This window comes from Microvirga sp. 17 mud 1-3 (assembly GCF_003151255.1).
GTDB lineage: Bacteria > Pseudomonadota > Alphaproteobacteria > Rhizobiales > Beijerinckiaceae > Microvirga.
Window position 1 is genome coordinate 346,029 of sequence record NZ_CP029481.1, and the last position, 57,147, is coordinate 403,175.

Annotated in this window: 49 protein-coding genes, 1 tRNA gene and 1 pseudogene (1 of these 51 cut by a window edge); 28 read left to right on the forward strand and 23 right to left on the reverse strand. The window is 66.9% G+C overall.

Annotation, left to right across the window (positions count from 1 at the left end):
* A protein-coding gene (locus tag C4E04_RS01590) for an ABC transporter transmembrane domain-containing protein (protein ID WP_109594315.1) crosses the window boundary here: on the reverse strand, positions 1–362 show its 5' end (the start). Its footprint begins 649 nt before the window's first position; 362 of the gene's 1,011 nt are visible here — the first part of the coding sequence; its start codon is at positions 360–362; the stop codon falls past the left edge of the window.
* A gap of 395 nt (positions 363–757) precedes the next feature.
* Here C4E04_RS01590 and C4E04_RS01595 point away from each other — a divergent pair, with 395 nt between their 5' ends.
* The 5 genes from C4E04_RS01595 to C4E04_RS01615 all read left to right on the forward strand — a co-directional run bounded on the left by C4E04_RS01595 (position 758) and on the right by C4E04_RS01615 (position 6,226).
* Positions 758–1,831, forward strand: coding sequence for an NAD(P)-dependent alcohol dehydrogenase (locus tag C4E04_RS01595; protein ID WP_109594317.1), 1,074 nt, complete (start codon positions 758–760; stop codon positions 1,829–1,831).
* Between the two features lie 95 nt (positions 1,832–1,926).
* Complete coding sequence (locus C4E04_RS01600) at positions 1,927–2,757, forward strand: universal stress protein (protein WP_109594319.1); 831 nt, start codon at positions 1,927–1,929, stop codon at positions 2,755–2,757.
* Positions 2,758–2,794: 37 nt separating this feature from the next.
* Positions 2,795–5,386, forward strand: coding sequence for a cation-translocating P-type ATPase (locus tag C4E04_RS01605; RefSeq protein ID WP_245416202.1), 2,592 nt, complete (start codon positions 2,795–2,797; stop codon positions 5,384–5,386).
* A gap of 112 nt (positions 5,387–5,498) precedes the next feature.
* Positions 5,499–5,903 (forward strand): hypothetical protein, encoded by a 405-nt coding sequence (locus C4E04_RS01610; RefSeq protein ID WP_109594321.1) that lies wholly within the window; start codon positions 5,499–5,501, stop codon positions 5,901–5,903.
* Positions 5,904–5,905: 2 nt separating this feature from the next.
* Positions 5,906–6,226, forward strand: a complete 321-nt coding sequence (locus C4E04_RS01615) for a cytochrome c (RefSeq protein ID WP_109594323.1) — start codon at positions 5,906–5,908, stop codon at positions 6,224–6,226.
* A gap of 58 nt (positions 6,227–6,284) precedes the next feature.
* Here the strand turns inward: C4E04_RS01615 and C4E04_RS01620 are convergent, their stop codons facing one another.
* From C4E04_RS01620 to C4E04_RS01635, 4 genes are all read right to left on the reverse strand, one after another.
* Complete coding sequence (locus C4E04_RS01620; protein WP_109594326.1) at positions 6,285–6,791, reverse strand: cytochrome b; 507 nt, start codon at positions 6,789–6,791, stop codon at positions 6,285–6,287.
* A gap of 33 nt (positions 6,792–6,824) precedes the next feature.
* Positions 6,825–7,667 (reverse strand): universal stress protein, encoded by an 843-nt coding sequence (locus tag C4E04_RS01625; RefSeq protein ID WP_109594328.1) that lies wholly within the window; start codon positions 7,665–7,667, stop codon positions 6,825–6,827.
* A gap of 61 nt (positions 7,668–7,728) precedes the next feature.
* Entirely contained in the window at positions 7,729–8,721 is a 993-nt protein-coding gene (locus C4E04_RS01630; protein WP_109594330.1) for a zinc-dependent alcohol dehydrogenase family protein, read from the reverse strand.
* A 30-nt stretch (positions 8,722–8,751) separates the two neighbouring features.
* Positions 8,752–9,033 carry a hypothetical protein gene (locus C4E04_RS01635; RefSeq protein ID WP_109594332.1) on the reverse strand — a complete coding sequence of 94 codons (282 nt, stop codon included), beginning with the start codon at positions 9,031–9,033 and terminating at the stop codon, positions 8,752–8,754.
* Positions 9,034–9,298: 265 nt separating this feature from the next.
* On the opposite strand from C4E04_RS01635, the gene C4E04_RS01640 reads away from it, so the two are divergent.
* The 8 genes from C4E04_RS01640 (at position 9,299) to C4E04_RS01680 (ending at position 14,553) form a co-directional block, all read left to right on the forward strand.
* The gene (locus C4E04_RS01640) at positions 9,299–9,496 is read left to right on the forward strand and encodes a hypothetical protein (protein WP_109594336.1); all 198 of its coding nucleotides are present in this window, start codon (positions 9,299–9,301) and stop codon (positions 9,494–9,496) included.
* Positions 9,497–9,752: 256 nt separating this feature from the next.
* Positions 9,753–10,202: a dUTP diphosphatase gene (gene dut / locus C4E04_RS01645; RefSeq protein WP_371682026.1), complete on the forward strand. Its 450-nt coding sequence runs from the start codon at positions 9,753–9,755 to the stop codon at positions 10,200–10,202.
* 222 nt (positions 10,203–10,424) lie between these two features.
* Positions 10,425–10,874 (forward strand): Rrf2 family transcriptional regulator, encoded by a 450-nt coding sequence (locus tag C4E04_RS01650; RefSeq protein ID WP_109594341.1) that lies wholly within the window; start codon positions 10,425–10,427, stop codon positions 10,872–10,874.
* Between the two features lie 73 nt (positions 10,875–10,947).
* Positions 10,948–11,910: a cysteine synthase A gene (gene cysK / locus C4E04_RS01655; protein ID WP_109594343.1), complete on the forward strand. Its 963-nt coding sequence runs from the start codon at positions 10,948–10,950 to the stop codon at positions 11,908–11,910.
* Positions 11,911–12,041: 131 nt separating this feature from the next.
* Entirely contained in the window at positions 12,042–12,437 is a 396-nt protein-coding gene (locus tag C4E04_RS01660; protein ID WP_109594345.1) for a hypothetical protein, read from the forward strand.
* Between the two features lie 262 nt (positions 12,438–12,699).
* A complete protein-coding gene (locus tag C4E04_RS01670; protein ID WP_109594349.1) occupies positions 12,700–13,017 on the forward strand; it encodes a hypothetical protein in 318 nt (105 codons plus the stop codon).
* Positions 13,018–13,036: 19 nt separating this feature from the next.
* Positions 13,037–13,216: a hypothetical protein gene (locus C4E04_RS01675; protein WP_109594351.1), complete on the forward strand. Its 180-nt coding sequence runs from the start codon at positions 13,037–13,039 to the stop codon at positions 13,214–13,216.
* A gap of 92 nt (positions 13,217–13,308) precedes the next feature.
* Entirely contained in the window at positions 13,309–14,553 is a 1,245-nt protein-coding gene (locus tag C4E04_RS01680; protein ID WP_109594353.1) for an MFS transporter, read from the forward strand.
* 164 nt (positions 14,554–14,717) lie between these two features.
* Here the strand turns inward: C4E04_RS01680 and typA are convergent, their stop codons facing one another.
* From typA to C4E04_RS01705, 5 genes are all read right to left on the reverse strand, one after another.
* On the reverse strand, positions 14,718–16,547 hold the full coding sequence (gene typA / locus C4E04_RS01685; RefSeq protein ID WP_109594355.1) for a translational GTPase TypA: 1,830 nt from the start codon (positions 16,545–16,547) through the stop codon (positions 14,718–14,720).
* A 209-nt stretch (positions 16,548–16,756) separates the two neighbouring features.
* Positions 16,757–17,167: a YkvA family protein gene (locus tag C4E04_RS01690; protein WP_109594357.1), complete on the reverse strand. Its 411-nt coding sequence runs from the start codon at positions 17,165–17,167 to the stop codon at positions 16,757–16,759.
* Positions 17,168–17,279: 112 nt separating this feature from the next.
* A complete protein-coding gene (gene rpsA, locus C4E04_RS01695; RefSeq protein ID WP_109594359.1) occupies positions 17,280–18,980 on the reverse strand; it encodes a 30S ribosomal protein S1 in 1,701 nt (566 codons plus the stop codon).
* A gap of 364 nt (positions 18,981–19,344) precedes the next feature.
* Positions 19,345–20,640: an MFS transporter gene (locus tag C4E04_RS01700; RefSeq protein ID WP_109594361.1), complete on the reverse strand. Its 1,296-nt coding sequence runs from the start codon at positions 20,638–20,640 to the stop codon at positions 19,345–19,347.
* 142 nt (positions 20,641–20,782) lie between these two features.
* Positions 20,783–21,409, reverse strand: a complete 627-nt coding sequence (locus C4E04_RS01705) for a 2-hydroxychromene-2-carboxylate isomerase (RefSeq protein ID WP_109594363.1) — start codon at positions 21,407–21,409, stop codon at positions 20,783–20,785.
* 222 nt (positions 21,410–21,631) lie between these two features.
* On the opposite strand from C4E04_RS01705, the pseudogene C4E04_RS01715 reads away from it, so the two are divergent.
* Positions 21,632–22,863 (forward strand): annotated as a pseudogene (locus C4E04_RS01715) (argininosuccinate synthase).
* 139 nt (positions 22,864–23,002) lie between these two features.
* Here the strand turns inward: C4E04_RS01715 and C4E04_RS01720 are convergent.
* The 4 genes from C4E04_RS01720 to C4E04_RS01735 form a co-directional block, all read right to left on the reverse strand.
* The gene (locus tag C4E04_RS01720) at positions 23,003–24,304 is read right to left on the reverse strand and encodes a class I SAM-dependent methyltransferase (RefSeq protein WP_109594367.1); all 1,302 of its coding nucleotides are present in this window, start codon (positions 24,302–24,304) and stop codon (positions 23,003–23,005) included.
* Between the two features lie 65 nt (positions 24,305–24,369).
* Positions 24,370–25,260 (reverse strand): sigma-70 family RNA polymerase sigma factor, encoded by an 891-nt coding sequence (locus C4E04_RS01725; RefSeq protein WP_109594369.1) that lies wholly within the window; start codon positions 25,258–25,260, stop codon positions 24,370–24,372.
* A complete protein-coding gene (locus C4E04_RS01730; RefSeq protein WP_109594371.1) occupies positions 25,247–25,708 on the reverse strand; it encodes a carboxymuconolactone decarboxylase family protein in 462 nt (153 codons plus the stop codon). Before C4E04_RS01730 ends, C4E04_RS01725 begins: the two co-directional genes overlap by 14 nt.
* 82 nt (positions 25,709–25,790) lie before the next feature.
* Entirely contained in the window at positions 25,791–26,036 is a 246-nt protein-coding gene (locus tag C4E04_RS01735) for a DUF1674 domain-containing protein (RefSeq protein WP_109600659.1), read from the reverse strand.
* 186 nt (positions 26,037–26,222) lie between these two features.
* Between C4E04_RS01735 and htpX the strand changes: the two genes are divergently transcribed.
* From htpX to purH, 4 genes are all read left to right on the forward strand, one after another.
* Positions 26,223–27,149 (forward strand): zinc metalloprotease HtpX, encoded by a 927-nt coding sequence (gene htpX / locus C4E04_RS01740; protein WP_109594373.1) that lies wholly within the window; start codon positions 26,223–26,225, stop codon positions 27,147–27,149.
* Positions 27,146–28,483 carry an RsmB/NOP family class I SAM-dependent RNA methyltransferase gene (locus C4E04_RS01745; protein ID WP_109594375.1) on the forward strand — a complete coding sequence of 446 codons (1,338 nt, stop codon included), beginning with the start codon at positions 27,146–27,148 and terminating at the stop codon, positions 28,481–28,483. The genes htpX and C4E04_RS01745 overlap by 4 nt, the downstream gene beginning before the upstream one ends.
* Before the next feature lie 169 nt (positions 28,484–28,652).
* Positions 28,653–30,416 (forward strand): heparinase II/III family protein, encoded by a 1,764-nt coding sequence (locus C4E04_RS01750; protein ID WP_109594377.1) that lies wholly within the window; start codon positions 28,653–28,655, stop codon positions 30,414–30,416.
* Between the two features lie 153 nt (positions 30,417–30,569).
* A complete protein-coding gene (purH, locus tag C4E04_RS01755) occupies positions 30,570–32,162 on the forward strand; it encodes a bifunctional phosphoribosylaminoimidazolecarboxamide formyltransferase/IMP cyclohydrolase (protein WP_109594379.1) in 1,593 nt (530 codons plus the stop codon).
* A gap of 307 nt (positions 32,163–32,469) precedes the next feature.
* On the opposite strand, the gene acs is transcribed toward purH, so the two are convergent.
* From acs to tsaD, 4 genes are all read right to left on the reverse strand, one after another.
* Positions 32,470–34,422 (reverse strand): acetate--CoA ligase, encoded by a 1,953-nt coding sequence (gene acs, locus C4E04_RS01760; protein WP_109594381.1) that lies wholly within the window; start codon positions 34,420–34,422, stop codon positions 32,470–32,472.
* 310 nt (positions 34,423–34,732) lie between these two features.
* The gene (locus tag C4E04_RS01765) at positions 34,733–35,146 is read right to left on the reverse strand and encodes an EVE domain-containing protein (protein ID WP_109594383.1); all 414 of its coding nucleotides are present in this window, start codon (positions 35,144–35,146) and stop codon (positions 34,733–34,735) included.
* Positions 35,147–35,157: 11 nt separating this feature from the next.
* Positions 35,158–36,138, reverse strand: a complete 981-nt coding sequence (locus C4E04_RS01770) for an NAD(P)H-dependent glycerol-3-phosphate dehydrogenase (protein WP_109594385.1) — start codon at positions 36,136–36,138, stop codon at positions 35,158–35,160.
* Positions 36,138–37,193 carry a tRNA (adenosine(37)-N6)-threonylcarbamoyltransferase complex transferase subunit TsaD gene (gene tsaD, locus C4E04_RS01775; RefSeq protein ID WP_109594387.1) on the reverse strand — a complete coding sequence of 352 codons (1,056 nt, stop codon included), beginning with the start codon at positions 37,191–37,193 and terminating at the stop codon, positions 36,138–36,140. The genes C4E04_RS01770 and tsaD overlap by 1 nt, the downstream gene beginning before the upstream one ends.
* 180 nt (positions 37,194–37,373) lie before the next feature.
* On the opposite strand from tsaD, the gene hemC reads away from it, so the two are divergent.
* The 6 genes from hemC to C4E04_RS01805 all read left to right on the forward strand — a co-directional run bounded on the left by hemC (position 37,374) and on the right by C4E04_RS01805 (position 44,993).
* Complete coding sequence (gene hemC, locus C4E04_RS01780; protein WP_109594389.1) at positions 37,374–38,300, forward strand: hydroxymethylbilane synthase; 927 nt, start codon at positions 37,374–37,376, stop codon at positions 38,298–38,300.
* Positions 38,300–38,989, forward strand: a complete 690-nt coding sequence (locus tag C4E04_RS01785) for a uroporphyrinogen-III synthase (RefSeq protein ID WP_109594391.1) — start codon at positions 38,300–38,302, stop codon at positions 38,987–38,989. The genes hemC and C4E04_RS01785 overlap by 1 nt, the downstream gene beginning before the upstream one ends.
* Before the next feature lie 88 nt (positions 38,990–39,077).
* Positions 39,078–40,505: a COG4223 family protein gene (locus C4E04_RS01790; protein WP_109594393.1), complete on the forward strand. Its 1,428-nt coding sequence runs from the start codon at positions 39,078–39,080 to the stop codon at positions 40,503–40,505.
* A gap of 16 nt (positions 40,506–40,521) precedes the next feature.
* Positions 40,522–42,135, forward strand: a complete 1,614-nt coding sequence (locus C4E04_RS01795) for a heme biosynthesis protein HemY (RefSeq protein ID WP_109594396.1) — start codon at positions 40,522–40,524, stop codon at positions 42,133–42,135.
* Between the two features lie 100 nt (positions 42,136–42,235).
* Positions 42,236–42,311, forward strand: a tRNA-Thr gene (locus C4E04_RS01800).
* Positions 42,312–42,521: 210 nt separating this feature from the next.
* Positions 42,522–44,993 (forward strand): GGDEF and EAL domain-containing protein, encoded by a 2,472-nt coding sequence (locus C4E04_RS01805; protein WP_109594398.1) that lies wholly within the window; start codon positions 42,522–42,524, stop codon positions 44,991–44,993.
* Here C4E04_RS01805 and C4E04_RS01810 read toward each other — a convergent pair.
* The 4 genes from C4E04_RS01810 to C4E04_RS01825 form a co-directional block, all read right to left on the reverse strand.
* Positions 44,988–45,878 (reverse strand): cation diffusion facilitator family transporter, encoded by an 891-nt coding sequence (locus tag C4E04_RS01810; protein WP_109594400.1) that lies wholly within the window; start codon positions 45,876–45,878, stop codon positions 44,988–44,990. The two genes, C4E04_RS01805 and C4E04_RS01810, sit on opposite strands and share 6 nt — an antisense overlap.
* A gap of 135 nt (positions 45,879–46,013) precedes the next feature.
* On the reverse strand, positions 46,014–47,948 hold the full coding sequence (locus C4E04_RS01815; protein ID WP_174219244.1) for a CHASE2 domain-containing protein: 1,935 nt from the start codon (positions 47,946–47,948) through the stop codon (positions 46,014–46,016).
* A gap of 46 nt (positions 47,949–47,994) precedes the next feature.
* Positions 47,995–51,630, reverse strand: coding sequence for a tetratricopeptide repeat protein (locus C4E04_RS01820; protein ID WP_162559236.1), 3,636 nt, complete (start codon positions 51,628–51,630; stop codon positions 47,995–47,997).
* A 235-nt stretch (positions 51,631–51,865) separates the two neighbouring features.
* Positions 51,866–52,255 carry a response regulator gene (locus tag C4E04_RS01825; RefSeq protein WP_245416203.1) on the reverse strand — a complete coding sequence of 130 codons (390 nt, stop codon included), beginning with the start codon at positions 52,253–52,255 and terminating at the stop codon, positions 51,866–51,868.
* A 401-nt stretch (positions 52,256–52,656) separates the two neighbouring features.
* Here C4E04_RS01825 and C4E04_RS01830 point away from each other — a divergent pair, with 401 nt between their 5' ends.
* On the forward strand, positions 52,657–53,127 hold the full coding sequence (locus C4E04_RS01830) for a TerB family tellurite resistance protein (RefSeq protein WP_109594404.1): 471 nt from the start codon (positions 52,657–52,659) through the stop codon (positions 53,125–53,127).
* The gene (locus C4E04_RS01835) at positions 53,120–53,860 is read left to right on the forward strand and encodes a glutamine amidotransferase (RefSeq protein ID WP_109594406.1); all 741 of its coding nucleotides are present in this window, start codon (positions 53,120–53,122) and stop codon (positions 53,858–53,860) included. Before C4E04_RS01830 ends, C4E04_RS01835 begins: the two co-directional genes overlap by 8 nt.
* Positions 53,861–53,869: 9 nt before the next feature.
* On the opposite strand, the gene C4E04_RS01840 is transcribed toward C4E04_RS01835, so the two are convergent.
* The gene (locus C4E04_RS01840) at positions 53,870–55,303 is read right to left on the reverse strand and encodes a short-chain fatty acyl-CoA regulator family protein (RefSeq protein ID WP_109594408.1); all 1,434 of its coding nucleotides are present in this window, start codon (positions 55,301–55,303) and stop codon (positions 53,870–53,872) included.
* 186 nt (positions 55,304–55,489) lie between these two features.
* On the opposite strand from C4E04_RS01840, the gene aceA reads away from it, so the two are divergent.
* Both aceA and C4E04_RS01850 read left to right on the forward strand, forming a co-directional pair.
* Positions 55,490–56,809 (forward strand): isocitrate lyase, encoded by a 1,320-nt coding sequence (gene aceA / locus C4E04_RS01845; protein ID WP_109594410.1) that lies wholly within the window; start codon positions 55,490–55,492, stop codon positions 56,807–56,809.
* A 40-nt stretch (positions 56,810–56,849) separates the two neighbouring features.
* Entirely contained in the window at positions 56,850–57,059 is a 210-nt protein-coding gene (locus C4E04_RS01850; protein ID WP_109594412.1) for a hypothetical protein, read from the forward strand.
* Positions 57,060–57,147 lie beyond the last annotated feature (88 nt).

Genomic DNA, 57,147 nt, shown 5'->3' on the forward strand with positions numbered 1-57,147 from the left:
GCATTCCGGAGCCAGCGTGTGGCGCTCTCGCCGACATAGCCTCTGTAGACGTTCAGGCTAAGCTTGATCATTCCGGCCAGAGCCGCAAAGCCCGCATAGGCTATGGCAAGCAGAATGATGATCTTTGGAGTCCCACCGCGGAAGGTGTCGTTGACGATGCGCCGCTGAAGCTCAAGCGGAGCAATTCCGGCCAGGAACGCGAGGATGGAGATGAGCGCGAGCCCAAGCTGGTTATGGGCGCTCACAAGCCAAATGAAGCCGAAGAGGCTGGGAGGGGTTTTGGCGGGAGAACGGAACCGGGTTGCTTCGGCCTTGACCGAAAGATCCTCTGCACGATGGTGCGGTGAGGTCTGCCGCAGCACAGCAACGCCTCCTGAATCTGGTTGGCGCTAAAATTTCTATTTGCTCAAGCAAGGTCCACGCTTTGCGCCAGATCAATCTACTCCGAGAGAGCCTGCTGCAATATGTTTATTGTCTAGTGCGCATCGGAGGCCAGTTGTTCTAAATTCGTGGTAGCAGATTGGATGTTCATGACGAGAACTTCCGGCCAAGCTTTCCAGCGTCGGGGTAGGGCTGCGGGAAAATGTTCCGCATCGACCGCCGTCGACGTGTTGAAGAAGGTCGGCTCGGGCCCTGGGGCACCGCAGTGTTTTCTGTCGGTGCGCTCCGCCGAATAGTCGTGCCGGGTCGGTCACGCCTTAACGAAGCGCCATTGCGTGATAGAGTTGAACGAGCTCAATCCTGAAAAGGAATGGCTATGCCCAAGATGAAAGCCGCCGTCTTTGTCGAGCCCGGACGCATTGTCCTCGACGAGAAGCCTGTTCCGGATATCGGTCCCCTCGATGCGCTTGTCCGCATAACCACCACAACGATCTGCGGCACTGACATCCATATTCTCAAAGGCGAGTATCCGGTCGCCCGCGGCCTCACCATCGGGCACGAGCCCGTCGGCATTATCGAGAAGCTCGGTTCTGCCGTGCAAGGCTATCGGGAAGGTCAGAGGGTCATCGCTGGGGCGATCACCCCGAGCGGGCATAGCGCGGCCTGCCTGTGCGGCTGCCACTCGCAGGACGGGGCGGGCACCAAGCACGGGTGGAAGCCGATGGGCGGGTGGCGCTTCGGCAACACCATCGATGGCTGCCAAGCTGAGTATGTGCGGGTTCCGGACGCCATGGCGAATCTTGCGCCCGTGCCGGAGGGGCTGACCGACGAGCAGGTGCTGATGTGCCCCGATATCCTGTCGACAGGGTTCTCGGGGGCCGAAAGCGGCCACATCCGCATCGGCGATACGGTGGCCGTCTTCGCCCAAGGCCCCATCGGGCTCTGTGCCACGGCCGGCGCCCGATTGATGGGCGCCGCCAGGATCATTGCAGTCGAGAGCGTGCCCTCGCGCATGGAAATGGCGCGCCGGATGGGAGCGGACCACGTGGTCGACTTCACGAAAGGCGATCCCGCCGAGGAGATCCGGAATCTCACCGACGGGCGGGGTGTCGATGTCTCCATCGAGGCGCTCGGGCGCCAGGAGACCTTTGAGGCTGCCCTGCGGGTGCTTCGACCCGGCGGGACATTGTCGTCCCTCGGCGTCTATTCGGGCGATCTGAAGATTCCCCTCGACAGCTTCCTGGCGGGACTTGGCGATCACACCATTCGGACGACGCTCTGCCCAGGCGGAAAAGAGCGTATGCGGCGGCTTCTCGCCATCGTTGCATCGGGACGTGTCGACACCCGACCACTGGTGACACACCGCTTCAAGCTCGATCAGATCGAGGAGGCTTACGATCTGTTCGGCCATCAGCGCGACGGCGTCCTGAAGGTGGCGATCACACCGTAATCCGGCCCGTGCATCGTTCCGGCCGCCATCTGTCCCGTGCCGGGCCTAACCCGGCTGGCGCGGCAGCCGTATCCGGCCTCGCGGAGAAGAGAGCGATGATCAAGGATATCATGGTGCATCTCGACGGAACGCCGGAGGACGAGATCCGACTGAACCATGGGCTTGCCCTCGCGTCGACCAGGCGAGCCCATCTGATCGGGATCCTCACCAATCTGCTGCCCGATCTCACCATGACCACGCCGGTGGATGCCCGCGCGGCTGCGCGGCAGGTGCTCGCCGCACTTGAGGCAAAAGCCCGCCAGGAGGGCGACATCGCCGCCGGGCGCCTTGCCGGGCGACTGGCTGGCCTCCAGGTGCCGAACGAACTGCGCCGGCTTGACGAAACCTTCAGCGTTCTGTCGGCGAAAGTCGTGGAGCAGGCGCGCTGTGCTGATCTGTTCATCGCCACCCGGCCCTATGGCGTGACCGAAATCCCCGTCTGGCTGGATCTTGTGGAGGCTGTGCTCTTCGGCAGCGGGCGCGCGCTCCTTCTCGTTCCGCCGCACCACCGCGAAGGTCCCATCCGGACCGTTCTGGTCGCGTGGAACGGAACCCGCGAGTCGGCTCGCGCGCTGCGTGAGGGGCTGGAATTCATCGAACAGGCTGTGCGCACGCTGGTTCTCGTGGTGGATCCGGCTCCGGACGCGATGCCCTGGACAAACGTGAGGCACCACTTGGCCCACCACGGTGTCGTGGCGGATGTCACCACGGCGGACAGTCGCGACCGCGGGATCGCAGATCTCATCCTCGACGAAGCGCGCCGTGTGTCTGCGGATCTTATTGTCATGGGGGCCTATGGCCACACGCGCTTCCGGGAGCAGGTGCTCGGCGGCGCGACACGGGACATGCTGAGGAGCACGGAAAACCTGCTGCTTCTGGCCCATTGAGGACAAATACGCGGCCGAATGCAGGACGGGACTGCTTATGCGCGCACAAATGGCATCGACCGGCACTGAGACCGGTGCTGAAGCGGGTGTCTCTGCCGGGCTTGCGGGTCTTGAGGAGGCCGAAGCGCAGCGCCGCCTCGCGCAATATGGCCCGAACATCGTCCAGGAGAAGCGCTCCCGCGACGTTCCTGACATCGTCCGCGGAGTTCTTCGCGAGCCGATGTTTCTGCTCCTCATATCAGCCGCAGGCCTTTATCTGCTGCTCGGCGATACCGGCGAGGGATTGTTTATGATGGCCAGCGCCGTCGGAACGATCGGCCTGGTGGTCCTGCAGGAGGTCAGAAGCGAGCGCGCCCTGGCGGCTCTCCAGGAGCTTGCAGAGCCATTTGCCAGGGTAGTCCGGGGCGGGGCCGAAAGGAGCGTCCCGGCGCGCGACCTCGTCCCGGGCGATCTCTTTCTCATCGGCGAAGGAGAGCGTTTTCCTGCCGACGGCATTCTAGGAGCCGGCGACAGGCTTACCGTGGACGAATCCGTCCTCACGGGCGAGTCCGTCCCGGTCGGCAAAATTCCGTCCGTCGGTCTTGTCATCGATACCGGCGATCTCGAACCGGGGGGAGACGGCGCGCCATATGTCTTCGCCGGGACCTTGAACCTGTGCGGGCAAGGCACGGTCCATGTTGTCCGGACAGGTGCCGCAACACGCCTGGGGCGCATCGGTGCCGCGCTTGCCGCTATCGATGAAGAGCCGACACCTTTGCAGAAAACGACAGGTGCTCTCATCGCCAGGCTTGGGATCCTAGCGATCGGCTTCTGCGTGATCATTGCGGCACTCCATGGCGTTCTGCGGAATGATTGGATCGGTGGTGCCCTGTCCGGGATGACATTTGCCATAGCGCTGTTGCCGGAAGAGTTTCCGATGATACTGGCGATTTTTATGGCACTCGGAGCCTTCCGCTTGGCGCGGCATAAAACGCTTGTGCGCCGCGCAGCTGTCATCGAGACTCTCGGGGCCACGACCTTCCTGTGCGTCGACAAGACCGGGACCCTGACCGAGAGCCGGATGGTTCTCACCACCGTGTGGCTTGACGGAAAAGCCCAGGAGATCGGAGGCGACGAGGCGATTGCGGGCGATTGCGCCACACTTCTGAAGACCGTCGCTCTCGCCTCGGCCGTTCGGCCTGTAGATCCTATGGATCAGGCTGTTCGGGAGCTGGTGCCCAGGCTGATCCCCCAGGTGGATACCGCAGCTTCCCCACTTCGGACATATCCGCTTCGTCCCGAACTCCCAGCCTTCGTCCAAGTGTGGGGAGATTCGGCGGGCAGTGTGCTTTACGCGGCCAAAGGAGCACCGGAGGCAATCTTTTCCCTTTGCCGCATGAAGGAGGAAAAACGAGCCGCAATGGAGAAGGCTGTTGCCGACTTGGCAAGGCGGGGCCTGCGGATACTGGGTGTAGCAATCGCCTATCAGGAACAGGACCGCGGAGTTTCTCCGGAGGCTCTCGTATTTCAGTTTGAAGGCTTGGTCGGCTTCGCGGATCCCATCCGGGCACATGTCCCACAGGCTGTCGCCGAGGCGAAGAAGGCCGGCATTACGGTCGCGATGATCACGGGCGACTATCCAGCGACGGCCGTCGAGATCGCACGCCAAGCGGGGATTGACGTAAATGCCGGCGTAGTGACGGGAGCCGAGATAGCCAAGCTTGCCCCAGAGGGCCTGCAAGAGATCGTGCGGCACATTCGAGTCTATGCTCGCATTGTGCCGGAGCAGAAGCTTGCCCTGGTGAAAGCCTTGAAGGCCGGTGGCGAGATTGTCGCCATGACCGGAGACGGCATCAACGATGCTCCGGCGCTTGAAGCAGCGCATGTCGGTATCGCCATGGGCCGACGCGGCACCGATGTTGCCCGCGAGGCCGCCGACATCGTGCTGCTCGACGACAGCTTCGTCTCGATCATCGAAGGCGTGCGCCTCGGGCGGCGTATCTTTGTAAACCTGCGCAAGGCTCTGACTTACGCAACGGCGATACACGTGCCCATTGCCGGATTGGCCCTTCTGCCCATCCTCACAGGCCTGCCGCCGATCCTTTATCCGATGCATGTGGTCCTGCTGGAGCTGGTGATCGACCCTGTCTGCTCCCTCGCCTTCGAGGGTGAACCCAGCGAGCGACATATAATGGAAAAGCCGCCCCGCCCTGCCAATGAAGTGCTGTTTGGATCCTCGCAGGTCATATTCGGGCTTGCTCAAGGAGCCATCGTTCTTGCAGCCGTCTTCGGGCTCTACCTATGGGCGCTGAATGGTGGCGTGCCCGAGGTGCAGGCGCGGGCTGTGGCGTTCATCGCCCTTGTGGTTGGCAATCTGGCCCTTGCATTTGCCGATGCGGCTGAGCCGGGGACGTCCTTCTTCGACAGGAGGCGTCTGGCATTCTGGGGAATCAGTGCCGGGGCCACTGTCATTGTCGCTGCGGCGCTTTATGTGCCGTCCCTGTCAGCCATCCTCCGGGTTGCCCCTCCAAGCCTGTCATGGCTGGCAACTCTTCTGCCGATCGCGGTTCTCGCCGGGGGCTGGTACGGGTTCGTTAGGTTGCTCCGGGCTGCGGGAGCGCCAAGTGAGGGGCAGCAGACGGCTGCATGACGCGCATCGCTCTTGCGCTCCAAATTGATTGGGATCAAGGTTCTGAGGCTGTATCGGCCATAGCCTTCATCATGGGTCTTATACGGATGGTCTCCAGGTTCGGGAGGATCGAGTGCTCCATCACATCACGCTTCATCTTGCCCGCAGCAAGGAGTTTCCGGAAGGAAGTGCCCAGCACGGATACGAGATCACCGCACCCTTGAACGAGGAGGGGCGTCTCGATCAGGAAGAGTGGATGCGGCACAGGGCCCAGTGCCGGGTGCGCCGGTTCTGGGAAAATGAAGCGGACCGGCAAGGTGTGCTCGTGCATAGACCGGGCGGGGCCGGCGGCGCGACCTGGATGATCGACTATGACCAGAACCGCTTTGGTGACGAGGAGGCCGGCTACAGGCTCAACCAGCACCGCTTCGTGCAGGGCGAGTATGTCACGATCCAGGACGAGGACGAGAAGCCCTACACGTTTCAGGTCGTCGCCGTGCGGCCAGTCGGCCAGGCCGTGGCAGCGAATGGGGGCTGAGCATGGTCCGCTTGGTGACTCTCTCGTGCGTTGCCCTTCTCCTGACCCCGTGGGCAGCCCTGGGCCAGGAAGGGCGGGTGCAGCGCGGTCGGGTCTTTGCCCAGACGAATTGCGCACAATGCCATGCCATTGGCCGTTTCGGCGACAGCCCCATTCCGGAGGCGCCACCATTCCGGACGCTCCATTTGCGCTACCCGGTGGATGATCTGGCCGAAGCTTTCGCAGAAGGCATTACGACGGGACATCCCACCATGCCCCAGTTCCAGCTGGACCCTGCCCAGATCAACGATCTCATCGCATATCTCCGATCGGTTCAGCGCTAGAGCATCGTGTTGTCCGCCACAGGCGGCATGGAATGCCGGCCGTGGCGGCCTGATCGGATCAAACCGGGTTCATGCGTTGCATGGTTCCGTCGCGGAGCACGAACTGGTGCCACAGGGCGATGAGGGCATGAAGGCCGGCCAGGATCAGGATGAGCGTGCCGCCGGTCTCGTGAAGCTCGGCGATGGGGCCGGGTGCGCCCTGTACGGAGGCCGCAAGGGCCGGCAGCGGCAGGCCGAAGAACGACACCGGCACGCCGAGCCGCGAGGCGGCGTACCAGCCGGAGAGCGGCAAGGCGATCATGAAGAGGTAGAGCACGCCGTGGCCGACCTTGGCGGCGAGGTTGAGCCAGGGGCTGTGCGGATCCTCGATGCGGGCTTTGCTGCCCCACCAGCGGGCGACCAGGCGCGGCAGCACGAGCAGGAGCACGGCCAGCCCGAGCGAGAAATGCAGCACAGGCGGGTTGAGGCGGACTTGGCGTCCGCCCTCGGCCGTGAGCCAGGCCGCCAGGATCAGCACGGCCATGGCCCAGTGAAGAAGGATCAGAGACTTCGAATAGCGCGGCATCGATGAGGTCTTTCTGGTCTGGTATCCAATGGGTCAGTAGGAGAGGAACAGTGGGACCGGGGAGGATTTGAGGAGGGATTGGGTCGTGCCTCCGAGCATTCTCTGGCGCAGGCGCGAGTGCACGAAGGCCCCCATCACGATCATGTCCGCATGGGTCAGGATCGCGTGATTGCGCAAAGTTTCGGCGACATCGCCATGGGTGGCCGTGAGGTTCAGCACGCTCACCTTGACGCCATGGCGGGACAGATGAGGCGCGATCTCCACGCCCGGAACCGTATTCCTGAGATCCTTCTCGCCCGTGATGCTGACAAGCTCGACCCTTTCGGCGCCTCGCAGGAACGGCATGGCGTCGTTGAGCGCGCGCGCCGCCTTGGCGCTGCCGTCCCAGGCCACCACAATCCGCGCTCCTGCGAATGTCTCCCGGCCGGGCGGAACGACGATGAGGGGGCGCCCGCTTTCCGTCAGGACGGCCTCGATCAGACCGCGGTCGACCGCAAGAGCGACCGGTTCCGCGTCCATCACGGTCAAGTCATGGGTTCGGGCGAGAGCCGCGAAACTCCTCACCAGATCCTGATAGGCGAGCTGCGGCGCTTCCGTCGTGCATGAGATTCCGGATGTTTCGGCCGTCTGCCGGGCCAGATCGGCGGCAGCATTTGCAAGGGCATCGAGCCGACGGTTCTCGGCAGCCGCAAGGCCTGCCGCGAACTTGCTGACGAAGGCATGCGTGAGGGCGAGCTTCAACGAGGCGGCCTGGACGGTCGCATGGGCTCCGGCTTCGCGGGCGAGCGAAAGCCCGTATGCCAGGGCCGAAGAGGTCTCATCCTCGTCGCCCTCCTTGGTCAGGCCGATCAGGATGCTGCGGATGTTCTCAAGCACGGAATTCTCCTCGCGGGATAGAAGTACATGGATGGTGGGCGGTTTCGGTCGTCATCTGCGGTCAGTGCCGTCCCGGAACGAGAACCGCCGCGCCCTGGAGCCTGCCTGCCCGAAGATCGTCCAGAGCTTCGTTGGCGGCCTCCAGGGGGTAGGGCACCGTTTCGGTTCTCACCCGGGCCTCCCGAGCGACCGATAGAAAGTCATGCGCGTCCTGCCGGGTGAGGTTCGCTACGGACAGGATCTGTCGCTCCCCCCATAACAGGCGGTAGGGAAACCGGGGGATGTCGCTCATATGGATTCCGCCGCAGACGACCCGACCGCCCTTGGCCGTCGCCTGCAGGGCCACGGGCACCAGATCGCCCACCGGCGCGAAGATGATGGCCGCATCGAGCCGCCCGGGCGGCTCCTCGTCCGAGCCTCCGGCCCAAGCCGCGCCCAGCGAACGGGCGAATTCCTGGGCCGCGCTGTCGCCCGGGCGCGTGAAGGCAAAGACTTGCCGGTGCTGCCAGAGACAGACCTGGGCGATGATGTGAGCGGCCGCTCCGAAGCCGTAGATGCCGATCGTTCGAGCATCTCCCGCCGCGACCAGCGATCGCCAGCCGATCAGACCGGCACAGAGGAGAGGCGCGAGAGCAACGGGATCTTCGCCCTCCGGCAGTGGAAACGCGTAGGCGGCGTCGGCCACCACATGGGACGCGAAGCCGCCGTCGCGGGTATAGCCCGTGAACAGCGGCTCGTCGCAGAGGTTTTCCCGGCCCGAGGCGCAATAGGGGCAATGCCCGCAGGTGTGGCCAAGCCAGGGAACGCCCACGCGCTGCCCGATTTTGAGAGTGGCGACCCCCTCGCCGAGCGCATCGACCCGCCCCACGATCTCATGGCCGGGAATGACAGGCAGCTTCGGGTTCGGTAGGTCGCCGTCCACGACGTGAAGGTCGGTGCGGCAGACGGCACAGGCCTCCAGAACCAAGCGGATCTCGCCGGGTCCGGGGTCAGGCAGGGGGCGTGTCTCGAGAACCAGAGGCGTACACACCTTGTGGAGGACCATCGCCTTCATGGTTCGAGCGTCCCGTCACCCTGCAGCGCTTCAGTCGAAGCAAGACCTGATCCGTTCCTGCAGGTTCTCGAGGGCCGCAACATAAGGCGCGCGGCGCTCCTGGTGGCACCGGCGAAGGTGTGCGATCTGCCGGCGCTTGAGGCTCTCGTCATCCTCACTGCGTTCGACGGCATCAAGCTCCTGCTCGCAGACGAGGTCGATATCGGCAAGGTCGGCTAGGAGCGACTGGAGCCGCGGCAGAATGTCGGGCGCATACACCCTGTCCATGCCCGGTCTTTCCAGGGAGCGCGAATATTGCACGTCTGTCGGCATAGCCTTCTCCGCAATTGCACCGGTTCCGGAAGAGGGGTTGTCTAAACCTTCACTGAGATTATGCCTGGAATTCGATGAATCCGAGGCAGTTTGGCGCCGCTCTTCCTGGAATTCAGGTCAATAAAACAATGCTGAACTGCCTCGACCGAAGTTGCTTTGATTGAGATCAAAGAAAATCTATAAGTTAATGGCAGTTTGGAGAAAATTTGATGGAGGCGCGTCTGGCGCGGCCATTCGGGCCTCCTGGTCGACAGAGGATAAGGCCATGGTTTCCTGGGTTGCCCGTATCTTGATGATCGTCGCGGGCGTCGTAACGGGTTGGGTCGTTGCTGCGGATGCGCCGAATTTCGGGATTATCCAGGTGATCGTGGCGCTCTTCATGGTCACGCTCATCGTGGCAGTGCTGGCCTTCTGGCCCTCCAACTGGACGACCTGGCTCAATCGCCTGCAGCGGTCCCGATAGTCGACGTCGCGTCCGTTGCGCGTGCAGGGTCCGATTCCGGACCCGGAGGGAGCCTGTGTTCCATCGCTTTTGCCCCTTGAAAATCGAAGCCTGGTGAAGCTGCCTCCGGCAGAACGTGCTCCTGCCTGGGGCATCGCGGTGCCGTTTTCATTGGCTGCCTGATTGAGCCCGTGGTCGATGCGCGATATTGCGTTCCCGACCCATCCGTTGAGGCTTGACGTTGACGCTTAATTTAACGCCCCGAGTTGAAGTCAAAGTGCTCGATCCGCGCGTGCGGGAATGGGGCCTGCCGCGCTATCAAAGCGCGATGGCTGCTGCGATCGATCTGTTCGCCTGCATTGATGAGGCCATTGTCCTGGCTCCCGGCACGCCCGCTCAGTTGATCCCGTCCGGCATTGCGATCCACATGGCCAACGAGCATATGGTTGCGGTGATCGCGCCGCGCTCCGGGCTTGGCCATAAGAAGGGTCTGGTTCTGGGCAATCTTCAGGGCGTGATCGACGCGGATTATGTCGGCCCCATCATGATCAGCGTCTGGAACCGCAGTGCCCCTGGCACCGAACCTATCGTGATCGAACCTGGCGAGCGTATCGCGCAGATGATGTTCGTGCCGATCCTTCGCCCGACTTTCGAGGTGGTGGAGGACTTCACGCGCAGCAGCGACCGGGGAGACGGCGGTTTCGGATCGACCGGTGACGCTCAGTAACGTGGTTTCGGGCTTGAACGAGCCTATCTTAAAGTGCTTGGGTAAGACTTCCTCTCCGAAGACGCTGCTTCACGCGAGCGCACAGGTGAACACAAAATTGCCCAGCATGCACAGCCGGTTCACCCCCAACCTTACACCGCCTGGAGAGTGCCATTTCGAGGCTTGGGCGCTCCCCGTCCCGCCTTGGCAGAAGGGCTTTATGGGGCTGCGGGGGAGGGCGCGATGAACATTCTTTCGCGCCGTGCGCTCCTCGCCATCTCGGCCGTTACGGACATTGCGCTGTATGCCCGGCCTATGCCGGTCTCGGCCAAGGCTCTCGCGGCCCGTCACAATCTGCCCCCCCGGCATCTGGAGCCAGTGCTGCAGGCCCTCGTCCGCAACGGAATTCTCAAGGGCGTGCGCGGCCCGCGCGGCGGGTACGAACTCGCCCGGGAGCGGCGGCGGATCAGGGCCGGCGATATCGTGCGTGTGGCGATGACCGCCTATGAGGATGAGGGTGCCTCCCCGCTGCCGGAATCGCGCCTTGCGGAGAACGTCGTCGCTCCCCTCGTGCGGGAGGGTTTCGAAGCCTTCCTGGCCGAACTCGATCAGGTGACCGTTGAGGATCTCTGCAACCGGGCTCAGGACGAGGCTGCGGTTGAGCAGAGCTCTACATCTGATTTCACAATATAAAATGTACAAATACGAATTTATCGACACGCTTCGTAAAAAAGGATAATTATCGCTCTGAAACAAGGAGAGTTCCATGGCTGACAATGTCCAGAAGCCCGGCCGGGGCCGGATCTACGGCTCCATCACGGAGACCATCGGCAACACGCCTCTCGTTCGCCTGAACCGTCTGCCCCAGGAGCGCGGGATCGACGCCGAGATTCTGGTCAAGCTCGAGTTCTTCAACCCGATCGCGAGCGTCAAGGACCGTATCGGCGTAAGCATGATTGACGCCATGGAGGGCTCCGGGGCGATCAAGCCGGGCGCGACTCTCATCGAGCCGACCTCCGGTAATACGGGCATTGCACTCGCTTTCGTCGCGGCGGCGCGGGGTTACCGGCTCATCCTGGTGATGCCCGAGACCATGTCCATGGAGCGCCGCAAGATGCTGGCCTATCTCGGCGCGGAGCTTGCCCTGACGCCGGGCCCGCTCGGCATGAAGGGCGCCATTGCCAAGGCCGAGGAGCTCTTGAAGGAGATCCCGGGCTCCGTGATTCCGCAGCAGTTCAAGAACCCGGCCAATCCGGAGATCCACCGCAAGACCACCGCGGAGGAGATCTGGAACGATACGGACGGGAAGCTCGATGCCTTCGTGGCCGGCGTCGGCACCGGCGGCACGATCACGGGCGTCGGTCAGGTGCTCAAGCCCCGCCTGCCGAACCTCAAGATCATCGCCGTGGAGCCGGAGGATTCCGCTGTTCTCTCAGGTGGCCAGCCGGGACCGCACAAGATCCAGGGCCTGGGCGCCGGCTTCGTGCCGGACGTGCTCGACCGTTCGATCATCGACGACGTCGTGACCGTCAGCAACCAGACCGCCTTCGACACCGCCCGCCAGCTCTCCAAGCTCGAAGGCATCCCGGGCGGCATCTCCACGGGCGCCAACGTGGCGGCGGCACTCGAGGTCGCGGCACGGCCGGAATTCAAGGGCAAGCGCATCGTCACGGTCGCGCCCTCCTTTGCGGAGCGCTACATTTCGAGCCCGCTCTTCGAAGGGCTCTGAAGCCGCTTGCACAGACGATCCGAAAGGGCGGCCGCAAGCCGCCCTTTTCTTTTGCGTGAGGCGAAGCTTAGCCAGAACCTAACTCCTTCCGCCGGGTTGCCCTTGAAACACATGCATTCGAGGAGCCTGCGATGGCGGACAGACAAGGACCCCATTCCCTGAAAGACCGGACCGCGGATCAGATCCGCAACGAGCAGCGCAGCGGCGGTGTCGCCGATACGGCGAATAAAGGCCCCGAGGCCAACGAGACCATGCGCAAGGTCTGGGACGAGCCCGGAGGGGAGGCCTATGCCTATCGCCAGTCCATGGGCGGCGCAGGCAACCGGGACGAAGGGCATGCCGAGCTGACGGCCGCCGAGACCCCCGAGACCACAAAGCATCTGAGCGACGCCAGCCTCTCACCGAAAGACAAGGACGCCACTGCGGACGCCATCGAGCGTGCGACGGCCATTACCGGACGCGAGGGCGACGACCGGGCCGGGAAGGACGGCTCCGCTAAAGGCTCGGCCAAGCGCAGCGGTCGATGAGGCACGAGGAGGGTCGTATGGGCAATGCAGGCTACGGCAACGCCACGGACGATACGGGCAGGACAACCGGTCAGAGGGCCCACGAGCCGGCTTCCAAGAGGAAGCCAAGTGAGGGCGATAAGCGCAAAATGCCCTCCGCCGGACCCCACGCGGATCCGACACTCACGAACCCCGATGCGACGCCCGGAACCGGCGCGCTCACTCCGCCCGGTGCGAACGACGAGACCGATTCGGGAACCGGCTAGGCCGGCAGGAGACGGGTATGTCGAACAAAGATCAGGAACAGCCGCGAGTGCCGACCGAACGACCGGATCCCAAGGCCGCTTCCCGCGACCCGCAGCCCGGCGCGAAGGATCGCCCCGGCTTCGACCTCGGCGGTACGGCAGAGGACAATAAGAGCACGGTGGGCTCGAACGTGATTCCGGGCGGCCCCAAGAGCGATCCAGCGCCTGGAGGCGAAGGAACCGGCCGCGCCGGCGGTCTCACGGACCCAAGCGGATCGCGCTCCCTGGGCAACCGGTCTGGGCCCGGCTCGGCCAGCGGCGGCGGCTCGACGGACGGCTCCGGTGGCCCGTCTTGAGGAACCGAAGGACAGCATTATGACGACCGGTAAGAAAAACCCCGGGAACCGCCGCGGTGTCCAGCCAAGCGAAGCGGACATCGCGGCTCCCCGCCTGACGCCCCAGGGCCGCACAGGACCTGCCGGCAAGGGCGAGGATTCGACCGATCCCATGGGTCAGGGCGCCAAGAAGGGGCAGGGGGACAAGGCCGAGGGCTGAGGCCGGCTCAAATCTTCATCGTAGGAAACGGGTGGGTTCCCCCCGCGGGACAGCGGTAGGCAGGAGAAGATTCTCTCCGCCGGATATCCGCCATGTCCCAGCCCCTGCCCGATACCTTGCCTCCCTCCTTCCGATCCCTTGCCTGGTCGAACCTCGCAGCCCAATCCGCCGAGCAGATCGGGCTCGCGGCAGCGCCCCTCATTGCCGTTCTGGCGCTCGGCGCCGGTCCTGCAGAGACCGGACTGCTCGCGGCCGTGCAGACCCTTCCGTTCCTGCTTCTCTCCTTTCCGGCCGGCATCTTGGCCGACCGGGTGTCCCGCCGTCGGCTGATGGTCATAGCCGAGGGCTTCCGGGCCCTCGCGCTCGTGGCCCTGCCGGTTCTTGCCCTGCTCGGCTTCCTGTCGATACCGCTTTTAGCGGTGCTGGGCTTCGCGGCTGCTACCGGCACGGTGGTTTTCAGCGTCGCAGCGCCCGCGCTCGTCCCTTCTCTCGTGGGACGCGGCCAGCTCGCGAGAGCGAACGGTCGTCTCGAACTGGCGCGCAGCATCGCCTATGCGGCCGGGCCCGCTCTCGCGGGCAGCCTAGTCGGATGGCTCGGAGCCTCGCCGACCTTCGTGCTGGCGGCGGCCCTTTCGGTGCTCGCCATCCTGCTCCTGGCCCGGGTCCCGGAGGCGCCGCGTCCGCACGCCCTCCCGCGCGACCTCCGCCGCGAGCTTGCGGAAGGCGCAGCCTTCGCTTGGCGGCATCCGCTGCTCAGGCCGATCCTGCTCACGGCCGTGGCCTGGAACCTCGCTTGGTTCGTCCTGCAGGCGGCCTATGTGCCCTATGCGGCCCATATCCTTGGCCTCTCGGCTTCCGGGATCGGCACCACGATGGCGGCCTATGGCCTCGGCATGATTCTGGGCGCTCTCCTGGCGCCACGACTGGCCGCCCGCCTGACCTTCGGGGCCGCCATCGTGGTGGGCCCCGCGGTATCCGTCGCGGCGGCCCTAGCGATGGTGGCGACGCTATGGTGGCCGACAGGCCTTCTCGCGGCCCTGTCGTTCTTCCTGTTCGGCGCCGGTCCGATTCTGTGGACGATCGGCCAGACGACGCTTCGCCAGACCGTGACGCCGATGGCCCTCCTGGGCCGTGTCTCGGCTCTCAACATGACCGTGACGGCGGGGGCGCGGCCCATCGGAGCTGCGGCCGGGGCGATCCTGGGCGGGGTCTACGGGCCGGAAGCCTGCATCGTCGTCGCCGCCTTCGGTTTCCTGGTGCAGCTCCTGATTATTCTGTCTTCGCCGGTTGCAAGATTGCCGACGCTCCCGGAACCCATCACGGAGCCGGCCGCTTAAGGCCCCTGACGTGAAATCGAACTCGCGTCCGCGGCTTTGAGCTTCTGTTCTTGAGCATCTTTTCACGCAAAACCGGTTCCCACTTTTGCGTCCGATGCTCTGGCCTGACAACGAAAAAGCCGCCCTCTCGGGCGGCTTTCTCAGGATGAGAGAGAGCGTTCGGCTCAGGCGCTCAGCGCTTCCTTCGAGCGCTCGGCGCGCTTGCGGTCGTTCGGGTCGAGGATCGCCTTGCGCAGGCGGATCGACTTCGGCGTGACCTCCACGAGCTCGTCGTCCTGGATCCAGGCGAGCGACTTCTCCAGGGTCATGCGGATCGGCGGCGTCAGGCGCACCGCCTCGTCCTTGGAGGTCGTGCGGATGTTCGTGAGCTTCTTGCCCTTGAGCACGTTCACTTCCAGGTCGTTATCGCGGCTGTGGATGCCCACGATCATGCCCTGATAGACCTTCCAGCCCGGCTCGATCACCATCGGGCCGCGATCCTCCAGGTTCCAGAGGGCGTAGGCCACGGCCTCGCCCTGGTCGTTGGAGATGAGCACGCCGTTATTGCGGCCGGCGAGCTCGCCCTTGTAGGGCTCGTAGGCGTGGAACAGGCGGTTCATGATCGCCGTGCCGCGGGTATCGGTGAGAAGCTCGCTCTGATAGCCGATGAGGCCGCGGGTCGGGGCGTAGAACACGAGGCGCTGGCGGTTGCCGCCGGAAGGACGCATCTCGACCATCTCGGCGCGGCGCTCGGACATCTTCTGAACCACGACGCCGGAAAATTCCTCGTCCACGTCGATCACGACCTCTTCGATCGGCTCGAGGAGCTGGCCCGTGGCCTCGTCCTTCTTCATGACGACGCGCGGGCGCGACACGGCGAGCTCGAAGCCCTCGCGGCGCATGGTCTCGATCAGGATCGCGAGCTGCAATTCGCCACGGCCGGACACGTAGAACGAGTCCTTGTCGGCCGCTTCCTCGATCTTCAGGGTCACGTTGCCTTCCGCTTCCTTGAACAGGCGGTCGCGGATCATGCGGCTCGTGACCTTGTCGCCCTCGGTGCCGGCGAGCGGGCTGTCATTGACGATGAATGACATGGTCACGGTCGGCGGATCGATGGGCTGGGCCTGGATCGGGATGTCGTTTTCCGGCGCGCAGAACGTATCGGCGACCGAGCCCTTTTCGAGACCCGCAATGGAGACGATGTCGCCCGCCTCGCCGACCTCGATCGGCTGCCGCTCCAGACCGCGGAAGGCCAGGATCTTGGAGACGCGACCCGTCTCGACCACCTTGCCCTCACGGTCGAGAACCTTGATCGACTGGTTCGGCTTCACCGAGCCCGAAGCGATGCGGCCCGTCACGATGCGGCCGAGGAACGGGTTGGCTTCCAGAAGCGTCCCGAGCATCCGGAACGGGCCTTCCTCGACCTTGGCCTGGGGCACATGCTCGAGCACCAGGTCGAACAGGGGTGCGAGGCCCTGGTCGGACGGGCCCTCCGGCGAATGCGCCATCCAGCCGTTACGGCCCGACCCGTAGAGGATCGGGAAGTCGAGCTGCTCGTCGGTGGCGTCGAGTGCCGCGAAGAGATCGAACACCTCGTTGATCACCTCCTGGTGGCGGGCGTCGGGGCGGTCGATCTTGTTGATGGCCACGATGGGCTTGAGGCCGATCTTGAGAGCCTTGGAGACCACGAACTTGGTCTGCGGCATCGGGCCCTCGGCCGCGTCGACGAGCACGATGGCGCCGTCGACCATGCTCAGGATGCGCTCCACCTCGCCGCCGAAATCAGCGTGGCCGGGGGTGTCGACGATGTTGATGCGGGTGTCCTTCCAGACGACCGAGGTCGCCTTGGCCAGGATGGTGATGCCGCGCTCCTTCTCGATGTCGTTGGAGTCCATGGCGCGCTCTTCCACGCGCTGGTTCTCGCGGAAGCTGCCCGATTGCTGGAGCAGCTTGTCGACGAGGGTGGTCTTGCCATGGTCGACGTGGGCGATGATGGCGATATTGCGCAGCTTCATGAGCTCTCGATCTTTCAAAACAAAGCGGCCCGGCTCGCGGCAAGCTTGGCCGCGTCCCTGGCTCGAACCGGGCGAAAATTGATGACGTTGCAATATAATGATGAGAGAGCGGCCGCAATAGGGCAGGGCCCAGAATCGTTTGCGCGGCTATGGTTTGCGCAGCGGAATGCCGGAAAATCCGGAGCTGGGCCGTCCTCTCACCCTCGGATTCAGGAGCCTGGGCGCGGCCAGAACAGGCGCAGCAGGGCGACCGCGAGCGCGATCCAGAGCAGGATGATGACCAGGGCTGTGGCCCGGCTCGTCGGCCGCTCCAGTCGTCCCCGCGCTTCTGCGCGCAGCTCCTCCATGAGCGCAGGCGGGATGAGCCGGACGGCCAGGAGAATCCCCAGCGGAACGAGGATCACGTCGTCGAGATAGCCGAGAACCGGGATGAAGTCGGGAATGAGATCGATGGGGCTCAGCGCATAGGCTGCCACGAGCCCGGCCACAAGCTTTGCGAGGAGGGGCACTCGCGGGTCGCGCGCCGCAAGATAGAGCGCCACCACGTCCGTCTTGACGGCCCGCGCCCAGAGGCGGATCCGCGCCAATAGGCCGGCATTGTTCTGTCCGCTCGTTCCCATGCAGGCTCTCCGTTCGCTCATCTTACGAAAAAACCCGCGCGAGAGGCTCGCGCGGGTTCCGGAAAGGCATCCCCGGATCGGGTCCGGGGAGATCAGGCGGCGTGCCGCCCGATCACTTCTTGTCGGTGCGGGCCTTGAGGGCCGCGCCGAGGATGTCGCCGAGAGACGCGCCCGAATCGGCCGAGCCGTACTGCGCCATGGCTTCCTTCTCCTCCGCGACCTCGAGGGCCTTGATGGAGAGGGTGACGCGGCGGGCCTTGCGGTCGAACTGGGTCACGCGGGCATCGACCTTCTCGCCGGCCGCGAAGCGCTCGGGGCGCTGGTCGGCACGGTCACGCGCAAGCTCGTTGCGCTTGATGAAGGTGGAGAGGTCCGTATCGACGATCTTCACCTCGATGCCGCCGTCCTTCACCTCGAGAACCTCGCAGGTGACGACCTGGCCCTTCTTGATCTCGCCGGCTTCCGCGAAGGGGTCGCCGCCGAGCTGCTTGATGCCCAGCGAGATGCGCTCCTTCTCGACGTCCACGTCGAGAACCTGGGCACGCACCAAGTCGCCCTTCTTGAACTCGTCGATGACCTGCTCGCCCGGACGGTTCCAGTCGAGATCCGAGAGGTGCACCATGCCGTCCACGTCATTCTCGAGACCGATGAAGAGACCGAACTCGGTCTTGTTCTTCACCTCGCCCTCGACTTCGGAGCCGACCGGATGCTTCTCGGCGAAGGCCTCCCACGGGTTCTGGAGCGTCTGCTTCAGGCCCAGCGAGATGCGGCGCTTCACCTGGTCGACCTCGAGAATCACGACCTCGACCTCCTGAGAGGTGGAGATGATCTTGCCGGGGTGGACGTTCTTCTTGGTCCAGGACATCTCGGACACGTGGATCAGGCCCTCGATGCCCGGCTCCAGCTCCACGAACGCACCGTAATCGGTGATGTTCGTGACGCGGCCCTTCAGCTTGGCGCCAACCGGGTAACGGGCGGCGATGCCCTCCCACGGATCGGCCAGGAGCTGCTTGATGCCCAGCGAGATGCGGTGCGTGTCGTGGTTGATCTTGATGATCTTCACCTTGACCGTCTGGCCGATGTTTACGACCTCGGACGGGTGGTTCACGCGGCGCCACGCCATGTCGGTGACGTGCAGCAGGCCGTCGATGCCGCCGAGATCAACGAACGCACCGTACTCGGTGATGTTCTTGACCACGCCGTCGATGACCTGACCCTCTTCGAGGTTCGCCACGAGCTCGGAACGCTGCTCGGCGCGGCTCTCTTCGAGGACGGTGCGGCGCGACACGACGATGTTGCCGCGGCGACGGTCCATCTTGAGGATCTGGAACGGCTGAGCCACGCCCATGAGCGGGGTGACGTCGCGCACCGGGCGGATGTCCACCTGGGAGCGCGGCAGGAAGGCCACGGCGCCGTCGAGGTCGACCGTGTAGCCGCCCTTCACCTGGTTGAAGATGGTGCCGTTGACGCGCTCGCCGGCCTCGAAGGCCTTCTCGAGCTTCACCCACGACTCTTCGCGGCGGGCCTTGTCACGGGAAATAACGGCTTCGCCCAGCGCGTTCTCGATGCGCTCGACATAGACCTCGACCTCGTCGCCGATCTTGATGGTCTGATCGCGGTTGGGGCCGGCAAATTCCTTAAGGGCAACGCGTCCCTCGGTCTTGGCGCCGATGTCGATGACCGCGACGTCCTTCTCGATCGCGACCACCTTGCCCTTCACGACCGAGCCTTCGCTGATCTCGGACGTGCGGAAGGATTCTTCGAGCAGAGCTGCGAAGTCTTCACGGCTCGGCTGTTGGAAAGCTGCAGACATATGTTCTCCTGAATGGCCCTCGTTTAAGGGGCAACGCCGGCGGCTCGTGTGAACGGGCCGTTTCCAGCCGCCGCCGCCCAGGACGCCCCTTCAGGGCCATGTCCAAGGCGTGCCGCTTCATCAGCGGGCCGGCGTATCATCGACGGATGGAAACGCTTACACCTCAGGACCTTGGCGGAACGCCTCAAGGGCGCGTCGTACGCACCCCTTCATCACCATCACCGTCACTGTCCTGTCGGATGGGAGTTCTAATATCCCAATTGGGCCTGGATCACAAGGCTTTCAAGGCTTTGGACAGCGCCCTTCGCGGACGCTGCGTCATGGCGGCGCTCCCGGGCCGCCGCCGCAGACCCGGCCGCTGTCCTCAATCCTCCTTGATGAGGCTGTGCGTGCGGGTGTCCTTCATGCGCAGATACACGATGAGGGACAGGCCGATCAGCACCGTCACGTACCAGAAGAAGCCGCTCTCCATGCCCTTCTGCTTGAACCAGAGCGCCACGTATTCGGCCGTGCCGCCGAAGATCGTGTTGGCGAGCGCATAGGGCAGCGCCACGCCGAGCGCCCGGATATGGGCCGGGAACAGCTCCGCCTTCACGACCGCGTTGATGGACGTATAGCCGGTCACGATCACCAGGGCCCCGAGGGCGAGCACGAAGGCCATGGTGGGGCTGCTCGCCCGGCCCAGGGACGTGAAGATCGGGTAGGTGCACAGGACGCCCAGGATGCCGAAACCGACCATGAGGGGCTTGCGGCCGACCTTGTCCGACAGGGCGCCGGCCACCGGCTGGAGGAGCATGAAGACGAACAGGGCCGCGGCCGTGACCTGGCTCGCGGTCTCGCGGCTGAAGCCCGTCGTGTTGACCAGGTATTTCTGGAGGTAGGTGGTGTAGGCGTAGAAGGCGAGCGTGCCGCCCGCCGTCAGCGCCAGCACCGTAAAGGCCTCCCGCGGATAATGCCTGAAGAGCGCGATGCCGCTGGAGCGTCCCTGTTCGCCCTCCTGCGCGTTCTTGTAGGACTGGGTCTCGGCCAGGCCCCGCCGCAGGTAGAAGACGAAGACGGCCAGAACGCCGCCGATCGCGAAGGGGATGCGCCAGCCCCAGGTCTCGAGCTCGCGTGGCGACAGAGTCGCCTGCAGCACCAGGAGGACGCCGAGCGCCAGGAGCTGACCGGAGATGAGGGTCACGTACTGGAAGCTCGAGAAGAAGCCGCGCCGGTCCCGGCCGGCCATTTCGCTGAGATAGGTGGCGCTGGCGCCGTACTCGCCGCCCACGCTGATGCCCTGGACCAGGCGCGCGAGGACCAGGATGATGGGCGCGAGCGCCCCGATGCTGTCGTAGCCGGGCGTGACCGCGATGGTGAGCGAGCCCAGGCACATGAGGGTGACCGACAGCGTGAGGCCCGCCTTGCGGCCCTTGCGGTCCGCATAGATGCCCATGATCCAGGCCCCAATGGGCCGCATGAGGAAGCCGACCGCGAAGATCGCCGCTGCGTCGAGGAGCTGGGCCGTCTGGTCGCCCTTGGGGAAGAAGACGGGAGCGAAATAAAGCGTGAAAGCCGAATAGACGTACCAATCGTACCACTCGACCATGTTGCCGGCCGATCCGCCCAGAATGGACTTCAGGCGGTGCTTGCGGTCGGCCTGGTCGTTTTTCATCAACATTTTTGTTTTCCTATTGTTTTTCGTGGTCGGTCGTGCCGACGGGCGCCGGAGCGGGCAGTCGCGAGCGTCTGGGGTCAACGCTCCCGAGGCGGAGAGTTCCGGCGATGGGGACCTGTTTCCGGCGGTCCGACCGGGGGCGGGCTCAGACCGGCCATTCGGACCGGTGGGCGCGCTCGGTGGCCCAGGTGAGGGCCTGTTCGAGGCGGTCGTTGCCCCAGAACATCTCCCCGTCCTCGGCCAGGAAGGTCGGCGCCCCGAAGAGGCCGAGCGTCTGTGCCTCCTCGCCGACGCGGCGCAGGCGCGACTTCACGGCCTCCGTCTCAGCTTCTTCCAGGACGGGCTGCGGATCGGCCCCGATAGCGGTCAGGATCTCGGACAGGACGACAGGGTCGCCGATATTGCGGCCTTTTCCGAACTCCGCCGTGAAGACCGCCCGGGTGAAGGCGGGCGTCCAGCCACGGTCGAGCCCTGTCAGGGCGACGCGGGCGGCCAGGAGACTGTTTTGGGGGAAGGGCTTCGGGCGGCAGAAGGGGAGCCGGAGGCGGGCCGCTTCCCGCTCCATGTCGCGCCACATGTAGCGCCCCTTGAGAGGGTAGAGGTTGAAGGGCGAGGTGCTCCAGCCCTGGGCCCCGAAGATCGGCCCGAGCAGGAAGGGACGCCAGACCACCGTGACGCCCGCCGCTTCGGCTACCTCCTCGATGCGCATGGCCGAGAGGTAGGAATAGGTTGATGAGAACTCGTACCAGAATTCGAGGGTCGGCTTGGGCATGGCGGAGGAGGCTCTCGTGCTCGTGGTCCGCGTCCGGCAGGCAGGCCTCCCCCTTGAGCCGGTTCTGCCGCGCGTGAGTTCTTCCCTAATCCATCGTGATTCTCGAGGGCAGCGGCGCGGTTTCTGGTCGGGAATGCTCTGGACGCATATCAAAATGCCCGTTGCGCCGCTCAAGCTTCCGTTCTAAGTCGCGCAGATCCTTCGTTCCGTGGAATTCCTGCTATGGCTGACAAGCGTGTGAACAAGGTCGTGCTCGCCTATTCGGGCGGCCTCGACACCTCCATCATCCTCAAGTGGCTGCAGACCACCTATGGTTGCGAGGTCGTGACCTTCACGGCCGATCTCGGCCAGGGCGAGGAGCTGGAGCCCGCGCGCAAGAAGGCCGAGCTGCTCGGCATCAAGCCCGAGAACATCTTCATCGAGGACCTGCGCGACGAATTCGTGCGCGACTACGTGTTCCCGATGTTCCGGGCAAATGCCCAGTACGAGGGGCTCTATCTCCTGGGCACCTCCATCGCGCGCCCGCTCATCGCCAAGAAGCAGATCGAGATCGCCGAGAAGGTCGGGGCTGACGCGGTGGCGCACGGCGCCACCGGCAAGGGCAACGACCAGGTGCGCTTCGAGCTCTCCTATTATGCCCTCAAGCCCGACGTGACGGTGATCGCCCCCTGGCGGGAATGGGATCTGACCTCCCGCACCAAGCTCATCGAGTTCGCCGAACAGAACCAGATCCCGATCGCCAAGGACAAGCGCGGCGATGCCCCGTTCTCGGTCGACGCCAACCTCCTGCACGCCTCCTCCGAGGGCAAGGTGCTGGAGGATCCGGCCGCCGAAGTGCCGGACTATGTCTATTCCCGCACCAACGATCCGGAATCGGCCCCGACACCCCGACCGTGATCTCCATCACGTTCGAAAAGGGCGACCCGGTCGCCATCGACGGGCAGAAGATGGGCCCGGCGGCTCTTCTCGCGAAGCTCAACGAGCTCGGCCGCCTCAATGGCATCGGCCGTCTCGACCTCGTGGAGAACCGCTTCGTCGGCATGAAGAGCCGCGGCATGTACGAGACCCCCGGCGGCACGATCCTGCTGCTGGCCCATCGCGGCATCGAGTCGATCACCCTCGACCGCGGCGCGGCTCACCTGAAGGACGAGCTGATGCCGAAATATGCCGAGCTGATCTATAACGGCTTCTGGTTCTCGCCGGAGCGCGAGATGCTCCAGGTCCTCATCGACAAGTCCCAGGAATTCGTCACCGGCGAGGTGAAGCTCAAGCTCTACAAGGGTGGTGTCCACCTCATCGGCCGCGAGAGCCCGTACTCCCTCTACGACCAGGACCTCGTGACCTTCGAGGAAGGCGCGGTCGCCTACGACCACCGCGACGCTGCCGGCTTCATCAAGCTCAACGCCCTGCGCCTGCGCACCCTCGCCCAGCGCAAGAAGAAGCTGGGGCTGTAAGGCATCGGACCCAAAAGTGGATTTGCACTTTTGGGACCAATCCGATGCTCTAGGGGAGGTCCCTTGGCCCGGCTCCCTGCCGGGCCCCTCATCGGTTCGACAAAGCCCCGGCTCAGTCCGGGGCTTTGTCATGTGAGGCCTATCGGTAGAGATCCGCCCGGGTCGGCGGCAGGCCGGCCGGGCCCCGTGTGCGCTTCGACACCAGGGTCTGGTTGATGCCCACCGCGCCGCGGCCGAAGGCCAGGGAGCAGCCGGCGAGATAAAGCAGCCACATGCGGGTCTTCTCGGGCCCCACCTCCGCCTCGGCCTCCTTGCGGCGGGCGTTCAGGTTCTCCCACCACAGGCGGGTGGTGCGCTGGTAGTGCTCGCGCCAGCCCTCCACGTCGTGCACCTCGAAGCCGAAGCGCTCCAGATTGGCGACCGACATGCCGAGATGGTCGAGCTCCCCGCCCGGGAAGATGTAGCGGGTCAGCGCCCGGTATTCCGGCTTCAGCTTGCGGAAGGCGCGGTCCGTGCGCTTGGCGCGCCGGGCGATGCAGTGGTGGAGATAGAGGCCCCGCGGGCGCAGGAGCCGGTGCACGGCGCGGAAATAGGCCGGGTGGTTGGCGATCCCCACATGCTCGAACATGCCGATGGACGAGATCTTGTCGAACTCTCCCTCCATCAGGGTGAAGTCCTTCACCACCACCTCGACCCGGTCCTGCAGGCCGAGCCGCGCGATCTTCTCCCGCGCGAGGGCCGCCTGCTCCTCCGCGAGCGTTACGCCCGTGGCCTTGACGCCGTAATGCTGCGCCGCGTGGCAGATCAGCGCTCCCCAGCCGCAGCCGATGTCGAGCAGGCGCTCGCCGGGCTTCAGCCGCAGCTTGCGGCAGATCATGTCGAGCTTGTCGATCTGCGCTTTGGCGAGGTCGTCGTGCCAGTCCGGCTGGAAGTACGCGCAGGTATAGACCATCTCGGGGTCGAGAAAGAGCCGGTAGAAGGCGTTCGACACGTCGTAATGATAGGCGATGTTGCCCTTGTTGGTTTCGGGCCGCCCGTCGCGGGCCTCCGGCTTCTCCTCGACCCGGTCGAGGGGGCGCGGCATGTCGGCCGGGGCGCGCCAGAAGCGATAGGCCGCCGTCAGGGCCTTCACCTTGCTCACGCCCCTGAGGCGGCGGGCGATCTTGCCCTGGGGGCGCTGGTCCGCGAGGTCGAAGATCGTGCCGTTCTTCAAATCGAGCAGGCCCGCCACATGGGCGTTGATGAGGGTGTCGAGGGAGGGGCGCCGGACCAGGGTCGAGACGACGTTCTCCTGCCGGATGACGAGGCGCATGGCATAGGGCGGCAGATCCCGGGGCACGGTCGAGCCGTCCCACAATTCGAAGCCGAAGGACAGGCCCAGCGCCTTGTGGGCCTCCTCGAGAAGGCTCCGGAAGGTCTCCAGCCGCTGCGTTGCGCTCATCGTCCACCCCCTGACGGGCGGCAGCGTAGCGGGCCGTGGCGGGCGGGACAATCGCCCGGGAGCCGTCAGGACGGTATGAGCCCCGCCGTGCCCGCGAGATGCCGGAGCTTCTCGGGGTTGCGCACGATGTAGACGGCCGTGATCAGGCCGTCCTCGATCTGCAGGGCGAGGCTCTGCGGCAGGCCGTCCTTCTCCAGGGTGACCACGCCCGGCAGGCCGCTGATCGGGCCGCGATAAAGAACGGGCGGGGTCTCGTAGTGCATCTTGCGGGCAAAGCCCGCGAAGAAGCGGGAGACCCGGTCGGAGCCGAACAGGGGGTTGCGGGCTGCGTTCCGAATTCCGCCGCCATCCGTGTAGGTAATGACGTTCTCGGCAAGGAGCGACCGGAGCGTCGCGAGATCGCCGGTCCGCGATGCCGTGAAGAAGGCGTCCGCCATCCGCTGGCCCTCATCGGCCGAAACCGAGAAGCGCGGGCGCGCCTCGCGCACGTGCTTGCGGGCCCGTGCGGCGAGCTGCCGGCAGGCCGCGGGATCCCGGTCGAGGGTCGTGGCGATCTCGTCGAAGCCCATGCCGAACACGTCGTGCAGCAGGAACGAGGCGCGCTCGAGGGGCGAGAGCCTCTCGAGCGCCAGCATGAGGGTGAGCGACAGATCCTCGTCGGCGTCGCCGTCGAAGGCCTGCTCGACCACCGGCTCGGGGAGCCAGGGGCCGATATAGGTTTCCCGCCGCACCCGGGCCGATTTCAGATGGTCGAGGCACAGGCGGCTGACCATGCGCGACAGGAAGGCGGCGGGCTCCCGCACCGCCGCCCTGTCCGTCCCATGCCAGCGCAGATACGCCTCCTGGACGATATCCTCCGCCTCGGACATGGAGCCGAGCATCCGGTAGGCGAGGCGGGTCAGCCGTCGCCTTTCCGGCTCGAACAGCGCCGCCGCCTCGCCGTCATGCGGCGACACGGCTCGCCCCGACCGGGTGAATGGCTCGGAAGCCGACGGAGAGCCGGTTCCAGGCGTTGATGGTCACGATCAGAAGGCTGAGCTTCGCCTGCTCCTCCGGCGAGAAATGGGCCGCGAGCAGGTCGTAATCCTCGTCCGGCGCCCCGGTCTCAGCGATCAGCGTCAGGGATTCGGTCCAGGCCAGGGCCGCCCGCTCGCGATCCGTATAGAGCGGCGATTCCCGCCAGGCATCGAGCAGGTAGATCCGCTCCTCGGTCTCGCCGTGGGCGCGCGCATCGCGGGTGTGCATGTGGATGCAATAGGCACAGCCGTTGATCTGCGAGGCCCGGACCTTCACGAGTTCGATCAGGCTCTGCTCCAGGCCGCTGTTGCGCGCCTGGTGCTCCAGAGCGAGCATCGCCTTCATGGTTTCCGGGCTGGCCGCAGAAAAATCCAAACGGGGTTTCATCGTCGTCATCTCCTTGAAAATCCTGGTGACGAACGAAAGACGAGGCGGGCCCCCCGAATGTGACATCGGCGGTGAAAGTTTTTTAGAAATCCGTCGCGAGGCCCTTCACTTCCCAATCCTCGTAGCGGACCGGCTCCAGCCCGCCGCGCCCGCGATGCTCCTTTGCCTTCGCGATTTCGGCCGCCTTCGCGTCGATCTGGCGGCGGCGCTCCTCGGCCTCGCGCAGCGCCCGCTCCGCGGCGGGCGAGAGAGTCTTGCCGGGGGCGGCGCCTGCGGGCGATCCGGCGCGGTCGGCCGGGACTTCGTTCGGGCTCGTGTGCGTGCTCATGACATCCTCATACCAGTTGCCGGGAGCGCCCGCGAGGCCTTGTGCCGCCGTGCAGGGCCGCATCCCGTGCAGACCGGATCCCATATGGACCGAAACTCTTGGGGGCGGCCCCGGTGCTCCCCACATAGCAACCTTGGAAGGGAATGCTTCGGGCGCTATGCGCTCATCGAGGACGTGGAGACTGCGATGAACACCGTCAAGACCGGGATGCTGCTGGCGGCCCTCACGGCCCTGTTCGGGGTGGTCGGCTATCTGCTCGGCGGCGGCAGCGGCATGCTGATCGCGCTCGGGCTCGCCGTTGCGACGAACCTTTACGCGTACTGGAACTCGGACCGGCTGGCGCTCTCGGCCCATCACGCCGTGGAGGTGGACGAGCGCACGGCGCCGGATCTCGTGCGCATGGTGCGCGAGCTCGCCCAGCGCGCCGAACTCCCCATGCCGCGGGTCTACGTGACCGAGAACCCGCAGCCGAACGCCTTCGCGACCGGGCGCAACCCCGAAAATGCTGCGGTGGCGGCCACCACGGGCCTCCTGAGCATGCTCTCGCCGAACGAGGTAGCGGGCGTGATCGCCCACGAACTCGCCCACATCAAGAATCGCGACACCCTGATCATGACCGTGAGCGCCACGGTGGCCGGCGCCATCGCGAGCCTTGCCCAGTTCGGCTTCCTGTTCGGCGGGCGGGGTGAGGACCGGCCGAGCCCGGTGACCATGCTGCTCATGGTTCTTGTCGCGCCCTTCGCGGCCATGATCCTGCAGATGGCCATCAGCCGCTCGCGGGAATATGACGCCGACCGTGCGGGCGCCCTGATCCTCGGGCAGCCGCTTGCCCTCGCATCGGCACTGGCCAAGATCGCTGGCGGCGTGGCACATGTGCCCAACATGGACGCGGAGCGCCACCCGGCGACCGCGCCGCTCTTCATCGTCAATCCTCTCTCCGGACGCGGCATGGACAATCTCTTCTCGACGCATCCCGCGACCGAAAACCGGATCGCGGCCCTTCAGGCCCTGGCTCAGGAGATGGGCCCGGCGCCTGCCCCCGCCGGCAGCTTCACCCGCACGGCTCCGTCGAGCCCCTGGAACACGGGCGCGCGCCGGGGTCCGTGGGGATGAGCACCGTGGATCGCAGCGAAACTCAGGCGGGCCTCGGCCCGCGCCGCCTGGCCTGGAACGCCGTTACCGAGTCCCTCAAGCGCCGGGTCCCCCTCGACGATGTGCTGGAGGAACTCTCTCCCGCCGAGGGCCTGTCCCCGCGGGACGAGGCCCTGGCGCGGGCCATCGCGGTCGTCACCTTCCGGCGTCTCGGCACCCTGGGCTGGGCCCTGCGCGAGCGGCTGACGAAGGGCACCCGCGACGAGCGCCTCCTCAACCTCCTGGCGATCGGCGCTGCGCAGATCCTGTTCCTCGACGTGCCGGATCACGCGGCTGTCGATACGGCGGTGCAGCTCGCCCAGGACGATTATCGGCTGAAACATGCGGGCGGGCTCGTCAATGCCGTGCTGCGGCGGGTCGCCCGCGAGCGCGAGGCCATCCTGGCCGTGCAGGATCCCTGGCTCGACACGCCCGGCTGGCTCGAAAGGCGCTGGAGCGCCCAATACGGCGAGGAGGTTGCGGCGCGCATCGCCATGGCGCACCGCTCGACCGCGTCGGTGGACCTGACGGTCAAGGACGATGCGCCCGCCTGGGCCGACCGGATGGACGGCCTCGTCCTGCCCACCGGCAGCGTGCGCCTGACCGAGCGCACGGCGATCCGCGACCTGCCGGGCTACGCGGAGGGAGCCTGGTGGGTGCAGGACGCCGCCGCCGCTCTGCCGGCCCGCCTTCTCGGTGCCCGGCCGGGCGAGCGCGTGGCCGATCTGTGCGCGGCTCCCGGCGGCAAGACCGCCCAGCTCGCCGCTGCGGGCGCAGACGTGCTGGCCGTCGACCGTTCGCCCCGGCGCCTGAAGCGCCTGGAGGAGAACCTCGCGCGCCTCGGCCTGACTGCCCGGACCCTCGCGGCCGATGCCGAGAAGCTCGACGAGGCGCCCTTCGACGCCATCCTGCTCGATGCGCCGTGTTCCGCGACCGGCACCATCCGCCGCCATCCCGACGTGGCCTGGACCAAGGGCGAGGAGGATGTGGGCAAGCTTACGGCCCTTCAGGCCCGGCTCCTCGACCGGGCAGCGCACCTCCTGAAGGAGGGCGGGCGCCTCGTCTACTGCACCTGCTCCCTGGAGGCTGAGGAGGGCGAGCGGCAGGCGGCTTCCTTCCTCGAACGCCATCCCGACTTCGTCCGTGCGCCCATTGCGGCCTCGGAGATCGGGGACCTGAGTGAATGCGTGACGCCCGAAGGGGACCTGCGGACGCTGCCCTTCCATCTGGCGGCGGCCGGGGGCGACCGGGGCGGGATGGACGGATTTTTCGCGGCCCGCTTCATGAAACGCTCCGCTGCAGCCTCTCCGATTTAAAGAAGCGTTCAGTATAACGTCACGAAATTTCGGATTTCGGATGCGATTCCGGGCACTTCGGAGGCATGCGCCCGAAATTGCCCGGTTCTGGTTACCCGATATTAACCCAACGCCGAGCATCTCTTCTCTGGAGATCGTTAACGTGACCTAAACGAGAGGAGCGCCAGGCGTGGATTGGGGGCCGGACCGCTGGCGGCTATATGGCCTCGCCTTCCGCGAGGGAGGCCGAGCCCTGCGCGAAGCAACGGTCTGGGGCCTGTCGGCGCTCTCGCTCGGCATGCCGGTGCCGACCCGGCTCATCTTCGCGCCCCAGGATCTGCGCACGGCGGATCCCACCATCGCGACGGACATCTATTCGGGCTTCTTCGCCTTCGCGGGCCGCGCCATCACGACAAGCGGGCGCTCGCCCTTCGGCTTCGTGCCGCCGAGCCGCGCCTGGGGCGAGGCGCTCTACGGCTTCGGCTGGCTGAGGCACCTGCGGGCCGCCGGAACGGCGCTCGCCCAGGCCAATGCCCGCTCTCTGGTGGACGAGTTCGTGTCGTCCCGGCTCGGGGACCGGCGCATCGCCTGGGATACGCAGGTCCTGGCCCGGCGGCTGATCTCCTTCATCAGCCAGTCGCCTCTCATCCTCGAGGGCGCGGATCACGGCTTCTATCAGCGCTTCCTGAAGATCATCGGCAGCTGCGTGCGCGACCTCGAGCGCCATGTCAGGGCCGGCGCCCTGCCGCACCAGCAGCTCATGGCGGCCATTGCGCTCTGCTATGCGGGCCTGTGCTGCGAGGGGCTCGACAAGACCTTGCGCAGAGCGTCCCGCCTCCTCGCCCGCGAGCTCGACCGGCAGATCCTCGCGGACGGGGGCCATGCGAGCCGCAACCCGCGTGTCGTGGTCGACCTGCTCTTCGACCTTCTGCCCCTGCGCCAGATGTTCGCCAGTCGCGAGGTGGACACGCCCGAGGCCCTGCTGCGCGCCATCGACCGCATGCTGCCCATGGTGCGCCTGTTCCGCCACGGGGACGGGACGCTCTCGCATTTCAACGGCATGGGCGTCACGGCCGCGGACCACTTGGCGACCCTGCTCACCTACGACGACATGCGCAGCCAGCCGATCCATCACGCGGCCCGCTCGGGCTATGAGCGGATCGAGGCCGGGAGCTCCCTGCTCATCGCCGATGTGGGCGCCGCCCCGCCGCCTCTTCTCTCTCTGGAGGCCTGCGCGGGCTGCCTGTCCTTCGAGTTCTCCAGCGGCGCCCAGCGTATCGTGGTCAATTGCGGCACGCCGCGCATCGCCAACGATGCAATCCTCCAGGCGTCCCGCTCCACGGTGGCCCATTCCACGGCCTCCATCGACGACGTCTCCTCCTGCCAGATCACAAGCCTGCGCGGCCGCTGGCCCGACCGGCTGGCGGCGCGGTGGCTGCTCCACAGGCTCGGGCCTATCGTCGTGAGCGGCCCCACGCGGGTCGTCGCGGAGCGCGGCGAGCGCGAGCGCGTCCAGACCCTCAACGCCAGCCATGACGGCTATCTCGCCCGCTTCGGCCTGACCCACGAGCGCCGGATCCAGCTCTCCCCGTCCGGTGACCGGCTCGAGGGCGAAGACCTGTTCTGGGGCGAAGGCGCCGCCGCTGCATCCCGGGAGGCCATCGTCCGCTTCCATCTCGCGCCCGGCATCCGCGCGAGCCGCGCCCAGGGTGGGCGGGTCGTCATGCTGGTCCTGCCGAACCGGGAGGCCTGGCAGTTCTCGGCCGGCCCCGGCGAGGCCTTCGTGGAGGACAGCATCTTCCTGGCGGTGCCCGACGGCATGCGCCGCACGGAGCAGATCGTGCTCGCCTTCCGGCCGAGCGAGACCCCGTCGGTGCGCTGGCGCTTCGAACGGCTTGCGCGCAACTTCAACCCCGCGCCGCCCTCGGCCGAGCCTGCGCCGGATCAGGCCTGAGTTGCCCCTCGCGACGGTTTTCATCGCGGCCCCGGCGTGCTATCGCGCCGCACATCCCTGACGGAGCGGGACCGCGTCCGGCTCCCCATTTTCCGTAGTCGCATCCTGAGGCCGGACATGCCCGCCCGGGGATGCCTGAATGGAGCCGCCGCCATGCCGAGCGATCCCAAGCGCGTCACCCGCGCCCTTCTTTCCGTTTCCGACAAGACCGGCCTCGTGGATTTCGCCCGCGCCCTCGCGGCGCGCGACATCGAGCTGGTCTCCACCGGCGGCACCAAGAAGGCGCTCGAGGAGGCCGGGATCCCGGTCCGGGACGTGAGCGACCTTACGGGCTTCCCGGAGATGATGGACGGGCGCGTGAAGACCCTTCACCCGGCCGTCCATGGCGGGCTCCTCGGCATCCGCAGCAACCCTGAGCACCAGGCCGCCATGCTGGCCCACGGGATCGCGCCCATCGACCTCCTGGTCGTGAACCTCTATCCGTTCGAGGCGACGGTGGCGGCGGGGCGCCCTTACGACGACTGCATCGAGAACATCGATATCGGCGGCCCGGCAATGATCCGCGCCGCCGCCAAGAACCACGGCGATGTGGCTGTGGTGGTGGACGGGGATGACTACAAGGCCGTCCTCGACGACCTCGCGGCCCATGACGGGGCCGTGACCCTGACCCTGCGCCGCCGCCTCGCCCAAAAGGCCTATGCGCGCACCGCCGCCTACGACGCTGCCATCTCCAACTGGTTCGCGGCGGAGCTCAACGAGGCGGCGCCCGCCTACCGGGCGCTCGGCGGCTCCATCGCGGAGGTGCTGCGCTACGGCGAGAACCCGCACCAGGCGGCCGCCTTCTACCGCACGCCGGAGAAGCGCCCCGGCGTCGCGACAATCCGCCAGGTTCAGGGCAAGCAGCTTTCCTACAACAACATCAACGACACCGACGCGGCCTATGAGGCGGTCGCGGAATTCGCGCCGGAGCGTTCCGCCGCCGTGGTCATCGTCAAGCACGCCAATCCTTGCGGCGTCGCCGAGGGCGCGAGTCTGCGCGAAGCCTACGAGAAGGCCCTGCGCTGCGATCCGGTCTCGGCCTTCGGCGGCATCGTGGCCATGAACCGGCCCCTCGACGCGGAGGCCGCTAAGGTCATGGTCGAGATCTTCACGGAGGTCATCATCGCGCCCGAGGCTTCCGAGGAGGCCATTGCCATCGTGGCCGCCAAGAAGAACCTGCGCCTCCTCCTCGCTGGCGCCCTGCCGAATCCCCGCCAGCCCGGCCTGACCCTGCGCACCGTCGCGGGCGGTTTCCTGGCCCAGGGCCGGGACAATGCGGTTGTCGACGACATGGATCTGCGGGTGGTGACGAAGCGCGCCCCGACCGAGCGCGAATTGTCCGACATGCGTTTCGCGTTCCGGGTCGCCAAGCACGTGAAGTCGAACGCCATCGTCTACGTGAAGGACGGCGCCACGGTGGGCATCGGGGCCGGCCAGATGAGCCGGGTCGATTCCTCCCGCATCGCCGCCTGGAAGGCGGCCGAGGCTGCCAAGGCCGCGGGCCTGCCCGAGACCCTTGCCAAGGGCTCGGTGGTCGCCTCCGACGCCTTCTTCCCGTTCGCGGACGGTTTGCTCGCTGCCGCCGAGGCCGGCGCCACGGCGGTCATTCAGCCGGGCGGCTCCATGCGCGACGAGGAGGTGATCCGCGCGGCCGACGAGGCCGGCCTCGCCATGGTCTTCACCGGCCACCGGCATTTCCGGCACTGAGGGGCTCAGCGCGTCAACTCTACAAGGGTCAGGGGAACAGGGTCCTGACCCCCGTCATTCCGGGTCGCCGTAGGCGAGCCCGGAACCCATAAACGCTGACGATTCAGGATAAAGACCAGCGGGTATCGCAGCTCCCCATTCTGATACGCTGATGGTTATGGGTTCCGGGCTCCGCTTCGCGGCCCCGGAATGACGGAGCTGCATCCTTTCCACCTCTTCCACGCAAGTCGGATGTTTCCGACGTGCGCAGACAAAGACGGATCCCGGATACACCCGAGATCCGCAGGAGTGGAGAGCAGCGCGGCGCTTAGGCCGCCTGCGTGCGCTTGTTCTGGCGGTTGGTCACCAGGTCGTCGACCACAGTCGGGTCGGCGAGGGTCGAGGTGTCGCCGAGATTGCCGTATTCGTCCTCGGCGATCTTGCGCAGGATCCGGCGCATGATCTTGCCCGAGCGGGTCTTGGGCAGGCCCGGCGCGAACTGGATCAGGTCCGGCGACGCGATGGGGCCGATTTCCTTGCGCACCCAGGCGACGAGTTCCTTGCGCAGGTCCTCGGAGGGCGTCTCGCCGGCCATCAGGGTCACGTAGGCGTAGATGCCCTGGCCCTTGATGTCGTGCGGATAGCCGACGACCGCGGCCTCGGACACCTTGGGATGCGCCACGAGGGCGGATTCCACCTCGGCCGTGCCCATGCGGTGGCCCGAGACATTGATCACATCGTCCACGCGGCCGGTGATCCAGTAATAGCCGTCCTGGTCCCGCCGGCAGCCGTCGCCCGTGAAGTACTTGCCCGGATAGGCCGAGAAATAGGTCTGCACGAAGCGCTCATGGTCGCCGTAGACCGTGCGCATCTGGCCCGGCCAGGAATCCGCGATGACGAGGTTGCCCTCGGTGGCGCCCTCCAACACCTTGCCCTCGGAGTCCACCACCTGCGGCACGACCCCGAAGAACGGCAGGGTGGCCGAGCCCGGCTTCTGCGCGATGGCGCCCGGCAGGGGCGAGATGAGGATGCCGCCGGTCTCGGTCTGCCACCAGGTGTCGACCACGGGGCAGCGGCTATCGCCAACCACCCGATGATACCATTCCCAGGCCTCCGGGTTGATCGGCTCGCCCACGGATCCGAGGAGGCGCAGGGACTTGCGCGAGGTCCGCTTCACGGGCTCCTCGCCCGCCTGCATGAGGGAGCGGATCGCCGTGGGGGCAGTGTAGAAGATGTTCACGTTGTGCTTGTCGATCACCTCCCAGAAACGGGAGATCGACGGATAGGTGGGTACGCCTTCGAACATCAGCGTCGTGGCGCCGTTCGCGAGGGGGCCGTAGAGGATGTAGGTGTGGCCTGTCACCCAGCCCACATCGGCCGTGCACCAGTAGATGTCGCCGTCGTGGTAGTCGAACACGTATTGATGGGTCATGCCGGCCCAGACGAGATAGCCGCCCGTGGTGTGCAGGACGCCCTTCGGCTTGCCGGTGGAGCCCGAGGTGTAGAGGATGAAGAGCGGATCCTCCGCGTTCATCTCCTCCACCGGGCAATCGGCCGTCACCATCTCGGCGGCCTCGTCGTAATAGACGTCCCGGCCCGGAACCATGTTCACGGGCGAGCCGGTGCGGCGCACCACGAGCACATGCTCCACGCCGCCGACGCGGGCGATGGCCGCGTCCACGTTTTCCTTCAGCGGCACCTTGCGGCCGCCGCGCAGGCCCTCGTCGGCCGTCACGATGAAGACCGACTTGGCGTCCTCGATGCGACCCGCGAGCGAATCGGGCGAGAAGCCGCCGAACACCACCGAGTGGATGGCGCCGAGCCGCGCGCAGGCGAGCATCGCATAGGCCGCCTCGGGGATCATCGGCATGTAGATGGTGACCCGGTCGCCCTTCTGGACGCCGCGGTTGCGCATGACATTCGCCATGCGGCACACCTCGTCGTGCAGCTGACGGTAGGTGATGGATCTCGATTCGGACGGATCGTCGCCTTCCCAGATGATCGCCACCTGGTCGCCCCGGGTCTCGAGGTGCCGGTCGATGCAGTTATAGGCCACGTTGGTGGTGCCGTCCTCGAACCAGCGGATCGAGACGTTCTCGGGGCCGAAATTGGTGTTCTTGATCCGGGTCGGCTCCCGGAACCAGTGGATGCGCTTGGCCTCCTCGGCCCAGAAGGCATTCGGGTCCTTCACGGAGGCGGCGTATTTCGCCCGGTATCCCGCCTCGTCCAGATAGGCGCGGCGGCTCCATTCGGGCGATACCTCGTAGATCTTCTCTTGCATGGCGCTTCTCCCAGAGTTCCAGCCTTCTTATCCTAGCTTTACGGAAAGAGAGAGGCCGCGGGCAAGCCAGGAAGGATCGCACTTTGGTCGTTGACGGGTTTTTGGGTCTTCTCCCTGGGGATGACGGATAGCGTGGCCAGGATTCGCTGAGCCGCGCTGTCATTCCGGGGCGCCACAGGCGAGCCCGGAACCCATAACCGCTGACGATGCAGAATAAGGAGCTGTGAGAACTGGTGCGTCTTATCCTGAGCTGCTGAGTTTATGGGTTCCGGACCTGGTCCTTTGGACCATCCCGGAATGAGGCGATGCCTTAAAGCCCGCCCATCCGGCACACGATCTCCCATTCCTCGTCCGTCACGGGCTGCACCGAGAGGCGGGAATTGTTGACGAGGATCATGTCCTTGAGCGTCGGCTCGGCCTTGATCTCCTCGAGCGTGACCGGCCTTTTCAGCGGTTTGACGGCCTTGATGTCGACCATGCCGAATTTGCCGGTCGGGTCCGTGTGGTCGGGATAATATTCACGGATGACCTCGACAATGCCGACGACGGCCTTGCCCTCGTTGGAATGGTAGAAGAAGCCCCGCTCGCCTCGTTTCATGGCCATCAGGTTCTGCTTGGCCACATGGTTACGCACGCCGTTCCAATGGGTGCCCTTGTCGCCTTCCGCGACTTGGCTGTCCCAGGACCAGACAGAGGGTTCTGACTTGTAGAGCCAATGGGCCATGGAATGTCCTTCTAGTGCTCGGATTTGACGGGACGGTTCATGAGGGAATCGACCGCCTGGTCGATCGTGGAGACGCCGCTCAGGACCCGCTCCACCGCCTCCGCAATGGGCATGTCCACGTTCCTTTCATGCGCGAGGGCCACCAGGGCGCGGGCCGTTGTGGCGCCCTCCACCAGCTTGCCGCCGGCGGCCTCCTCGGGCGACAGGCCCTGGCCGAGGCGCTGGCCGAAGGCGAAATTGCGCGAATGCGCCGTGGAGCAGGTGAGGACGAGGTCGCCGAGGCCCGACAGGCCCATGAGCGTCTCGGCCTCGCCCCCATAGGCGCGGGCGAAGCGCAGAAGTTCGGCGAAGCCGCGGGCGATGAGGGCCGCCTTGGCGCTCTCGCCGAGGCCGCGCCCGGCCACCGCCCCGCACGCGATGGCAAGCACGTTCTTGGCCGCGCCGCCGATCTCGACCCCGCGCACGTCCGTGCGGTGATAGACCCGGAAGGTGGAGCCCGAGAGGGAAGTGGCGATGCGCTCAGCGAGGGCGGCGTCCCGGCAGGCCAGGGTCACGGCGGTCGGAAGGCCGCGGGCCACGTCGTCCGCGAAGCTCGGGCCCGAGAGGACCGCGAGCGGGCTGCCGGGCCGGACAGCCTCGGCCGCATCGCTCAAAAAAGCCTGCGTCTCGCGCTCGATCCCCTTGGCGCAGAGCACGAGCGGCGTGCAGGCGGGTAGCACGGCGGACAGGGCCGCGGTCATTTCCCGGGTGGTCTGGGCGGGCGTGACGAGGAGTACCGCGCCCGAATCCGCAAGGTCGGTGAGGGAAGCGGTCGGGCGGATCCGCTCATGGAGCGGAACGCCCGGCAGGAAGCCCGGATTCATCCGGGTTTCGGCCAGGAGCGCGGCTTGCTCGGCGCTGCGCATCCACAGCACCACCTCGTTGCCCGCAAGAGCCGCCGCATTGGCGAGCGCCGTGCCCCAGGCCCCGGCACCCGCGATGCCGATCCGCATCACGCCTTCGCTCCGGCCTCGTCCCGGCTCGAATCGAGGGGCCAGCGGGCCCGGGCCGGGGCGGAGATGTCGTCGATCAGACCGAGACGCAGGCGCTCGAGACCGGCCCAGGCGATCATGGCGCCGTTGTCGCCGCACAAGGAGAGCGGCGGCGCCACGAGGCGAAGCCCCGTCTCAACCGCAAGCCGCTGCAGGGCCTGGCGGATGGCCTGGTTGGCCGCCACGCCGCCCGCCACCACGAGGGCGGTCGGATGGCCGGCGATGTCGCGGAAGGCGCGCAGGCCCGCCCGGGTGCGGTCCACCACCGTGTCGACGACGGCGGCCTGGAAGCTCGCGCACAGGTCGGCCACGTCGCTCTGGGTCAGGGGCGCGATGCGCTCCGCCTCCAGGCGGACCGCGGTCTTCAGGCCCGAGAGGGAGAAGTTGGGCTCGGGCCGGCCCATGAGCGGACGGGGCAGGGCGAAGCGCTCGGGGTTGCCCTTCGCGGCCTCCTGCTCCACGTGCGGGCCGCCTGGATAGGGCAGGCCCAGAAGCTTCGCGACCTTGTCGAAGGCCTCGCCGATGGCATCGTCGATGGTGGTGCCCAGACGCACGTATTCGCCCACGCCCTTCACGGCGACGAGCTGCGTATGCCCGCCGGAGGCGAGCATCAGGAGATACGGAAAACCGATGCCGTCGGTGAGGCGCGCCGTGAGCGCGTGCGCCTCCAGATGGTTCACGGCCATGAGAGGCTTGCGGGTCACGAGGGAGATCGTCTTGGCGGTGGTCAGGCCCACCAGGACGCCGCCGATGAGGCCCGGCCCCGCGGCGGCCGCGATGCCGTCGATGTCGTTGATGGTGCAGTTGGCGTTCTTGAGCGCCCGCGCCACCAGGCGGTCGATCACCTCCACATGGGCGCGGGCCGCGATCTCCGGCACGACGCCGCCATAGCGGGCATGCTCGGCGATCTGGCTCAGGACCTCGTTGGACAGGATTTCACCGCGCCCGTCGAAGCCCACCCCGACCACGGCGGCGGCGGTTTCGTCGCAGGTCGTCTCGATGCCCAGGATGCGCATGGTCGGTCACGCCGTGTTGGAGCGACGGAGCGCGCTGCGGAAGCCCGCCGCGCCCGTTCCGTCATTCAGTTGGAACATGATCTTTCGGGCTTCACGGCCCGCCTCTCCTCCCCCTATAGTCCGCCGCGCCGTCCAAGATCAAACACCGAGATTTCATCTTCAAGGAGAGCACAGCCCGACATGGCCGATTCATCCGCCTTCGTCATCGGCACGCGCGGCAGCCCGCTGGCGCTGGCCCAGGCCCACGAGACGCAGAGACGCCTGAGCGCAGCCCATGGGCTGGCGCCCGAGCGCCTGCCCCTTGAGGTCATCAAGACGACCGGCGACCGGATCCAGGACCGGGCCCTCTCGGAGGCGGGCGGCAAGGGGTTGTTCACCAAGGAGCTCGACATCGCGCTCCTCGACGGCTCCATCGACCTCGCAGTCCATTCCGCCAAGGATCTCCCTACAGTCCTGCCGGACGGCATCGTCATCGTCGGCTACCTGCCCCGCGAGGACGTGCGCGACGCCTTCATCAGCCGCCGGGCCGCAAGCCTGCGCGACCTGCCCGAAGGGGCTGTGGTCGGCTCCGCGTCCCTGCGGCGCCAGGCGGAAATCCGTCGCCTGCGGCCGGATCTGAGAGTCACACTCCTGCGCGGCAACGTGGAGACGCGCCTGGAGAAGCTCGACCGGGGCGAGGTGGATGCCACGCTCCTGGCCATGGCGGGGCTGCGCCGCCTCGGCCTGACCCAGCATGTCTCGGCCGTCCTCGACGTGGAGGATTTCCTGCCGGCGGTCGGGCAGGGGGCCATCGCCATCACGATCCGCACGGGGGATGAGCGGGTGGAGCAGGCGATCCGGCCGATCCTCGACGTCGCGACCGGTCACGCACTTGCGGCCGAGCGGGCCTTCCTGACGGTCCTCGACGGGTCCTGCCGCACGCCCATCGCGGGCCATGCGCGCCTCGTCGGGGAAGAGATCGAGTTCCGGGGCATGGTGCTGCGGCCGGACGGGTCGGAGAGCCTGGAAGTCCTGCGCCGCGGCGCACCGGCGGATGCCGCCGCCCTCGGCCGCGAGGCCGGGCTCGACCTGCGCGCGCGCATGCCGGCGGGCTTCCTCGGCGCCTGATGCGGGTTCTCGTCACACGCGCCGAGGAGGATGCCGGGCGCACCGCCCGGCGGATCGCGGCGCTGGGCCACGAGCCGGTCATTGCGCCCATCACCCGCATCGTGCCGACGGGCGATCCCAGGCCTGCCGGGCCGTGGGACGCCCTGATCGTCACCAGTGCCCATGCGGAAGAGGCCATCAGGTCCATCGCCGACAAGGCGCTCCCGGTCTTCGCGGTCGGGGAGCGGACGGCCCGTGCCGTGCGGCAGGCGGGCTTTTCCACGGTCGCGGTGGCGGATGGCGATGCGGTCTCCCTCTCGGGCCTCATCCGGCGGAGCCTGCCGCCGGACCGGGTCCTGCTCCATGTGACGGCCCGGCACCACAAGGAGGAGCCCGCCCTGTCCCTGCAGGCGGCCGGGTTCCGGGTGGTGCATTGGGAGGCCTATGAGGCCGCGGCCGCCGAACGCCTCCCGGAGAGTGCCATTGCGGACATGCGGGCTGGTCGGACAGGAGCCGTGCTCCATTATTCCCGGCGCGGCGCGGAGCTTTTTCTGCGCCTGGCGAAGGAGGCGCACTTGTCATCGACCCTTTCCGCTCCCGTCCATCTCTGTCTCTCGCCCGATGTGGCGGCCCCCTTCGAGGCCCTGGATCTGCCGGTTCGGGTGGCCTCCCGACCCGACGAGGAGGCGCTTCTGGCCACGCTCCGGTGACGCCCGCGCCTTCTTCCTCTAGAATCCCCCTGCGAGGGAACGAATGGCCGTGCTCAAGCTTGCCTCATTTGTTTATCAAGAGTGACCCGTGACCGATTCCTTTGACTCCCAGTCCCCGAAATCCTCCCGCAGGAAGCCCCGGCGCGAGCCCGCGACCATCGATCTCGAAGCGAAGGTCGTCGATGACGGCCGCCCGGGCGAGCCGTCGGAGGGCGAGACCGAGCGGCTGGTGAGCGAGGCCATGGCCGAGACCGAGGCTCCCCTCGAGTCCGGAAGCGCCGCCGATTCGATCGCCGCAGGAGCCGGGGACCCTCAATCCGTGAATCCCCCGCCTGAAGATCCTCAGCCCGAAAGTCCTCAGCCCGAGAATCCTCAACCTGAGCATCTTCATCCCGAAAGCCCTCGGACCGAGGCCGCTGGTTTCGGCGACCGGGGGAGCGAGCCTCCGCCGCCTCCCGAGCCTCAGCCGTCGCGGCAGATGCCGCTGGCCGCTCTCCTCGGGGCCGGCGTGGTCGGCGGGCTCGTGGGTGCGGGCCTCGTCTACGGGTTGACCCGGCAAGAAGCCCCCACCGGGCAGGACGACCAGCGCCTGGCGCAGCTCGAGCAGCGCGTGTCGGCGCTCGGCCAGCCCTCCACGGCCACGCAGGGGCTGGAGAACCGTCTCAAGGCCCTCGAAGAGGCGCGCTCCGCTTTCGACGGCCGGCTCAAGGCGGCCGAGACCGCCGCCCAGCAGGCCGAGGCCCGCGCAGGCGAGGCCCTGAACCGGCCCGCTCCCGAGGCTGCCGCCCCGCAGGACGAGGGAGCCGTGAAGGACCTCACGGACCGGCTCGCGGCCCTGGAGGGGCAGATGCAGGCTCAGGCGCAGGCTGCCCAGCAGGCAGGCCGCTCCGCCGAGGCCTCGCAGCAGGCGATCGAATCCCTGAACGGGCGGCTGGAGGAGAGCGACAGGCGGCTTGCGGAGCTTGCCCAGCAGGTCGGGCATGGACCCGATGCGGCGACGCTCGCGGGAATCCGTCTGTCGCTCGCATCCCGCCTCGGCGATGCCCTGCGGCGGGGCGCTCCCTATGCGGAGGCGCTGTCGGCGCTCGAACGGCTGTCGAAGGATCCGGGGCGGCTCGCCCCTCTGCGCCCCTATGCCCAGGAGGGCGCGCCGACCGCCGCGGAACTCGCGAAGAGCTTCGAGCCCGTGCGCACCGCGATCCTGCGGGATGACCGGGGCAGCGGAAACGGAAGCTGGAGCGACCGGCTCTGGCGCATGGCGGACCGGGTCGTCACCATCCGGCCGGTCGGCGAGGCGGACGGCACGGGCGTGCCGGCGGTGCTCGCCCGAATCGACCGGGCCCTCGGCCGCGGGAACATGGCGGAGGCCGCTGCCGCCTGGCAGAGCCTGCCGGAACCGTCCCGGCGCCTGTCCGAGGATTGGGGGCGCAGCGTAAAGGCCGTGTCCGAGGCCGAGGCGGCCGTTCAGGCCGAGGCGAACGACGCCCTTTCGGCCCTTCCCCAGACGCAGCAATAAGGATCAGGCCAGCATCATGTGGCGCGCTCTCGTCTTCATCGGTCTTCTCTGCGTCGCAGCCTTCGGGGCTGTGTGGCTGGCGGACAGGCCCGGCACGGTCCTCGTCACCTTCGGCGGGTACGAGATGCGGACCTCGGTGGCGGTCGCGGCCGTGGCCCTCGCGGGCATCGGTCTCGGCCTTGCCCTGCTCTGGGCCGGGGTCACGACCATCCTGCGCCTTCCGTCGCGCCTCACCTTCGCGTCCCGCGCCCGGCGTCGGGCACGGGGCTATCAGGCCGTGTCCCGCGGCATGGTGGCCGTGGGCGCGGGCGATCCCATCGCGGCCCGCCGCTATGCCGGGGAGGCCGAAAGGCTGCTCGGCCGCGAGCCCCTGACGCTTCTGCTCAAGGCCCAGGCGGCGCAGGTCTCCGGAAACCGCTCGGCCGCCGAGGCGGCCTTCACGCAGATGATGGAGGAGGATGAGACCCGGGTGCTCGGCCTGCGTGGTCTCTTCGTGGAAGCGCGCCGGCGCGGCGATGCCCCGGCTGCCCACGAATATGCCGCCGAGGCCGTCCGCCTTGCGCCCGCCGCCACCTGGGCGAGCGACGCGATCCTGGAGGCGCGCTGCGCCGGGCGCGACTGGCGCGGAGCCCTGGAGGCGGTAGAACGCCGCGCCTCCCTCGGCCTCGTCGACAAGGCGACCGCCAAGCGCCACCGGGCCGTGCTGCTGACTGCCGATGCCCTCGACCGGGTCGAGCACGACCGGGAAGGAGCGCTGCGCAGCGCCCAGGACGCCCTGCGGCTTTCCCCCACGCTCATCCCGGCCGCGGCCCTTGCCGGAAAGCTCCTGTCCGACAGGGGCGACCTGCGCCGGGCCGCCAAGGTGGTGGAGGCCGCATGGCGTCAGCAGCCCCATCCGGACCTTGCCGAGGTTTATCTCAACCTGCGACCGGGCGATTCCGCCCTCGACCGACTGAAGCGCGCCGAGACCCTCCAGCGGCTGTCCCAGAGCGCTCCCGAGGGCAGGCTCGCGGTGGCTCGCTCCGCCCTCGAAGCACGCGAGTTCGAGCGGGCCCGGACGGCCCTGGAGCCGCTCCTGGCGGAGCGTCCCACCATGCGGGTCTGCCTACTCATGTCTGACCTGGAGCAGGCCGAGCACGGCTCGACCGGACGCGGGCGGGAATGGCTTGCCCGCGCGACCCGCGCCCCGCGGGATCCCGCCTGGATAGCCGACGGTATCGTGGCCGATCGCTGGGCACCGATCTCCCCCGTGACGGGCCGCCTCGACGCCTTCGTCTGGGCCGCCCCTCCGGATGTGCTGGTAGCCCCCGAGATCGCCCTGAGCGACGACGTGACGGCTGATCTCGACGACACGCAGAAGGCCCTGCCGCTGCCCGAGGAACAGGAGGCCACGCCTGGGCCCGAGACGGGCATCGCCGAAATCGCCGAGCCCGCGGAGGCCATGTCCCCGGTCATGTCCGAAGGGGAGCAGCCCACGCCCAAGCCACCCATGCCGGAGCCACCCATGCCCAAGCCGCCCGCGGCCAAGCCCGAGCCCGAGCCGGTGGTGTTCCCAGCCACCCCGCCTGACGTGCCCCGGCCGCAGGACGAGGCGGCTCCCGCCCGCCGCAGCGTCTTTTCCCTCTGGTAGGGCGGACCGCAAAACTCAATCGCTAATCCTCCCGGCAAGCCCTTGCCAAGCGCAGGCCGGGAGGGTATGAGGCACCCCACTCCGGTCGAACGACCGCGTCGCCGCAATAGCTCAGCTGGTAGAGCACCTCATTCGTAATGAGGGGGTCGGGGGTTCGAATCCCTCTTGCGGCACCATTTCCCCGACAATCCGTTTCCAGGCCGATATCGACCCATCTCGCGCGGGGGCTGCGGACCCGCCGATCATGCCGCGCGTCGTCGGTCGGGAACTTTCCGGGGCGGGAAGATGGAAAGCAGGCTCCGTTACGTCATCTTCTCTGGCCAGAGCCTTCGCATCCTGTAATCTCCAGGTTCCTGCCGGTCGAGCGTGAAGAAGTACGAAAAACGGTGTCGCAGCTTCTCGGAATATCCATCCTCAACAATGTCCCGGCATTGATGGGGTATATCGATCGTCATGAACGCTATCTGTTCACCAACAATACCTACAAGGAATGGTACGGCGTCGACCCGTCCGAGGTGCAGGGGCGGACGATCCTGGAGATCGTCGGCGAGGTGAATTATGCGGTCCTCAAGCCCTATATCGATCGGGTTCTGGCCGGCGAGCCGATCATCTACGAACAATCCCTGACGACCCTCACGGGGCCCCGCTACGTTCAGGGCAGCTATTCTCCGGACCGGGCGGAGGACGGCACCATTCGGGGCTTCTTCGTTCTCGTCCTGGACATCAGCCAGAGGCGTGCCCTTGAGCTGCAGCTCAAGGAAAGCGAGATGCGCTTTTCCGGCGCCTTCCAGTCCTCGGGCATCGGCATGACCATCGTCAGCCCGGAAGGCCGCTATCTCCAGGTCAACCGGACCTATTGCGACATGCTGGGCTACACGGCCGAGGAGCTTTCCGCCCTCTCGTTCCCGGCCATCACCCATCCCGATGACCTCGCGGAGGATTACGGCTCCATCAAGGAGATGCTGGCCGGCACGAAGCTCGGGCACACCATGGAGAAGCGCTACATCCATAAGCAGGGCCATGAGGTCCACGCGATCATCAGCTCGTCGCTGGTGCGTGACGCGCAGGGGACGCCGCTCTACTTCGTGACGCAGGTCCAGAACATCACCGACCGAAAGATCGCCGAGGAGCGGCTCTTCCGGGAGCACGAGCTGTCCCAGGTGACCCTGCGCTCCATCGGCGACGGGGTTATCACGACGGACGTGAAGGGGCGCGTCACCTCGCTCAACCCGGTCGCCGAGGCGATGACCGGGTGGACGTCCGACGAGGCTCTCGGCCATCCGCTTCATGAAGTCTTCCGGGTCGTCGCCTCAGGGGAGGCGAGCCGCGACGTGGAGGACGGGACGCTCATCCCCGGCGACCCGGTCTGGCTCGGGCGCAATACGCTCCTCAAGCGGCGCGACGGGACCACCATTCCGGTCGAGGAGACCGCTGCGCCGATCCGCGACCGGCGCGGCGCCGTCGTGGGCGGCGTGCTGGTGATCCATGACGTCACCGAGCACCGGGCGCTCACGTCCCGTTTGGCCTTTCTCGCCCACCACGATGCGCTCACGGGGCTGCCGAACCGCAGCCTGTTCCGAATTCGGCTCGACCAGGCGATCGCGCGGTCCCGGAAAGCGGGTGGCGGGGCCGTGGCCGTCCTGTTCGGAGATCTCGACCGTCTCAAGCTCGTCAACGATACGCTCGGGCACGGCATGGGCGACCGGATTCTCGAAGAGGTCGCCAAGCGCCTTCGCGCCTGCGTGCGGGAAGGCGATCTCGTCAGCCGCTGGGCGGGCGACGAGTTCGGCATTCTCCTGCCCAGCGTGGCGGATGCGACGGCTGCGGCCGCCATCGCGGAGCGGGTCATCGCGTCTATCGGCGAGACCTTCCACCTGGAGGGCGTGAGCCAGCCGATCCATGTGGGAATCAGCCTCGGGGTGAGCCTCTACCCCCATGATGGGCACGACAGCGACACCCTGATGCAGGCGGCCGACGTGGCGCTCTACGAGGTCAAGGCCAGCGGCAAGGGAAGCTATCGGTTCTTCTCCCGGTCCATGCACGAGCAGGTCCGCGAGCGGACCGATATGGAGGCCATTCTGCGGCAGGCCGTCAGGGCGGATGCCTTCGCGCTGCATTACCAGCCGCGCATCGACCTTTCATCCCACCGAGTCGTTGCGGTCGAGGCTCTCGTGCGGCTTCAGGGCTCGGGCGTCCTGATCCCTCCGTCCCGTTTCATCCGAATCGCGGAGGAAACAGGCCTGATCGTCCCCATCGGACGGTGGGTGGTCGAGCAGGTCTGCCGCCAGCTTCGGCACTGGTGCTCGATCGGGCTCAGGGGCGTTCGTGTGTCGCTCAACGTCTCGCCCGTGCAGGTCCGGCGGCACGATTTCTACACGGTGCTGCGGGCCCTGACGGCGCAATACGGAATCCATCCGTCCCAGGTCGAGCTCGAGATTACGGAAAGCACCCTCGTCGAGCCGGAGCCCGGGATCACGGCCGGCCTGAACTTGCTCAAGGAGGCCGGGTTCTCCATGGCGCTCGACGATTTCGGGACCGGCTATTCGAGCTTCTCGTATCTGAACCGGCTGCCGATCGACACCCTGAAGATCGACCGGTCGTTCATCCACGAGATCGGTTCCCCGCAGGGTGCCGTGGTCGTGGAGGCGATCCTCGCGCTCGGACGGGCCCTCGGCAAGCGCATGGTCGCCGAGGGAGTCGAGACGGACGAGCAGGTGGAATGGCTGAAGGCCCGGGGCTGCGACGAGGCGCAGGGCTTCCTCTTCTGCCCTCCCGTCGCGGCGCAGGACCTGCTTCCCGCCCTGGAGGCGGGCGGCCTCCTCAAGGACGAAAGCGAGCGGCGCTTCTGGCGTTCATGACAGCACCACGATGCCGGCGTGCTTCGCCTTTTCGTCGGGCTCCACGTGGATCGTGATGAGGGCGTGGCTGACCTCCGCTTTCAGCGCACGCTCGATCCGGTCGCAGATATCGTGCGCGTCGGTGACGCTCATGGCTCCCGGAACCACCAGGTGGAAATCGATGAAGATGACCCGGCCCGCATGGCGGGTGCGCAGGTCGTGCGCTTCGATGGCGCCCTCCGCATTGACGGCGATGACCTCCCGCACCCGGGCCAGCGTTTCCTCCGGCACCGCCTGGTCCATCAAGCCGCCGATGCTCTCCTTCATGAGGCCCCAGCCCGACCAGAGGATGTTGACGGCCACCAGGGCCGCCATGGCGGGATCGAGCCATTGCCAGCCGGTCAGCGGAACGAGCAGGAGGCCTGCCAGGACACCCACGGAGGTGTAGACGTCGGTCAGGAGATGATGCCCGTCCGCCGCCAGGGCGGGGGAGCGCATCCGGCGCCCGTTCTTGATCAGGATCCAGGACCATACGGCATTGACGAAGGTCGCGAGGGCGTTCACGCCCAGCCCCGTGAGCGGCATGTCGAGCACTCGCGGGCGCATGAGGCCCGAATAGGCCTCGTGCAGGATCATCAGGGCCGCGACGATGATGAGGACCCCCTCCAGCACCGCGGAGAAATACTCGGCCTTATGGTGGCCGTAAGGGTGGTTCTTGTCCGCCGGCTGGGCGCTGAACCGCACGGCCATCAGGGCCGCCACGGCCGTCACCATGTTGATGGTGCTCTCCAGGGCGTCCGAATAGAGCGCGATACTGCCGGTCAGGTAATAGGCGGCGAATTTCAGGGCGAACACGATGGCGCCGATGAAAATGCTGCCAATGGCAAGTTTTTGGATCTTGTCCATCGCGTCACGGTCTCGAGGTCAGGAGGGCAGGGGGACGTTATAGGGGGCTCTGCGGCGGACGCAAGCCATTGTTTCCCTTTGCAAATCGCTTGCAAGAGCGTGTCTTGTCCGTTCCCGGCGCGAACGCGCGCAATCTCACGAGACGACGGAGAGCCGCTGCCGGATGCGCCCGTAATAGGTTTTTAAAGCCGGCATCAGGGCCTCGCAGGCCTCCGCCAGGGCGAGGGCCTCTGCGGAGCGGCCGGCCCGCATCTCGCTCAGCAGGAGAGCGTGCCGCTCCAAGAACTCGGCAAGGGCCGGGTTCGGGCTGCCGCTCAGGGGCGCCACGACGGTGAAGATGGCTGAGGCTTCCGCGCGTCCCCGCACGGCGATCCGGTCGAGCTCGATCAGCGCGTAGCGGTCCCGGACAGCCTCCGCCGTGGCAGGGCCGAGAATCAGCGAGACGCCGTATTCCTTCGACAGGCTTTCCAGCCGCGAGGCCAGGTTCACAGTGTCGCCGAGCACCGAATAATCGTAGCGCCAGCGGGAGCCCACATTGCCGACGACGCAGTCGCCCGTGTTGATGCCGACCCCGATGGCGAAGGACGGTGCGCCCTCGCCCTCCTCGTCCCGCAGGGTTGCGTTCAGCCGGCCGACCGCCTCCAGCATGCGCATGGCCGCGCTCACCGCCCGCGCGGGATGGTCGGGGCTCGGCAGCGGCGCGTTCCAGAAGGCCATCACGCAGTCGCCCATGTACTTGTCGATGGTGCCCTTCTCGGTCAGCACCGCCTCCGAGAGCGGATCGAGCAGCCGGTTGATCAGCCCGGTCAGCCGCTCGGGCTCGTCCTTGAGGCGCTCGGACAGGGTCGTGAAGCCGCGCACGTCGCAGAACAGGACCGAAAGGTTGCGGCGCTCGCCGCCGAGCTTGAGCGCGGAAGGATTGCGGGCGAGCTGCGCCACGAGATCCGGCGAGAGATAGCGCGAAAAGGCCTCCGATACCGCATGGCGCAGCTGCCGCTCGCGGGCATAATCGAGCCCGAAGCGCGCGCCGAAGACCCCGAGCGCCGCCGCAACCGGAAGGGCAGGCGGCGCCCAGACCCGGCCGAAGCGCAGCAGTGCCCAGGCGCCCGCCAAGAGGAGCGCGAGGGTGAGGGCCGCGACCGCGATGGTTCGGGCGGACATGCCGTTGCGGCACAAAAGGGCCGCCAGCACGGCCGCCGCCAGGACGAGCCCCGCCATGGCGGGGCGCGAGACCGGGACCGCGTAGAGCCCGTGCCGCAGGTTGTCGAGGATCGTCGCCTGGACCTCGACCCCGGCCGTCAGGCTCTGGCTGAGCAGGGTATAGGGCGTCGCGAAGGCGTCGGGTGCGCCGCTATCCGCCGATGTGGCGGCCTTCAGGCTCAGGCCGATAAAGACGATCTTGTCCTTGAAGCGCCCGGGCGGAAGGAAGGCCTGCGGGTCGAGCGCCTGGTAATACGAGACGGTCGGATAGGTCCGCGGCGGGCCGAAATACTGGATCAACGCTCCCTCGGGCGGAGGAGGGGCCTTCTGCCCGGCCAGGCGCAGGGCCTCTGCGGCGAAACCGTCCTCCAGGTGAGGCAGGCGGCGCAGATAGGCGTCCCCGTCCAGATCCACGGACGTGACGCCCGGATGGGCGCCCGCATCGAGGAACGGGTCGATGGGATTGACCCGCGTCGTCTGCGTCCCCTGTTCGAGGGGCGTCGTCACATCATCTGCGGCAAGGATCACGTCGGGCCCGACGGAGGCGGCGAGGCGGCCATCGGCTTCCTCCGAGGAGGGCTCGGCGAAAATGATGTCGAGGGCGATGACCTTCGCGCCCGCTTCCCTGAGCTTCTCGATCAGACGGGCATGCAGGTCCCGCGGCCAGGGCCAGCGCTGGCCGATCTCCGAGAAGGACGGTTCGTCGATCGCCACGATGACGACCCCCGGCTCCTGCGGAAGCGGCGGCGCCAGGGTCGAGAACAGGTCGTAGAGACGGTCTTCGACAAGCCGGAACGGCGAAAAGAACGAGAACGGCACCAGCAGGGCCGCGACGATGAGCGCGATGGCGTAGTGACGCCAGCTTGCCATCGCCCCGGGGCCATCCTGCTCCGCCGGAGCCGCTCCCGTGCTCACCCTAGAAGCGCGCCTTCATGGTTGCCGCGAAGGTCCGGCCGAGCCCGGGCACGCCGGGCGCGATCTCGTAGTCGCGATCCAGCATGTTGACGACCGTGAAGCCGACGAGGAGCCTGCGGTCCGGCGTTTCCCAAGTGATCGACGCATCGGTCGTCCAGTAATCGTCCAGCCGCGTCCCGGCCAGATTGCCCGTGCGGTCGCCCACGAAGGTCTCCGCCAGGGTCAGCTTCAGCCGGCTCGGATGAACGAAGGTGATTCCGGCCCGGGCGAAATGCCCGGCCACGAAGGGCACGTCGAGCCCCGGAGCTTCCTCCGAGCGAACATCGGTGTTGGTCACGCCCACGGTACCGAACACGCCCATGCCGTAGCCGAGCCAGAGATTGGCGGTCGCCGCGAGGCGCTCGATACGTGCCTTGCCGACCGACAGGGAGTCGAAGGTATTCGACAGAGGCAGGTCGAGCTGGCGCACGTCCTGGCGCTGGTATTCGACCGCCGTGAAGATATGGGGCGTCCATTCCGCGTCCCAGCGCAGGGCCAGGGTGTTCATCCGTCCGCCGAGCGCGAGCGGCAGGGCGTTGGGCACGAGCCCGACCGTGGAGATGGGAGAGAGCGTGAAGGCGAGCGGCAGGATGCCGTCCTGGCGGTAGGCGGCGCGCAGCCAGTGCCCCTCCACAGGCGAAACCGCGATGCCGAGGCGTGGCGACACGGAGGTGTCGGAGCGCTCGGTGCCCAGATCCGCGAAGGAGCGCTGCACGCCCGCTTGCGCCTCGAACCGGTCGGAGGGGCGCCAGAACAGGTCCGCATAGAGCCGGTTGGCCTTGAAGTCCGCATCGTTGCGGTTGCCCGTGTCGGTCGAGATGGGCTCATCCGCGAGCGGGCTGGAGACCACGGCGCGCCCGAAGGCGCCCGCGAAGCTGCGCCCGAACTGGCCCTCGTATCCGTAGCGGAGGGTGAGGTCCCCGAAGGCCACGGAATGGTTGACGGCCGCGACGACGCCTTCCGTCCGGGCGCTGGTCCATTGCCGCTCGGCCAGAATGAGGAAGGGTACGTCGGCGTTGAGCGATTCCGAGATGCGCCGGTCGATGCCGCGATTGGCGTAGACCGCCGCCGTGAGCACGTTCCGGTCCGCGAAGCTGTGGCTCCAGCCGGCGCCGGCCTGCATGGAGGTCAGTTCCTGATCGGCCGCGTAATAGCGCGTCGGCCGGTCGATGCGCAGGAGCGGCGGCTCGACCTTCACGGCCGATCCGAAGATCAGGAAGCGGTCAGCCGCCGAGGGCGCCATGCCGATGAACAGGGACGCGTTGTCGGCTGCCTCCTTGTCGATCGTCTCGCGGGCGTCAATCTGCGTCCGCCCGGCCGAGAGGTAGAACGAGGTCGGCAGCGGCAGGTTGGAGAAGCCCTGGACGGTGCCGCTCGCTCCCCATCCGACCCGGTTGTCCCTGACGAACAGATTGCCTTCGAGTTCCGTGTCCACGAAGGGGCGGCGCAGAAGATCCTGGCGGCGGACCCGGCCCGAGACCGCAAGAGGATCGAAGAACAGGCCCTGGACCGAGAGGTTGAAGGCCGTCAGGTCCGAATCGTCGCTCAGGATCGAGGAAATCTGCGGACGCGTTGTCAGGAACGTGGGACGCCGCGCGACCGCCTGGTCGAAATAGCTCGACGCCGTGAAGGGATCGAAGACCCTGTCTCCGTAGAAGCGGGCCCATTCGTTCAGGTCGAGAAAGCGATAGGCCTGGGCCGGGTAGGAGCCGGCCTGACGGTTCACCGCGAGGCCTGCGAAGTCGCCGCCCCTCTGCCGGAACCGGCGTACGGCCTCGCGGGCGGCGAGGATCGCCTCGTCGGCCTTGTACTGGTCGAGCGCGATGGCCGTGCGTGCGATGGACACGACGGGATCGTTCGGGTCGAGTCGATCCGCGTTGTCCAGGGCCTGGAGCGCGAGCGTGTCGTCGCCGTTCTGGTAATACGCGATGGCGGTGGCGAGGAGCCCCTGCGAATAGGCCGGATTGGCGGTCGATCCCGCAAGGATCGCCTCGATGCCCTTCGCGGTCTCGCCGGTCTGCAGCAGGTAGCGCCCGAGGGCGATGTAGCCGGTGCTGAAGCTCGGATCGAGGGCGAGCGCCTTGTCGATAAGCGCCCGCGCCTCCTCGACCCGGCTCTGGTCGAGGAGCAGGATCGCGAGATTGGCATAGGCGACCGGGTTGTCCGGATCCGCCGCGATGGCGCGGCGCAGGGCCTCCTCGGCCGCCAGGGGAGCGTCCCGGGTCGATTCGAACAGGCCGATGGTGTTCCAGAGGTCGGAATGGCCGGGCGCGATGGCGGCCGCCTTGCGCAGCTCGCCGACGGCGGCCTTGTATTCTCCGTCGATGTCGCCGCGGATGCTGCTGTCCGCGACGATCACGTCCGGATCGTCCGGGTCGATGGCCTTGGCCCTGGCGATGGAGGTCCGCATTTCCTCCCGCCGGTTGAGCGCGAAGGCGATGCGCGCAGCCGCGACGGCGATGCGGGTATCGTTGGGAAAGCGCTTCTCGGCGGCTCGAACCACCTCGGCAGCGGCGGCCAGGTCCTGCTTGAACGCGACCACGTAGGCGTGGGCAAGGGCCGCGACAGGATCGTTCCCGGCTGCACGCGGCTCCGCATAGGCCTTTTTCGGATTGGCAAGCGAGAGGGAGATGTAGCGGCCGAAGGATGCGATGGTCCGGCGCTTGGGGTCGAGACCCCGCTCCGCCCGGCTGAAGGAGCCGGCCGCATCCTGCCAGCGCCGCTGGAGGCTGGCGAGAACGCCTTCCACCAGATCGGCGCGGGCGCGCTGAGACGCACTCAGGCCGCGGCTGCGAGCTTCCGCCAGCGCCTGCTCGGCGACCGTGCGCCCGTCGAGATAGAGGGCGATCTCGGCCAGGCTGAGCCAGTCCTCCGCCCGGCGGGCCTGGGGCGGCACGGCCTCGATGCGCGCCCGCTCGGCGCGCAGGGCCGGGCCGGTGAGGTTGGAGGTGGGCAGGGACGTGAACGCATCGCGCAGCGTCATGTAGAACAGCATCTGCTCGCGATCGTCGGAATTGACGAGGATGTACTTGGTCGGCGCCTGGCCGATCGACGCCACCGCGCCTTCACCTTGCCGGACCGTGACCGAACCCTGGGCGTTGCTCAGCTCCACCACGCCTTCAAGCACCACCAGGGCGGTCTTGCCCGATCCGTCCACGGACAGGGACCAGTCCGTGCCGCGGATCGCCGCCACGGCGGCCGGGGTCTTCACGTTCACGCCCGTTCCGCCGCGCGCGGCGCGCGCCCAGACGGTGCCGGACTGGAGGCTGAGTTCGGTCGTGCCGCTCGTGGCGCTCGCGACCTCGTTGACCGTGAGGGTCGAGTTACGGCCGACGCGGATCTGGGTCTGGTCGGCGAACAGGATCGCGAGGTTGCCGATGCCGTTGGTGCGCAGCACGTCCCCGGCGACCACGTCCTGCCGGACCTCGGCGGCGCGCCACAGATCCTCGCGCACGAAGCGCAGCTCCTCGCCCCCCTTCGCGGCAACGATGGATCCGGCCACCGGCGTGGGGCGCGGCACGGGCGTTTGGGCCGAGGTGCCCGTAAGGCAGAGCGCAAGCACGCTCGTCGCGGTGAGGAAACGGAGACAGGATTTCATCGACATTCGCGGAACAGAGTTACATATATCCGGGGATAAGGCAAAGCTTACTCTGGGATAACATAACTGGAAAGCGAATAACGTGTATCTTGGCCGTGTTTTCCCGCACATCCTAAACGCGGGCAGGTGGTGCACGGACATGGCTCGACTTGGCCATCACACCGTTCATCTATGGTCGAGACTACTTCCTATGCCCCGCGCATCGCATTCTAGCGGGCAGGAGAGGCGCAATGTTTCAGGCGATCGCGCCGCGGGCGAGCAGGAGCTTCTGCTTGAGATCGTTCTGCGCGAAGGGTTTTTGCAGGACAGGGCGATCCCGGAAAGCATCGCGGATGCCGGCGCTGCCGTATCCGGTCGAGAAAACGAAGGGGATCGAGCGTTGCGCAAGGGCCTCCGCTACCGGATAGATCGGCTCCCCGGCCACGTTCACGTCGAGAATGGCGATGTCGACCTGTTCCCGGGCCACCACATCGAGGGCAGCCGACAGGCGGGCCGCCGGGCCGATGACCTCGCAGCCGAAATCGAGCAGCATATCTTCCAGCAGCAGGGAGATCGCGGCCTCGTCCTCAACGACCAGGATACGCAGGCCGCTCAGGTCGCCACTGCTCGTCAGACTTTCGGTCACAGCATCACTTTCTTTAACAGGGTGACGCCTCTGCAAAGCATTGGCGCCGGAACGAAACCTCGGGAAGCATTCCGAGAATCGGTTACATGTAGCACCTTCCTGCCCAGTCCCAAATATGCTTCCGGCGCATGGATCCGATCCCCCCGCCACGGGCCGCAGCCGGAAAGCCCGATCCATTGCAGCAAGCTTGGCATTATGGCTGATAGTGAGGGTGGATCCCCTTGCTTTTCAAGCCTTTTCTTGCGGGTTCGCGCCATGGTGCGGTCAAGCTCAAGGCAAGCATTTTGCCGCAAGGGTCCGGCCTGTGACACAATAACCCGGGCCGCCCCGGCCCTTCCGTTTAGGCCACCTTTCGTGAGGGGCTCTTGCCGTGGGGGCCGTCCATCCTGAATAATCGTCCCATGTCCTTCCTGTCCCATCTTCGCGCGTTCTTTGGTCCGGCTGCCGTTCCGGAGGGCTCAGACGGTCATGGGGAGCAGCTTACCGTAGCGGCGCTCCTGGCGCTCGTCGCCCAGGCCGATGGCCGCCTCCTCAGGGTCGAGGAGGAGGAATTGCGCAGAGCGCTGCGCGCGCGGTTCGGCCTGGAGGAAAGCGAGGTCGAGCGCCTCGTGGCCCGGGCCCGCGACGGCGATGCGGCGCCTGACCCGGCAACGACCCTGATCGACCGGATCGTCCAGGACATCCCGCCCACCGAGCGGCCGCGCCTTCTGGCGCTCGCCTACCGGATCGCGGCCGTCGACGGCAATATCCACGAGTTTGAAGATGATCTCATCTGGCGGACGGGGCGGCTTCTCGGCCTCTCGGAAACGGAACTCGCCGATGCGCGGCGGGACGCCCTCGGCGATCCGGAACAGGTCCGCAGTCATGGCTAAGCGCTCCATGCCTGATCCGATCCTGATCGTCCTGCATCAGGAGCATTCCACCCCCGGCCGGGTCGGACGGCTCCTGCAGGAGCGCGGCCACCGCCTCGACATCCGCCGCCCCCGTTATGGCGATCCCCTGCCCGAGACCCTGGCGGAGCATGCGGGCGCGATCATCTTCGGCGGCCCCATGAGCGCCAATGACGGGGACGATTTCATCAAGGCGGAGATCGACTGGATCCGCGTGCCGTTACGGGAGAACAAGCCCTATCTCGGCCTGTGCCTCGGGGCGCAGATGCTGGCCAAGCATCTCGGCGCTCGCGTCTGGGAGCATCCCGACGGACGGGCAGAGATCGGCTATTATCCACTCCTTCCGACGGAGGACGGGACGGCGCTGAGCGAGGCCTGGGGCGTGTCCTGGCCGAGTCATGTCTACCACTGGCACCGGGAGGGGTTCGATTGCCCCTCGGGAGCCGCCACGCTCGCCACCGGCGACGATTTCCCGACCCAGGCCATCCGTGCCGGACAGGCGGCCTATGGCCTGCAGTTCCACCCGGAGGTCACGCACGCCATGATCTGCCGCTGGACCGTCCGTGCAGCCGAGCGCCTGGCCATGCCCGGTGCGCAGGATCGTGCCCGGCAGATCGAGGGCCGCTTCCTCTACGACCCTCAGGTGTCGCTCTGGCTCGACCGTTTCCTCGACCACTGGCTCGATCCGCAGAGGCCTGCCGAGAAGATCGCCTGAACCGGAGCATCACGCGGGGTCGAACTCGAAGGGCGAGACGCCCCGCCTCATCTCGTCGACGATCAGCGCATGCATCAGGGGCGGCGCCGCGCGCTGCGGGCAGGCGACCCGTTCGCACAGGCGGCAATTGATGCCGATAGGCGTCGGGTCCGGCGCCGAAAGGTCGAGGCCGCGGGCATAGACGAGGCGGTGGGCATATTTCAGCTCGCAGCCCAGGCCGACGGCGAATTGAGGGTCCGGCGTGCCCCAGGCGGTCGAGGCCCGCCGGACTGCGCGCGCCACCGAGAACCAGCGCGACATGTCGGGAAGCTCGACGATCTGCGTCACGATCTGGCCCGGCGACTTGAAGGTGGCATGCAGGTTCCACAGGGGGCAGGTGCCGCCATATTGCGAGAACGGGAAGCGCCCGGACGAGAAACGCTTCGAGACGTTGCCGGCCGAATCCACCCGCACCAGAAAGAACGGGATGCCCCGGGCGCCCGGGCGGGCGAGCGTGGTCAGGCGGTGGGCCACCTGCTCGAAGCTCGCGCCGAAGCGGGCGCACAGAACCTCCACGTCGTAGCCGAGCGCCTCGGCCGCCGTGTGGAACCGGCCGTAGGGCATCATCAGGGCGCCGGCGAAGTAATTGCCGAGCGAGACCCTGAGCAGCCGGCGGGCCGGGCCGTCCGTCGGCTCGAGCCGCGCCGAGAGATCGTCGATGGACTGCCGCATCTCCGTGAAGGCGAGCTGATAGGCGGCCTGGAAGGTGCGCCCCGGCGGATCGACCATTTCGGAAATGAGCAGCTGGCGGCGGTGGTGGTCGTAGCGCCTCAGCGAATCCGACATCACGTCGACCGGCATGACCCGCACCCGGATGCCGTGCTTGGCACGCAGCCGCTCGGCAATGGCGAAGAAGGGCTCATGTCCGGTCACCTGCAGGTCGGACGCCAAGGCCTCGGCGGCCTCGTCGAGCTCCGGAAAATAGTTCTTCGCTTCCTGGATCAGGTGCCTGACCCGGTCGACCGGGTTGTCCTGCGGCGCGTCCTCGGCCCTGTCCCGATCGCTGACCTCGGGAGGGCGCGCCTCCCGGGCGCCGCGCAGGGCCACATAGGCCCGGTAGAGCCGGCTCACCGCATCGATCAGGCCGGGCGCGGCCTCCACCGTTTCGCGCAGCTCCAGGCGCGGCACGGGGGTGCTGCGGAACAGCGGGTCGGCGAATATTTCCTCCAGCTCGGAGGCGGTCCGCTCGGTGTCGTCGGTGGCGAATTCCCGCGGGTCGAGCGAGTAGGTGTCGGCAAGCCGGATCAGGACCTGGGCCGTGATCGGGCGCTGGTTGCGCTCCATCAGGTTGAGATAGCTGGGCGAGAGCCCAAGCTCCTCGGCCATGCCCGCCTGACTCAGGTTCAGGTCGCGACGCAGGCGCTTGAGGCGGGGGCCGACGAAGAGTTTCCGGGAATCGTCCATTTGTAAATTTCTTTACAGATTTACTGAGTACATCCTGTCGTGTGTTTACACGTCGACTTTTCTTCCAAAATCAACCGTTGAAACCATCGGCTCCTCGGCCGTTACTGATAGGCGCAGCCTGTCGCTCCGGGAAGATTGTGGATGGCGGGCCGGATTTGTCAACGATTGTAAATGAAAGGACGCCCGATGAACGCACCTCAGAACCCGGCCTCGTTCGATGAGCTCTTAGCCGCCGCTCCCGCGGGGCGCTTCGACGGCATCCGCCGTCCCTACGGGCTCGCGGACGTGCTGCGGCTGCGCGGTTCCGTGCCGATTGCCCATACCCTCGCGGAGCGCGGCGCCCAGCGCCTGTGGCGGCTTCTTCAGGAGCGTCCCTACGTGCATTCCCTCGGCGCCATGACGGGCAACCAGGCCATGCAGATGGCCCGCGCCGGGCTCGAGGCGATCTACCTTTCCGGCTGGCAGGTGGCGGCGGACTCGAACGTGGCCGGCGCCATGTATCCGGATCAGTCGCTCTACCCGGCCAATTCCGGCCCCGAGCTGTGCCGGCGCATCAACCGCACCCTGCAGCGCGCCGACCAGATCGAGCATGCGGAGGGCGGCGCGCAGCGGGACTGGTTCCTGCCCATCGTGGCCGACGCGGAGGCGGGCTTCGGCGGTCCCCTCAACACCTTCGAGATCATGAAGGCCTATATCGAAGCGGGCGCGGCGGGCGTCCATTTCGAGGACCAGCTCGCCTCGGAGAAGAAGTGCGGCCATCTCGGCGGCAAGGTGCTGATCCCAACCTCCGCCCATGAGCGCAACCTCGTGGCCGCGCGGCTCGCCGCCGACGTCATGGGAACGTCCACGCTCATCATGGCGCGGACGGACGCGGAATCCGCCCGCCTCATTACGTCCGACGTGGATGAGCGCGACCGGCCCTTCATCGAGCCTGATAGCCGCACGCCCGAAGGCTTCTACCGCCTGAAGGAGGGCACGGGCCTCGACCATTGCATCGCCCGCGGCCTGGCCTATGCGGACTATGCCGATCTCCTGTGGTGGGAGACCTCGCACCCGGATCTCGACGATGCGCGAACCTTCGCCGAGGCCGTCCACAAGCGCTATCCGGGCAAGCTCCTCGCCTATAACTGCTCGCCCTCCTTCAACTGGAAGAAGAAGCTCGACGACGCCACCATCGCCAAGTTCCAGCGCGAGCTCGGCGCCATGGGCTACCGCTTCCAGTTCGTGACGCTCGCGGGCTTCCACCAGCTCAATTACGGCATGTTCGACCTGGCGAGCGGCTATCGCGAGCGCGGCATGGGCGCCTATTCCGAGCTTCAGGTCCGGGAGTTCGCCGCGGAGGCCGACGGCTACACGGCGACGCGCCACCAGCGGGAGGTCGGCACCGGCTATTTCGACCAGGTCTCGCTCGCCATCACGGGCGGCAAGTCCTCGACGACCGCCATGGGCGATTCGACCGAGACCGCCCAGTTCCAGCGCTCGACCAAGCTTCAGGCGGCCGAGTGAATCCTTTGAACCCCAAACCTATCAGCAATGGAGATCGGCAATGCAAAAGTCACGTTTCTGGGTGGTCGGTGGTGAATATACCTCCTGCGACTGCGAGCAGCTGGTTCAGGGAACCGAACGGGTGGTCGGCCCCTTCGAGAGCCGCCACGAGGCCGAGCGCACCTGGCGCACTCTCTCGGAAGACCACCGGCCCCAGGCACAGGTGCGCTTCACCATCGCGCAGGAGCCCCACGGCGGCCTTTCGGCCTGACGGGCCCTCTTAACCGCTACAAGCCACGGATCCTGCAGCCCGGACCTCCGGCTGCGGGATTGCGTGCGTCGATCCTATCCACAAGGGG

Excerpts from the sequence above, each read along its gene's own strand:
- C4E04_RS01595 (WP_109594317.1), top strand. The coding sequence starts at position 758 with ATGCCCAAGATGAAAGCCGCCGTCTTTGTCGAGCCCGGACGCATTGTC.
- C4E04_RS01600 (WP_109594319.1), top strand. The coding sequence starts at position 1,927 with ATGATCAAGGATATCATGGTGCATCTCGACGGAACGCCGGAGGACGAG.
- C4E04_RS01605 (WP_245416202.1), top strand. The coding sequence starts at position 2,795 with ATGCGCGCACAAATGGCATCGACCGGCACTGAGACCGGTGCTGAAGCG.
- C4E04_RS01615 (WP_109594323.1), top strand. The coding sequence starts at position 5,906 with ATGGTCCGCTTGGTGACTCTCTCGTGCGTTGCCCTTCTCCTGACCCCG.
- C4E04_RS01620 (WP_109594326.1), bottom strand. The coding sequence starts at position 6,791 with ATGCCGCGCTATTCGAAGTCTCTGATCCTTCTTCACTGGGCCATGGCC.
- C4E04_RS01630 (WP_109594330.1), bottom strand. The coding sequence starts at position 8,721 with ATGAAGGCGATGGTCCTCCACAAGGTGTGTACGCCTCTGGTTCTCGAG.
- C4E04_RS01635 (WP_109594332.1), bottom strand. The coding sequence starts at position 9,033 with ATGCCGACAGACGTGCAATATTCGCGCTCCCTGGAAAGACCGGGCATG.
- C4E04_RS01640 (WP_109594336.1), top strand. The coding sequence starts at position 9,299 with ATGGTTTCCTGGGTTGCCCGTATCTTGATGATCGTCGCGGGCGTCGTA.
- C4E04_RS01650 (WP_109594341.1), top strand. The coding sequence starts at position 10,425 with ATGAACATTCTTTCGCGCCGTGCGCTCCTCGCCATCTCGGCCGTTACG.
- cysK (WP_109594343.1), top strand. The coding sequence starts at position 10,948 with ATGGCTGACAATGTCCAGAAGCCCGGCCGGGGCCGGATCTACGGCTCC.
- C4E04_RS01660 (WP_109594345.1), top strand. The coding sequence starts at position 12,042 with ATGGCGGACAGACAAGGACCCCATTCCCTGAAAGACCGGACCGCGGAT.
- C4E04_RS01670 (WP_109594349.1), top strand. The coding sequence starts at position 12,700 with ATGTCGAACAAAGATCAGGAACAGCCGCGAGTGCCGACCGAACGACCG.
- C4E04_RS01675 (WP_109594351.1), top strand. The coding sequence starts at position 13,037 with ATGACGACCGGTAAGAAAAACCCCGGGAACCGCCGCGGTGTCCAGCCA.
- C4E04_RS01680 (WP_109594353.1), top strand. The coding sequence starts at position 13,309 with ATGTCCCAGCCCCTGCCCGATACCTTGCCTCCCTCCTTCCGATCCCTT.
- typA (WP_109594355.1), bottom strand. The coding sequence starts at position 16,547 with ATGAAGCTGCGCAATATCGCCATCATCGCCCACGTCGACCATGGCAAG.
- C4E04_RS01690 (WP_109594357.1), bottom strand. The coding sequence starts at position 17,167 with ATGGGAACGAGCGGACAGAACAATGCCGGCCTATTGGCGCGGATCCGC.
- rpsA (WP_109594359.1), bottom strand. The coding sequence starts at position 18,980 with ATGTCTGCAGCTTTCCAACAGCCGAGCCGTGAAGACTTCGCAGCTCTG.
- C4E04_RS01700 (WP_109594361.1), bottom strand. The coding sequence starts at position 20,640 with ATGTTGATGAAAAACGACCAGGCCGACCGCAAGCACCGCCTGAAGTCC.
- C4E04_RS01705 (WP_109594363.1), bottom strand. The coding sequence starts at position 21,409 with ATGCCCAAGCCGACCCTCGAATTCTGGTACGAGTTCTCATCAACCTAT.
- C4E04_RS01720 (WP_109594367.1), bottom strand. The coding sequence starts at position 24,304 with ATGAGCGCAACGCAGCGGCTGGAGACCTTCCGGAGCCTTCTCGAGGAG.
- C4E04_RS01730 (WP_109594371.1), bottom strand. The coding sequence starts at position 25,708 with ATGAAACCCCGTTTGGATTTTTCTGCGGCCAGCCCGGAAACCATGAAG.
- C4E04_RS01735 (WP_109600659.1), bottom strand. The coding sequence starts at position 26,036 with ATGAGCACGCACACGAGCCCGAACGAAGTCCCGGCCGACCGCGCCGGA.
- htpX (WP_109594373.1), top strand. The coding sequence starts at position 26,223 with ATGAACACCGTCAAGACCGGGATGCTGCTGGCGGCCCTCACGGCCCTG.
- C4E04_RS01745 (WP_109594375.1), top strand. The coding sequence starts at position 27,146 with ATGAGCACCGTGGATCGCAGCGAAACTCAGGCGGGCCTCGGCCCGCGC.
- purH (WP_109594379.1), top strand. The coding sequence starts at position 30,570 with ATGCCGAGCGATCCCAAGCGCGTCACCCGCGCCCTTCTTTCCGTTTCC.
- acs (WP_109594381.1), bottom strand. The coding sequence starts at position 34,422 with ATGCAAGAGAAGATCTACGAGGTATCGCCCGAATGGAGCCGCCGCGCC.
- C4E04_RS01765 (WP_109594383.1), bottom strand. The coding sequence starts at position 35,146 with ATGGCCCATTGGCTCTACAAGTCAGAACCCTCTGTCTGGTCCTGGGAC.
- C4E04_RS01770 (WP_109594385.1), bottom strand. The coding sequence starts at position 36,138 with ATGCGGATCGGCATCGCGGGTGCCGGGGCCTGGGGCACGGCGCTCGCC.
- tsaD (WP_109594387.1), bottom strand. The coding sequence starts at position 37,193 with ATGCGCATCCTGGGCATCGAGACGACCTGCGACGAAACCGCCGCCGCC.
- hemC (WP_109594389.1), top strand. The coding sequence starts at position 37,374 with ATGGCCGATTCATCCGCCTTCGTCATCGGCACGCGCGGCAGCCCGCTG.
- C4E04_RS01785 (WP_109594391.1), top strand. The coding sequence starts at position 38,300 with ATGCGGGTTCTCGTCACACGCGCCGAGGAGGATGCCGGGCGCACCGCC.
- C4E04_RS01795 (WP_109594396.1), top strand. The coding sequence starts at position 40,522 with ATGTGGCGCGCTCTCGTCTTCATCGGTCTTCTCTGCGTCGCAGCCTTC.
- C4E04_RS01810 (WP_109594400.1), bottom strand. The coding sequence starts at position 45,878 with ATGGACAAGATCCAAAAACTTGCCATTGGCAGCATTTTCATCGGCGCC.
- C4E04_RS01815 (WP_174219244.1), bottom strand. The coding sequence starts at position 47,948 with ATGGCAAGCTGGCGTCACTACGCCATCGCGCTCATCGTCGCGGCCCTG.
- C4E04_RS01820 (WP_162559236.1), bottom strand. The coding sequence starts at position 51,630 with ATGAAATCCTGTCTCCGTTTCCTCACCGCGACGAGCGTGCTTGCGCTC.
- C4E04_RS01830 (WP_109594404.1), top strand. The coding sequence starts at position 52,657 with ATGTCCTTCCTGTCCCATCTTCGCGCGTTCTTTGGTCCGGCTGCCGTT.
- C4E04_RS01835 (WP_109594406.1), top strand. The coding sequence starts at position 53,120 with ATGGCTAAGCGCTCCATGCCTGATCCGATCCTGATCGTCCTGCATCAG.
- C4E04_RS01840 (WP_109594408.1), bottom strand. The coding sequence starts at position 55,303 with ATGGACGATTCCCGGAAACTCTTCGTCGGCCCCCGCCTCAAGCGCCTG.
- aceA (WP_109594410.1), top strand. The coding sequence starts at position 55,490 with ATGAACGCACCTCAGAACCCGGCCTCGTTCGATGAGCTCTTAGCCGCC.
- C4E04_RS01850 (WP_109594412.1), top strand. The coding sequence starts at position 56,850 with ATGCAAAAGTCACGTTTCTGGGTGGTCGGTGGTGAATATACCTCCTGC.